Origin of the sequence: Bradyrhizobium sp., assembly GCF_052389815.1 — a bacterium.
Classification (GTDB): Bacteria; Pseudomonadota; Alphaproteobacteria; order Rhizobiales; family Xanthobacteraceae; genus Bradyrhizobium.
Map to the genome: position 1 here is coordinate 1 of NZ_JBQTHN010000172.1, position 46,993 is coordinate 46,993.

Genomic DNA, 46,993 nt, shown 5'->3' on the forward strand with positions numbered 1-46,993 from the left:
GCTGAGCGAAACCAGGGCAGCGGAAACGCCGAGCGCAATGCGGGAGCGGGTATTCATGGGAGGGTCGTCCTTGTTTGAGACAGTTGGTTGAAGCGACGTTTGCCGCTGTCCTCCCGACGCAACTCCCGGGTCCCTTGTTACCCGCGATCCGCTTGATTTTCCGGCTTGTAACGAACTCTTGAAGGCGTGTTTACAGGCGCCTTGCGTTCAGCGCCGCCGCGACACGACTGACCGGCGGCCGGCCGATCAGCTTGCTGATGGAATTGGTCGCCGCGACCAGCTTTGACATGTCGACACCAGTCCTGATCCCCATGCCCTCGAGCAGATAGACGACGTCCTCGGTCGCGACGTTGCCGGTGGCGCCTGGCGCGTAAGGACAGCCGCCGAGGCCGCCCGCCGCGGAATCGATGACACGGCAGCCCTCTTCCATGCCGGCATAGAGATTGGCTAGCGCCTGGCCGTAGGTGTCGTGGAAATGCATCGCGAGCTTCGGCATGGGCACTTCGCCTGCAACGGCGCGAAGCAGCTGCCGCGCCTTGGCCGCGGTGCCGACGCCGATGGTGTCGCCGAGCGAGATCTCGTAGCAGCCGAGGTCGAACAGCGTTTTCGCGACATCGACCACCGCCTGCGGCCTGACCTCGCCGTCATAGGGGCAGCCAAGCACGCAGGAGATATAGCCGCGTACCCTGATACGATCGGCCTTCGCGCGCGCCAGCACCGGCTTGAAGCGCTCGATCGATTCCGCGACGGTGCAGTTGATGTTGGCGCGCGAGAAGCCCTCCGACGCCGACGCGAACACCGCGATGACCTTCGCGCCAGCGGCCTGCGAGGCCTCGTAGCCCTTTTCGTTCGGCACCAGCACGTGGAATTCGGTATTGGAGTGGCGGCTGACGCCGCGCAGCACCTCGGCCGAGCCCACCATCTGCGGGATCGCCTTGGGCGAGACGAAGGCGCCGACCTCGATCGGGTTGAGTCCCGCATCGACCAGCGCCTCGATGAAGGCAATGCGGTCGGCGACGCCGACCGGCGTCTTCTCGTTCTGCAGCCCGTCGCGCGGGCCGACCTCGACGATGCGGACGGTGTCGCCCATGTCAGGCGCCCGGCTCGACTTCGGCGAGCTCGACGCCCTCGCCGACGATGTCGCCAACCTTGCATTTCAGCTTCTTCAGCACGCCGGCGAACGGCGCACGCAGGGTCTGCTCCATCTTCATCACTTCAAGGGTCAGGATCGCCGCGCCCTTCTCCAGCCGGGTGCCCTCCTCCGCCAATAGCGCGACCACCGTGCCGGGAAGCGGCGCCACGATCTTGTCTTCCCCGACCTGCTCCTCGGTCTCGCCGCCGAACGGATCGACCCAATGCAGGTCGAAGCGGCCGTTGCGGGTGCGCAAGTAAAGTTCGTGACCTTCGACGACCGAAGCGACGCGCGACTTCACGCCATCGAGGGTCATGTCGAATCCGCCATCGACCGGCGAGATCGCCAGCGCGATCTCATGCTTGCCGACCGATAATGTCGGGACGCCGCCGCCATAGTGCAGCGCCACCTTGTGCTCGGCGCCCTGCCCCTGGCGGAACGAGAACACCCGTTGCCGGCGGCCGACCGGCTGCCAGCCCGACGTCTGCCACGGACTGTGCGCCTGCGCGCGCGCCGCCTTCTCCTCATCGGCCAGAATGGCCGCCACCGCTGCGCAGAGCTCGAGATCGCCCGCCGGCGGCGTAGTCTCGGTGAGGCTGTTCAACTCGCGCTCGATGAAGCCGGTGTCGATGTGGTTCGACCGCACCTTTGGATGCGTCACCAGCGCCGAGAGAAAGGGAATGTTGGTGACGATACCGCGGACGTCGGTTTCCTCGAGGCCGCGGTTGAGCTTGTCGATGGCGACATCGCGCGTCGGCGCCCAGGCGATCACCTTCGCCAGCATGGCGTCGTAGTAGGGCGAGACCGCATCGCCGCCGCGATAGCCGGCGTCGATCCGCAGGCCGTCGCCATCCGCGGGCGTGCGCCAGGTCTTGATGCGGCCGACCGAGGGCATGAAATTCTTCTGCGGGTTTTCGGCGTAGACCCGCGCCTCGATGGCATGGCCGTTCAGCCTGATCTGGTCCTGCGTCAGCGGCAGCTTCTCGCCGAAGGCGACGCGCAGCTGCCATTCGACGAGATCGACGTCCGTGATCAGCTCGGTCACGGGATGCTCGACCTGCAGGCGGGTGTTCATCTCGATGAAGAACACGTCCTTGCCGTCGGAGACGAATTCAATCGTTCCCGCGCCGACATAGTTCACGGCTCCGGCCGCCTTGCGCGCGGCCTCGCAAACTGCTTCGCGTTGCCTGGCGTTGAGCGTCGGCGACGGCGCTTCCTCAATCACCTTCTGGTGCCTGCGCTGCAGCGTGCATTCGCGCTCGAACAGCGACAGCAGATTGCCGTGGCTGTCGCCGACGATCTGCACCTCGATATGTCTGGGATTGTCGACATACTTCTCGATCAGCATGCGGTCGTCGCCGAAGGCAGCCTTGGCCTCGCGCTTGGCGCTGACGATGGCGGGCGCCAGCTCTTCCTTCGCGCGCACCACGCGCATGCCGCGGCCGCCGCCGCCGGCGGAAGCCTTGACCAGCACGGGGAAGCCGACCTTCTCGACCGCCTTCAGAAGCGTCGCTTCGTCCTGTTCGTCGCCGTGATAGCCGGGCACCAGCGGCACGCCGGCCTTCTCCATCAGCGCTTTCGAGCCGGATTTCGAGCCCATCGCCGTCATCATCGCAGCAGTCGGGCCGACGAAGACGATGCCGGCCCTGGCGCAGGCTTCCGCGAACTCGGCGTTCTCCGACAGAAAGCCATAGCCGGGGTGAATTGCCTCGGCGCCGGTCTTCTTCGCGGCATCGAGGACCGCCTCGATATTGAGATAGGAGTCGCGCGCCCGCGCCGGCCCGAGCAGCACGGCGCTATCGGCCATCGCGACATGCATGGCGCCGGCGTCGGCCTCTGAATAGACTGCGACCGTGCGCAGGCCCATGGCACGCGCGGTGCGTATGACGCGGCAGGCGATCTCGCCGCGATTGGCGATCAGGAGCGTGCGAAAGCGGCGGTACATCTTGCTCTTCATCGCATCACATCCTGAACAGGCCGAACTTCGTGGGTTCGACCGGCGCATTGGCCGCAGCCGATAGCCCAAGCCCAAGCACGAGCCGGGTGTCGACGGGATCGATCACGCCGTCGTCCCACAGCCGCGCCGTGGCGTAATAGGGATTGCCCTGCTTCTCATACTGCGCACGGATCGGCTTGCGGAACTCCTCTTCCTCCTCCGCCGACCAGGTCTCGCCCTTGGCCTCGATGCCGTCGCGCCGCACCTGGCTCAGCACCATGGACGCCTGCTCGCCGCCCATCACGGAGATGCGTGCGTTCGGCCACAGCCAGAGGAAGCGCGGGCTGTAGGAGCGCCCGCACATGCCGTAATTGCCGGCGCCATAGGAGCCGCCGATCACGACGGTGAATTTCGGCACGCCGGCGGTCGCCACCGCCGTCACCAGCTTGGCGCCGTCGCGTGCAATGCCGCCGGCCTCGTATTTCTTGCCGACCATGAAGCCGGTGATGTTCTGCAGGAACACCAGGGGAATGCCGCGCTGGCAGCACAACTCGATGAAATGCGCGCCCTTCAGCGAGCTTTCGCTGAACAGGATGCCGTTATTGGCGATGATGCCGACCGGATAGCCCCAGATATGGGCGAAGCCGCAGATCAGCGTGGTGCCATAGAGCTTCTTGAACTCGTCGAACTCGGAAGCATCGACGATGCGCGCGATGATGTCATGCACGTCGAACGGCTTGCGGCCGTCGGCGGACACCACGCCGTAAATCTCCTCGGGGGGAAACAGCGGCTCGCGCGGCTCGCGCATGTTGAGCACGGCCGGCGCGGGCTTCCTTAGGGTCGCGACGATGCGCCGGGCGATGCCGATCGCGTGCGCGTCGTTCTGGGCATAATGGTCGGTGACGCCGGAATGGCGGGAATGCACGTCGGCGCCGCCGAGCTCTTCGGCGGTGACGACCTCGCCGGTCGCAGCCTTCACCAGCGGCGGGCCGCCGAGGAAGATCGTGCCCTGGTTGCGCACGATGATGCTCTCGTCCGACATCGCCGGCACGTAGGCTCCACCAGCGGTGCAGGAGCCCATCACGATCGCGATCTGGGGAATGCCGGCTGCGGACATCTGGGCCTGATTATAGAAGATGCGACCGAAATGCCGCTCGTCCGGGAAGATCTCGTCCTGCAGCGGCAGGAAGGCGCCGCCGGAATCCACCATGTACACGCAGGGCAGATTGTTCTGCCGCGCAATGTCCTGCGCGCGCAGATGCTTCTTCACCGTCATCGGATAATAGGTGCCGCCCTTGATGGTGGCGTCATTGGCGACGATGACGCATTCGCGGCCGGAAATCCGCCCGACGCCGGTGATGACGCTCGCCGAATGCACGTCCCCGCCATAGAGGCCGTTGGCGGCGAGCGGCGACAGTTCCAGAAAGGCCGTGCCGGGATCGACCAGGAGGTCGACGCGCTCGCGCGCCAGCATCTTGCCGCGCGCCGTGTGCCGCTTGCGGGAAACCTCGCCGCCACCACCGGAGACCTCCTTCAGCTTGTCGCGCAGTTCCGCAACGAGCCCGCGCATCACCTCGGCATTGCCTGCGAAGTCGGACGATGACGGATCGATGGTCGAATGAAGCGGCATGGTCGGCGCTCTTCTTTAGGGTGCTGTGGAGGCCCTGGCTGGACGGCGGACGCGAAACGTCTCGCCCGGCCGCGCGACTGGCTGTATCATCTTTGCCGCGCGCCGTCCCCGAGGCCATCGCCTCCTCCTCGAATTAAACGATCATACGTTTTTTTAACGTAAGCTCAAGAGCGTCGTTCGAGACGGTAACATCTTGGCCCATGGCGTTGAAATTTCTATGATTTCATGCCATAAACATACGGACGTTCGCTTTTTTAGCGGTCTTTCGCCAGGAGCCACCCAATGGCACGCACGATCGGTTCCTACGGCCCCAAGACCATGGAGGCGATCCGCAAGGCCGGGCTGCGCCTGATCTTCGAGCAGGGCTATGAGGCGATGAGCCTGCGCCAGCTCGCCGCCGAAGTCGGTATCCAGGCCGGCTCGCTCTACAACCACATCTCCACCAAGCAGGAACTGCTGTTCGGCCTGATCCAGGATCACATCAACGAGTTGCTCCGCCAGCTCGATCGAGCGCTCGCCGGCAAGGAGGAGCCGGTCGAGAAGCTCCGCGCCTTCGTCGCCTTTCACGTCACCTATCATATGACGCGGAAGCGCGAGGTCTTCATCGCCAATTCCGAGCTGCGCAGCCTCGAGCCGAGGAATTACGAGGCGATCGTTGCGCTGCGCGGCGCCTATGAGCAGCGGCTCGCGGGCATTCTCGCCGAGGGCGCTGCGAAGGGCGTTTTCCAGGTGGCCGACGTCCAGGTCGCGACCTTCGCGATCATCGCCCTCCTCACCGGCCTCTGCACCTGGTATCGGCCGGGCGGCCGCCTGACCCGGGAAGCGATCGTGGACGCGCATGAGAAGCTCGTGCTTTCGGGCGTGATGCCGACGCCGCCGGTCCGCAGCAAGCGCAAGGCACTGCGCGCCGTGGCCGCCGGCGCCTGAGGGCCGATCGATGCCAATGACCGACGATGAGCCGCTCGACCAGATCGACCTGAAGATATTGGCCGAGCTTCAGAAGGACGGGCGGATCCGCAACAACGAGCTGGCCGAGCGGGTCGGCCTTTCGCAGCCGCCGTGCCTGCGCCGGATGAAATCCCTGCGCCGCCGCGGCTATATCCGGGCGATCCGGGCGTCGCTCGACGAAAGGCGCCTCGGCTTCGAGGTGACGTCCTTCGTGCTGATCCAGCTGAAGAGCCAGGCACGAGCAGCCGTGCAGGCGTTTGAGGCGAAGGTTGCGGCGCTGCCGCATGTCCAGCAGTGCTCGCAGATTTCGGGGGACGCCGATTTCATGCTCAAGTGCCTGGCGACGAATGTCGAGGCCATGCATCGGCAATTGCTTCAGTTTGCAGCCATCCCCGAAGTTCAGACCATCCGCACCTATCCGGTGCTCGGGCTCTCAAAGGACGCGCCGCTGCCGCTGCCCGACGCGCCCTACCCTCGCCAGGTCGATTAGACACCGTCGCCAGCCGGCCGGAAATCAATGCGGCCGGATCAGCGCGGCCGGATCAATGCGTCCAAAATCAGTGCGTCCACGGCTCGCCGCGACGGAAGGCGAAATTGTCGGCATAGGCGGCCTGGCGCCGCGCCGGCTCCTTCGGCTCGATCACCTGGTAGGGAATGCCCTTGCGCTCGCAATAGGCGACCGCGTCTTCGCAGGTGTCGAAACGGATGTTGAGCTGCTGCTTCATGTCGCCCGAGGAGGTCCAGCCCATCAGCGGCTCGACCGCCCGCGGCTGTTCCGGCTCATAGTCGAGCTGCCATGCCTTGCCATTGGCCTTGCCGGATTGCATCACGTTCTTGGCAGGCTTGGAGATACGTGCGGTCATGGATGGTCGGGCCTCGTGAAGATCGGCAGGTTGCAGTCGTTTGGCGAAAGCCGCCGGGATAGTATAGAGACACCTTTCAGGGATTTGATCGGTGATTCCCACCCCGACGCCATCGCTTTTCGGGAACGGTATAGTCATTATGCGGCGCTGTGACAATCTGCCATCCGGGTTGAAGCAGCGGCACTGCTACCTTCCCGAAGGCATCAGTTCGAAGCGGCACCCATGAAGATCAACGCCATCCTGCCCGACAAGGGACGTGACCTCCGGCTCGACCTCTTCCGCGGGGTCGCGAACTGGGCGATCTATCTCGACCACATCCCGGACAATGTCGTGAACTGGGTCACGACGCGGAATTACGGCTTCTCCGACGCCGCCGACCTCTTCGTCTTCATCTCCGGCTACACCGCCTCCTTCGTCTACGCGCGCATGATGCTCGACCGCGGCTTCATCGTCGGCGCCACGCGCCTGACCAAGCGCGTCTGGCAGCTCTATGTCGCCCACATCATCCTGTTCGTGATCTACATCGCCGCGATCACCTATCTCGCGCTGCGCTTCGGCGACTCCGAGATGATCAACGAGTTCAACGTCGCCGGCCTCGTCGACAATGCCACCGAGACGCTGCGGCAGGGACTCATGCTGAAGTTCAAGCCCGTCAATCTCGACGTGCTGCCGCTCTACATCGTGCTGATGGGTCTGTTCCCGCCGGTGCTCTGGTTCATGCTGCGCCAGCCCGACCTCACCATGGTGATCTCGATCGTGCTGTGGCTGGTCTCGCGCCAGATGGGCTGGAACTTCACCGCCTATCCCGCCGGCACCTGGTATTTCAACCCGCTCGCCTGGCAGGTGCTGTTCGTGTTCGGCGCCTGGTGTGCAATGGGCGGCGCGCGCAAGTCGGGCGCGATCATCAATTCCAAGTACACGCTGTGGTTCTGCATCGCCTACATGATCCTGGCGCTGGCCATGACCTTCGCCGGCCGGTTCCCGGATTTCGGCGCGCTGTTCCCGCAGTGGCTGTATTCGACCTTCAATCCGAACGACAAGACGTTCCTGGCGCCCTACCGCTTCATCCACTTCGTGGTGATCGTGATCCTGGTGGTGCGCTTCGTCCCGAAGGAGTGGCCGGGACTGGAATGGAAGGTGTTCGATCCGCTGGTGGTCTGCGGCCAGCAATCGCTCGCGGTGTTCTGCGTCGGCGTGTTCCTGTCCTTCGTGGCGCACTTCCTGCTCTCGCTGAGCTCGGGCTCGCTGCTGGTGCAGGTCCTCGTCAGCGTCGCCGGTATCGCGACCATGACGCTGGTGGCCTATTACATCTCGTGGTCGAAGCGGCAGGACAAGCCGACGCCGAAAGCGCCCTCCGCTCCGAAGCCCGCGGCAAGCGCGGCTTGATCGGGGCGACGATATAGCGGAATCGTAGGGTGGGCAAAGGCGCGCTTGCGCCGTGCCCACCTTCACATGCACCGACGCAGATCGGTGACGCTACGGCGCCGCCTGCGTACTCTGCGCCACCACGGCGCCGACGTCGGTGAAGACCTTCACGATCGGCGCCACGATGCGGTGCATCGGCCCCTTCGATACCAGCGTGTCGTGCAGCACCAGGTGGTCGATGCCGGTGGTGAGGAAGCAGATCATCGCATCCTGCGGCGTCTCCACGATCGGCTCGCCCTTGACGTTGAACGACGTGTTGATCAGTACGGGCACGCCGGTGAGCCGGTCGAACTCCTTCAACACGCGATAGAGCTTCGGATTGGTCGCCTCGCGCACGGTCTGCACCCGCGCCGTGCCGTCGACATGCACGATGCCCGGAATCTTGTCGCGCCATTCGGGGCGCACGGGCTTTGCGATCAGCATGAAGGGCGAGTCCTCCTCGCCCTCGAAGATCTCCTTCATGCGCTCCGCCAACACGATCGGCGCAAACGGGCGGAAGGCCTGGCGATGCTTGACCCGGCTGTTGAGGATGTCCTTCATCTCGGCTCTTCGTGGATCGGCGAGCAGGCTGCGGTTGCCGAGCGCGCGCGGCCCGAATTCGGACGGCCCCTGAAACCAGCCGATCACCTTCTGGTCGGCCAGCAGCTTTGCGGTGTCGCCGCAGATATCGTCGCTGCGCACCGTATTGATCTGGATGCGGACCAGCGGCTTCTGCAGCGCGTTGACGATCTCGTGCTCGCCATAGATCCGGCCGGTATAGGCGTGCTCCATCACATAGGTGCGCCGCTGCTTGAGGATCTCGAGCCAGCCGTAATAGGCGCAACCGATCGCAATGCCGTCGTCGCCGGCCGCAGGCTGGATCCATACGTTCTCGAAACCGCCCTCGCGCGCGATCCGGCCATTGGCGACGCAGTTGAGCGCGACGCCGCCGGCAATGCAGAGGTTCTTCGCTCCCGTCGTCTCGCGCAGCCAGCGCGTACGCGCCAGCAGCACTTTTTCCGTGTCGTCCTGCACCCGCCAGGCCAGATCCTCCCAATGCCGCATCGCCGAGTGCTTTTCCCAATCGCCGAAGCCGATCAGGTAGGGCTGCTTGAAGCTGGCGTCCCAGCCCGGCACGCGCAGCTCGCCGCCCTCGAATTCGAGCAGCGGCCTGAACTGCTCGCGGCGCCCATAGGGCGCAAGCCCCATCAGCTCGCCGCACTTGTTCCAGTCGCCGAACACGTAGGTCGAGGCGCGGCTGTACAGCGCGCCGAGGCCTCGCATGCCGTAGAATTCCTCGTTGAGCATGCCGCGCGACGGCTCGAGCCATACCTTCTTGAGGCATTGCAGCTCAGTGCCGGAGAAGCGGTAATAGCTCTCGGATTCGCGGGCGAGCGGGCTTCCGGCATCGTCCTCCGGAAGCTTTTCCATCGCATCGGCGCGGTAGCTGCCGACGCCGTCGACGATCATCACCGCGCCCTCCTCGAACGGCGAGGCGGCAAACGCGCTGTAGGCGTGCGCCAGGTGGTGCGAGATCGACACGACCTTGTCGGAGACACTGCGAAAGTACGGATGCTGCTCGGCTTGCTCGCGCTCGGGCGGCGGCAGGAAGCCCGGCATGTCCTGATAGGTCAGCCGCTCCTCCATGTCGGGCACCGGCATGATGTAGCAATTGCGCACGACCAGATCGACGTCGGCGAGCGTGATGCCCTCGGCATCGAGGCAGTAGTCGATGACCTCCTTGTAGAAGCCGGTGGCATGCTTCTCGCGCGTCAGCCGCTCCTTGCCGATCGCAAAAGCGATGGCACCGTCACGAAGCAGGCACGCACTGACGTCATGGTCATAGGTGTTGAGACCAAGGACATAGGTATGTTTTTTCGGCATTGGCATTTTCTGGAAGGGAACACGTTCGGGCTGAAGCTTACGATGATGTCGAGACTAGGGTTGCACGATGGCATTCTCCCGCTTGGTGCTGCAGCAACACACGACCGTTCATCTGCCGTTCATCGTCGAAGCGAATTTTGCAATGTAGATGAACGGGTTGCGAGATTGACCATACTCTGCCCGCTCAATAGAGTCTCACGCGACTCCAAGAACCTTGGTCAAAATAATCGTCTTGGTGCTTCGAACCGAGTCCCGATCCCGCGCGTATTTGTGGGATCGCATCATGCGGTTTGATGCGCTGGAAATACCGGGAGATCTCGATGGCTAAACGCTACAATTTCCTGACGCGGTGTCTGGCGGCGGTGGCTCTGCTCTTCATCTATGCCGTCAGCACGTCCGCCATTCTGGTCGGCGCGACCACGACGGCAGCGCAGGCCCATTGGCGCGGACGCGGCGGCTGGGGCTATCGCGGCGGATGGGGACGCGGTTGGGGCTATCGCGGCTACTACGCGCCGCGCGCTTACTATGCGCCGCGCGCCTACTATGGCTACGGCTACGGCCCGCGTTGCTACTGGAGCTATCGCTGGGGCCGCACCGTCTGCCGCTGGTGATCGGCAGGCACATCTTTGATTGGTCGAAATCAGGCGCGTCGGACCTCCGGCGCGCCTGATTTGTTTTGGCGGCGCAGCGTCAGACCGGCTTCTCCTCGTCCGTCACCGGCGAGGTGATCACCAGAAACACGAGATCGACCAGACCGGAATTGGAGATCGCGTGCTCCACGCCCGGTCCGGCGAAATCCGCGCGCTGATCGGCCCGAACGGCGCCGGCAAGACCACGCCGCTGAAGACGCTGGCGGGCCTGGTGCCTCGGGCGAGATCGCGTTCGCAGGCAAGGACATCACGCAGCTTCCCGCGCCCGACACCGCCCGGCTCGGCATCGGCTAGTCCCCCAGGGTCGCGGCCCTCTCCGGAGGCGAGCAGCAGATGGTGGCGGTGGCGCGCGCGATGTCGGGCAATGTCAAACTATTGCTGCTCGACGAGCCGTTCGAGGGCCTTGCGCCTGCCGTCATCCTCGAGCTGTTCCGTGTGTTCGACCGCCTGCGGCAACATATTTCCATCGTCATCGTCGAGCATAATCTCGACCTTGTGCTGGCGCTGGCCGACCGCGTCTTCGCGCTGGAGCGCGGCGCGGTGTTCCATGAGGGGCCGGCGGCGCCGCTGCTCACCGATCTCGCCTACCGCAAGAAGATCCTCTGGCTGTAGCCAGAGCTGCCGGTTTGGCGCCGGCGGCGGAGCGCGAAAAAATGCCGGCCGTTTTGAGGCGGCCGGCAGTCATGCTCTAGGGGTAGGAAAGACCGCAGCATGATGGCGAATCGGCAATTCCGCTTTGCGCCAGATCAAATTGGAGCGAGATTTCGCGCTTTCCCGCCGCGCCGATGGTGCGCCGGGCGGCCTTGACGTAGGATTTGCCGACAGCAGCGGTATTGCGTTGTTGTCGCCGCAACCAAGCCGGAAGGAGGACCGAATGTACGCCGCCATCCGCCAGGGCAAAGCCAAGACCGGCATGGCCGAGGAGCTGACGCGCCGGATCAAGGAAGGCGCCATCCCCATCATCAGCGACGTCGAGGGCTTCATGGGCTACTACGTCGTCTACGCCCCCGACGACACCGTCACCGCCATCAGCCTGTTCAACAATTTCGCCAGCGCCGAAGAGGCCAACCGCCGGGCGCTTGCCTGGATCGAAAAGGATCTGGCCCCGCTCCTCACCGGCCCGGCGACGGCGATGGCGGGCCCGGTGATCGTGCATACGCTGGCGTGAGGCAGGGCTCGCTCTAGTATGAAGCCATGCGCGTTGTGATCTGCGGCGGCGGCGCAATCGGCGTCTGCGCGGCCTACTTCCTCGCCCGCCGCGGCGTCGACGTCGTCGTGGTCGAACGCACCGAGGTGGCCGCCGCAGCCTCCGGCAAGGCCGGCGGATTTTTGGCGCTCGACTGGTGCGCGGGAACGCCGCTCGATGCGCTGGCGCGCCGAAGCTTTCAACTGCACGCCGCCCTTCAGGGCGAGACCGGCGCCGACTGGAACTACCGCCGGATGAACGCCCATAGCGGCGTGGTCGTCGGCGAACGCTCGCCGCGCCGCCATGCGCCGTCCGAGCTAACCTGGCTCTCCGATGGAATCGTCATCACCAATCGGCTCGGCACGCCGGAGACGACAGCGATCGTGCCTCCCCGCAGTTTCACCGCGGCGATGATGAAAGCGGCGCAAGGTCTTGGCGCGGCCGTACATATCGGAGCGATCACGGGTCTTGCAGGCGACGGCGCAAGCGTGCGCAGTGTGGCGGTGGACGGCCGCATGATCGAGGCGGATGCAGTCGTGATCGCGATGGGCCCCTGGTCGGTGCTGGCGTCACGATGGCTGGCCTTGCCCGCCGTCTACGGGCTGCAAAGCCCGAGCCTCGTCTACGACACCGGCGCGGAGGTGCCGGCCGACGCCCTCTTCCTCGATTGTCATGACGACAACGTCAGCGTCGAGCTTTTCCCGCGCGGCGACGGCACCACGCACGTCACCGCCTTTACCGACCAGCCTCCGCTTCCGCTCGATCCCGCCGCGGTGATGCCCGACCCGGACGCCATCGATCGCCTGCAGGCGATCGCAGCCCGCCTGTCGCCCGCCTTCCGCCCCGAGCGGATCGTCGCCCGGCAATCCTGCTTCCGACCGGTCACGGAGGACGGCCTGCCCCTGATCGGCAAGGTGCCGGCCATCGCCGGTGCCTATGTCGCCACCGGCCACAGCGTCTGGGGCATCCTCAATGCGCCTGCCACCGGCGAGGCGCTGGCCGAGATGATCGTGGACGGCAGCCCGCGGAGCGTCGATCTCGCGCCGTTCGATCCCGCGAGGCTGCACGCACTCGATCCGGCGATGCGGCGTTCGAGTAGCTGATCTATTTCTGGAGCTTGCTGGCCCGATAATCGCGCGGCGACAGCCCGTAACGCTCGCGGAAGACGCGGCCGAAATGCGACAGGTCGTTGAAGCCCCAGGCGAAGGCGATCTCGCTGACATGCCGATGGGCCAAAACGGGCGAGGCCAGATCGCGCTGGCATTGGGCAAGCCGCTCCGTCAACACGAAGCGCTGGAAGGACGTCCCCTCTTCCGACAGCAGGGCGTTGACATAGCGCGGCGAAACGCCGAGCGCGGCGGCGGTGTCTGACAGCGAAAGGTCGGGATCGGCGAGATGCGCCCGCACATGCGCCTTCAGCCGATGCAGCAGGGCCAGCCGGCGGCTCGATGGCAGCACCTGCGAGCCGAGACGTTCGCTGAGCACCATCGCCAGAAGATCGACGGCCTGCTCGGACAGGCGAATGGCATGCGCCTGCTCGATTCCGTCGGCACTCTGGCAGAGCCGATAGATGAAATCATGGGCCAGTTTCTGCAACGGGCGATCGGAACCGAAGCAGATGGCGGTCAGCGCCTCCGTGCCGGCGACCCGGCGCTGCAACATCTCGCGCGGCACCTGCAGGATGACCTGCGTGAAATCGTCGTCGAACTGCAGTTCATACGGGCGCGTCGTATCGTAGATCGCGAACTCGCCCGGCCGAACCACCGCTTCGCGGCCGTCCTGCGCGACGCCGCCGACACCGTGCTTGCCGAGCGCGATCAGAAAAAAATCCTCGCTGGAGCGGGCGATGCGCGAGCGGGTGCGAAAGACGCGCTGCTGCTGCGATGAGACTTCCGTGCAGCTTGCCTGCCCGAGCGGCGCCCGCGTCACGCGTCCATGGAAGGCGGAGCCGAGGTCGGATTTGCAGTCGAGCTGCACGTAGACGTCGCAGACGATGTCCTGCCACAGCGCCAGTCGCCGGTAGGCCGGCACGCCGTCTGTCGCGAACTGGACCGACATGGCTCTGCTCCTCTCACGTCCCCGCCAGCGAGGCGGCAGTGAAAGATGAAATCGGCACCGGCTTCGCCGTCCCGCTCGCCCGGGCCGCATGCCGCGGCAGTCGAGTCCTGGTTCCTTGGCGGACGAGCGGAAGCACCCGGGCGTGACGTAAAAGACTGCAACGGAAACCGGTGCCGATCAACTGCAAACCTGCCTTGGCCGCGCCGGCTCGGATCGCAAGGGAGAAAGCTCATGGGTATCGAACATCCGAAATACAAGGTCGCCGTGGTGCAGGCCGCGCCGGCCTGGCTCGATCTCGACGCCTCGATCAGGAAGGCGATCGCGCTGATCGAGGAGGCCGCCGCCAAGGGCGCGAAGCTGATCGCCTTCCCCGAGACTTTCATCCCCGGCTATCCCTGGCACATCTGGCTGGATTCGCCGGCCTGGGCGATCGGCCGCGGCTTCGTGCAGCGCTACTTCGACAATTCGCTGGCCTATGACAGCCCGCAAGCCGAGAAGCTGCGCGCCGCGGTCAAGAAGGCAAAGCTCACCGCCGTGATCGGCCTGTCGGAGCGCGACGGCGGCAGCCTCTATATCGCACAATGGCTGATCGGCCCCGACGGCGAGACCATCGCCAGGCGCAGAAAGCTGCGGCCGACGCATGCCGAGCGCACCGTCTATGGCGAGGGCGACGGCAGCGACCTTGCCGTGCACGACCGGCCCGACATCGGACGGCTGGGCGCACTGTGCTGCTGGGAGCATCTGCAGCCGCTGTCGAAATACGCGATGTATGCACAGAACGAGCAGGTGCATGTTGCTTCATGGCCGAGCTTCTCGCTGTACGACCCCTTCGCACCGGCGCTCGGCGCCGAGGTCAACAATGCGGCCTCCCGGGTCTACGCGGTCGAAGGCTCCTGCTTCGTGCTGGCGCCGTGCGCCACGGTCTCGCAGGCCATGATCGACGAGCTGTGCGACCGGCCGGACAAGCATGCGCTGCTCCACGCCGGCGGCGGGCACGCCGCGATCTACGGCCCCGACGGCAGCTCGCTCGCGGAAAAACTGCCGCAGGACGCCGAGGGCCTCTTGATCGCCGAGATCGATCTCGGCGCGATCGGGGTCGCGAAGAACGCGGCCGATCCGGCGGGGCACTATTCGCGGCCCGACGTGACGCGGCTATTGCTCAACAGGAAGCGCCTGCGCAGGGTCGAGGAATTTTCGCTGCCGGTCGATACGGTCGCACTGCCCGAGGAAGAACCTGCAGCAACGCCCTCGCGGCCGAGCCAGGCGGCCTGAAGCACTATGAGGTCGGGCTGAACTGGAGCGGCATCGGAAGTTCACCTCTCCCGTTGGGAGAGGTCGGATTGCGAAGCAATCCGGGTGAGGGATTACGGTCCCTCGTTAGAGCTGAGCCCCCTCACCCGATTTGCACCGGACGATGCTGCGCATCGCCGGGAGCAAATCGACCTCTTCCCGTTGGGGAGAGGTGAAGCAAGTCTGCCGGACGACCGGTTCAATCAACACCATCATGCTCTAAAGGAGGCAGCGCCATGGAATCCGCCATTCCAAAGCATTTGCAAACCGCGCGCTCGCGGCATCGCCGGGTCGGCGACGACTACAGCCCGCCCTACCCGTCCTTTGTCGCGCGGCACAAGCCCAAGGTCGCCAATGTGGTGATGGCCTATTTCGGCCTGCAGTATCGAGGCGATCCGCCCGCCGCCGCTGGCGCGTTGCTCGCCGCCATCGCCGCGCGGCTAGCCGATGCCAACGGTCCTTCGCACTGGGATCGCGCGCACCATGTCGACCAGGCCGGCTACTCCAACGTGGTGTCGGTCGCCTATTGGGACGACGTCGCAAAATTCGATGCGTGGTTCGCGCCCGCGCGCGAGGCTTGGACCGGCCAACGCAGCGACGGCGTCGGCCGCTACATCGAAGTGTTGCGGCCGAGCGTTGCGCGCTACGAGACGCTGTTTTCTTCGCCCGACCGGGCCGAGGGCGTTGCCGTCATCGCCGACGGCATGAGCGGCGAAATTCAGGAGCACGCCTATTGGGGCGGCATGCGCGACCGCATTCCGCTGTCGCAGACCAGCGAAATGGTCGCGAGTGGAAAGCCCTCGCTGGTCCGCGAGGGGCAGCGCCTGCACGTCATCGCCCACGACAACCTCTGCCTGATCCGCTCCGGCCAGGACTGGAGCGACACCGAAGCTTCCGAACGCAGGATGTACCTGGAAGACGTCGAGCCGGTGCTGCGCGAAGGCATGGACTTTTTGCGCGACCAGGGCACCTCGATCGGCTGTTACGCCAACCGCTACATGCAGGTGCTGGGAAGCGACGGCGCGCCGATCGAGAAGTCATACGGCCAAAGCTGGTGGCACGGAATTTCCGCGCTCGAGCGTTGGGCGGAATCGCATCCGACTCATGTGCGCATCTTCGGCGCGGCGATGAAGTATCTTTCGACGCTGGGACCGGCCGCCAAGCTCCGGCTCTATCACGAGGTCACCGTCGCCGCCGCTGACGAGCAGTTCTTCGAATACGCCGACTGTCATCCGCGCACGGGAATGCTCGCGGCCGTGGAGACGGTTGCGGCTTAGCTTGCTCCGCCGGACGTCAGCGCCGGCTGCAACACCATCCGGGGTTTAGGGACCGCGTTGGCCAGAGAGTTGATTGGAGAACGCCTGACCGCAAGGCTATATTTCGCAAGGTCTTGAGTATGCCGCCTCAGTTGGCGGCTTACGCCTCACAGCGCCAATTTGGGAGGAACAGCACCATGCGAATGATCGTAGGTCTTGCAGTACTCGCCGTATCGACCGGCCTGCTCTGCTTGGAGACGGCCGACGCGGCGCCACGCGGCATTCAAGATCGATACTGCTTGCAGGGAAGGATCTGGGGTTATCCGGGCAATTGCGCGTTTTCCACCTACCAGCAGTGTATGGCATCCGCCAGCGGCACCTTCGCCTCCTGCGGTCTCAATCCGCGATATGCTTACCGGCCGGGCGCGTATAGATAATACCGCGAACTCGTGGCGACGCCAGCAAGGCTGGCGTTTGAACTTAGGCGCCACAAACGCAGCGATCGTCAGAAGCGCAATCAGTAGATGAAACGGGTAATTGGTCGGGGCAGCTGGATTCGAACCAACGACCTGCAGTACCCAAAACTGCCGCGCTACCAGGCTGCGCTATACCCCGATGGGGAGAGAGCTACACGCTTCACACCCCGCCAGCAAGGCGGAAAGACCCGCCTCAACGCTTGCCGAACAGCGGGTGGGAGACCCGGTCGCCGGGGGCGATGCCGTATTTTTGCGCGGTGCCGGCCGGCACCTCCAGGACGCCGCGGGCAAGGCCCCCGGAGGAGATGATTTTCGTCGACTCCGGCTCGGTGTTTTCGGCGATGCGCAGGATGCGGCCGTCGGCGCGGATGAAGATCATGTCGAGCGAGATGTAGGTGTTCTTCATCCACATCGAGATCTGCTGCTCCGGCGAGAAGTCGAACAGCATGCCCTTGCCGTCGGCGAGCTCGCGCCGGTACATCAGCCCCTTCGACTTCTCGTCCTCGGTCGTCGCCATCTCCACCGAGAAGATGTGCACGCCGTTCCTGGTGGCGATCTCAAGCGTGCCGAAGCTGGCCGCCCGCGCCGGCGTGCCCGCCAGCGCAGCGGACACCGCGATCAGGGCGACCGCCAGCCAAAGGCGCGCGGCGCGCCAGCCAGAATTTCGGTTTAGATTCATCGGGAAACGCTCTAACTCAGCCCACAATGGAAGGCGGCCAACCTAACCCGGCGATTGCGGCAAAGGCCAGAGGTTCCCGCGGCGCGGCTGGCCTCACATTCGCGTCAGCAATCGGGGAGTTAGTGCGAGGACAGCGCCGACGGCCCGGTCTCGGGGTGGATTTCCGCGGCCATCATGCCCTTGGAACCCGGCCCGAAGCGGACCAGCACATACTGGCCCGGGCGAAGCTCGGTCATGCCGAAGCGGCGCAGCGTTTCCATGTGCACGAAGATGTCGGGCGTGCCCTCCCCGCAGGTCAGGAAGCCGAAGCCGCGCAGCCGGTTGAACCATTTGACCTGCGCCCGCTCCAGCCCCGAGGTTGGGGTCACCGTGACGTGGGTGCGCGGCGGCAGCATCTGCGCCGGATGGATCGCGGTCGATTCGTCCATCGAGGCGATGCGGAACGCCTGGTATCCCTTGGCGCGCTGAACGCACTCAACCACCACGCGTGCGCCCTCATAGGCGGTCTGGTAGCCGTCGCGCCGCAGCACGGTCACGTGCAGCAAGACGTCCGGCCAGCCATTGTCGGGAACGATGAAGCCGTAACCCTTGGAGGCGTCGAACCATTTGATGACGCCCGAGATTTCGACGAGGTTGGCGGCGGCATCGCCGAGGCCGGACAGCGCGTCCAATGCGGGGTCGCGCGGCGCGCTGCCCTGAAATTCCGTCGGTCCAAGCCGGTTAGGCGCTGCCCCGCCTGGCGTCCCACCGAGCTTCTTGGACTCAAATCCGTCCGACCCCATGACCCCGGACCCCACACCAAAGTTGACGGTGCCGTCCGCTACGGCACCGAAACGCGCACCCATCCATGACAACTCATGACAACGCCGCGCGAATCTTCTCGAATCAAAGATAACATCTGCGCTTGCGGCGCATAGCTAAAAAACAATTTCGGGGGGAACTATGAACAGCTTGCACAGGCGCGAATCGGATTCGGCCTTTAATTTCCCACAAAGGGTCCGAGCGTCTCGCCGATGTCGTAGCGCAGCACGAGGTCGGCGATGTCGTCCTGCTCGGTCGGCTCGCGGTTGATGATGACCAACCTCGCGCCACTGCGTTTGGCCATCAGCGGAATTCCCGCCGCGGGCCACACCACCAGCGAGGAGCCGACGGCGAGGAACAGGTCGCATTCCTGCGCCAGCTACGCATCTCGTCTTCCGGCATGGCCTGGCCGAAGGAGACGGTTGCGGTTTTTACGGGCTCGTCGCAGGTCGTGCAGTCCGGCGCGCGGCCCTGTTCGTCGAAGCGCGCCCTCACCCATTGAAGATCATAGTTTTTTCCGCAGCCGATGCAGCGCGCATAGGTGGTGTTGCCGTGCAGCTCGATGACGTCGTCGGCCTTGAAGCCGGAGGCCTGGTGCAAATTGTCGATGTTCTGGGTGATGATCGCCGGCGTCTTGCCGGCCCGGTACAGCGAGGCCAGCGCGCGGTGCCCGCGGCCGGGCTTGGCGGCCGCAAAGGTCGGTTCCATGGCAAAGCGTCGCCGCCATGACTCATCGCGCGCGTCCTGGCTCGCGACGAACTCGTCGAAATTGATCGGCCTGTTCCGGGTCCATAGTCCCCCGGGCGAGCGGAAGTCGGGGATGCCGCATTCGGTCGAGATGCCGGCGCCCGTGAAGGGCACGATGACGGAGGCTTCCGCGATCATCTCGCCGAGCCGTTCGACGCCGCTGCTCAGATCCCTGGCAATCACCGCACCGATCCTTGGAAAGCAGATCCCTGGAAAGCAAAAGGGCGCGCCACTATAGCACGCCCTTGGCAGTCGTCAGTTCACCCGACGATTGGCTGCAATGCGGCCTTGCGGCCTGCAACCTCACGCCGCCTCGGCTTCCGGCGGCTGCTTCGGCGGAGACGGCTCGTCGCTCGCCTGCTGCGGCTCGTCCTTCTTCCTCGTCTTGGCCGCGGGCGCGGCCGGCGCCTTCCTGGCGGGCTTGCCGTATTGCGACAGCTTGGCCAATTCCGCCTCGAGCTCGGCCTGACGCGCCGCGACTTTCTCCGTGATCCTTTCGCCGATGCGCTCGCGCAATGCGATGAGTTCCTCAATGTTCAATGAGTCCAGATCGATCTTCGCCATGTGACGCCCTCCACTCAACTGGTGTGCTCATCGCTAACGGGAAGGTGCGCAAGCGACAACTACGACATCGTCATTATCCACGATGTTGCCCGGCATCGCAGCGATGCAAGACCAGAATCCTTTTCAGTGTGGCGGCGGTGTACCGCCATAATCCTGCAACCGTGCTTTCAAAATCGCGCCTTAATCGCGGCCGCCAATGATCATCGGGACGACTCAATAAAAAAAGGATGGGCGTATGAACGAGAAGAAACCGGACTGGCTGGCGCGCGAGCGCGAGGAGATCGCCGCGCGCGTTGCGAACTTCCGCGCCACGCAGAAGAAGTTCGAGAAGGAGCGCGAGGAATTTTACGCCGCGACGCTCTCGAACGCCTGGGACGGTTTCAACAAGCCCATCTTCTGGAACTGACGGCGAGCGGCGGCAAAAAGCCCGGAGCGGCGCTCCGGGCTCTTCTTGTTTCTCACCTGTCTTGATCGCCTACCAGTGGTGATAGTGGCGGTGGTGCCGATAGTAGTGCCGCCGCGGATAGTAGGCCGGTCCGCCGTAGTAGGCGTAACCTGGCGCGTAATAGCGCGGGCCATAGCTGTAGTAGCCGTACGGTTCATAGTAGGGATGGGCGCTCGCAGCGGCTGCGCCCGCGATCAAGGCGCCGGCGGCAAGGCCGAAGCCCAGACCTGGCCCGATATGCCTGAAATGCGCCTCGGCAGGCGCGGGCGCTGCCATGGCCGTCACGCCGACAACGGCGGCGGTCGCCAGGGTTGCCAGGGTCTTCTTCATGTTCCGTCTCCTCGCATGGTTCGCGGGACAACGTCGAGGCGCGCGGACCGGTTGCGCGGAACCCGTCCCGCAGTGGAACTTTCGCATTAAATATCGGCAACGTGCGCCTTGCTGCCTCTGTCGCGGGAACGAACCGCGCGCCGCGCCGTTAGTTGTTCAAGTGCGCGAGCCTCGAAAGGGGCAAACGCATGAAAGCCCCATCGGGGTCTCCGGATGCCGGTGGGGTTTTCTTTTGGCCTCGCGCGCGGATTGAGCGCCGCCCTTGCGCGGTTCAGTTGGCCTTCTGCGCCTCGCCTGCCGTGCGGACGAGCTTGTCGGCCTTGACCAGCACGCGGTCGTCCTCCCGCGGCACCCGAAGCGCGAAGCTGATCGCAACGAAGGCCGCGCAAAATAACAGTCCGATCGCCATCACCCGGCGATAGGTCCGTCTGTCCGCATTATGAAACGAAGGCACCATGGCAGCTCCGGCAGCCACACTTGGCTGCTCCGGCCACCACCCTGATCGCTGCGTGCCGGGCGTGCAACGCAATCCCGTCCTTAACCTAACCGGATAGGGTTATCCCTTCCGGGGTAATCCGGCGCTAGCCGTACGGACGATCGCACCGTCAGATCAGCCGAGAGACGAAGTCGACCGACCCTTTCAGCATGGCAACGGCAAGTCCCGCCGAGCACACCGCGGTGCCGAAATCGGCCAGTTCGAGCAACGCTTCGCGTTGCTCTTCGTCCAGCAACGCCACCAGTCTGCGCATGGTCGCCTCGCTCAGTCCTTGAGGAAGTGGGAACGCGCCAGGCAGGCCCCGGTTCCTCGGCTGACATCTTCGAGCGTTAACCCAATCTCTTTACAAGACGTAAACGCGTCCTAGGGAATTCTACGGGCAAGGAGGTGTCGTGCCATGCTCGTCTACCCCATACCGCACGCGGTGACGCAGGCCCGGGTCCAGCTCGTCGCCGACCAGACCGAGAAAGCCCCGTCGCACGTGATCCAGGCCGACGTGCTGAACGTCTTTACCGCCAAGAACGAGGCCTCGCGCCAAGCTCTGGAAGACTTCAAGTCAGCGCAGGCCGAGGAAAGCCGGGCCGCCGAAGCCCATGTGGCCGAATCCCATGTGGATGTGAAGGCCTGAGCCGGAGCTGGCTGTCCGGTCAGCGGATCAGCGGCCGGACCCGCGCGTCGCCTGCGTCGCGAGCGCCGGCTCTCGCGCGCTCTCGGTGCCGGATTGCTCCGGTCGGTCCGCCCGAGCTGACAAAACCGACTTTGCAAATTTGAGCGCGCCCCGCAGGGTAAGGTCGAGCACGACCTCGTGGTGCCGCAACCCCTTCCCGCCCTTCACCAGACCGAGGTCGCGTATCACGCAATAATGTCCGCTGCTCATCCGGGCGAGCCGCGTATTCTTGAACCGACGCATGGCGGGACAGCATGCACCGGCGCGTGACCGTGTCAAATCTTGACGCGCGGCGAATCAAGTTGGCCACAAATTTCGGCGATGCGGCGAGAATTCGGCAGAGCACCCCGCAGACGTTCTGCATCCGACTCCATTTCGTTCTAGAAGAACGAATCGGAATCGGAAAAATCGGCGCGGCGCAGACCTTAAGGAATCGTTGGCGCGAACATTTTCCCGGCGACGCAAGGCGAAACTCGTCGTCCTTCACGGTTGGGTAAGTCGCCGCCGCTAGACTCCGATGAGTTGTGTTGCGTTGGAGTATGCGTGTGATTGATTTTGACGAACTGCGCGGGCTCGCCGACGACGTCCGCACCTTCATCCAGATGTCCGAAGACCAGGCGCTCGCCTTGCGGGCCGTGATTGCCGGCCACGACGTGGTGCTCGGCATCTACCCTTCGGCCGAACAAGGGGTCGGCCTGCACGTCATCAAGGGCGACGAGCTGCTGCGCCAGATCGCCAACTCGAACGAGGTCGGCGAGTACACACATACTGCGATTGCGGTGCATAATCTGGAGCAGGCCGTGACGCTGAAGGCGCTGGTGGCGTAGGCACCTGCAGACAGGTGCGTGTGACCTGTTCAGGCATGTCGCGACAGTCATGCGGCCTCACCCCTGCCGCCGCGATTGATCTTCTGCTATTGAACGCTCCCCAACGAGAATCCACAGGGAGCCCCACCCATGCGTTACCTCCACACCATGCTGCGCGTGCGCAATCTCGATGCCGCGCTGAAATTCTACGCGGACGCGCTGGGGTTGAAGGAAGTGCGCCGGATCGACAACGACAAGGGCCGCTTTACGCTGGTGTTCCTCTGCGCCGAGCAGGATCTGGGCCTCCTCAAAAGCCTTCCGAACACGCGCGGGGCGCCGCTGGTCGAGCTCACCTACAACTGGGACGAGGAGAAATACGGCGAGGACCGCTATTTCGGCCACCTCGCCTATGAGGTCGACGACATCTACGCCACCTGCGACAAGCTCATGAAAATGGGCGTCACCATCAACCGCCCGCCGCGCGACGGCAACATGGCCTTCGTCCGCTCGCCCGACCTGCACTCGATCGAGCTGTTGCAGAAGGGCGACCCGAAACCGCCGGCCGAGCCCTGGGCCTCGATGCCGAACACCGGCCACTGGTGAGCGGCGCGTGGCCGGACAATTGACGATCTGGGGCCGGGCCAATTCGGTCAACGTGCAGAAGGTGCTGTGGTGCCTGGCCGAGCTCGAGATCCCCTACAGCCGCATCGACGCCGGCATGGCCTTCGGCAGGAACGACACGGCCGAGTATCTTGCGATGAATCCCACCGGCCGCATCCCGACGCTGGTCGACGGCGATTACGTGTTGTGGGAATCCAATTCCATCATGCGCTATCTCAACCTCGCCTATGGCAAGGGCTCGCCGATCTATCCGCAGGATGCGAAAGGCCGCGCTACGGTCGACCGCTGGCTGGACTGGACGCTGTCGACGCTGCAGCCGGTCGACCGTCCCGTGTTCTGGGGCCTCGTTCGCACGCCGCCGGAAAAGCGCGACATGGCCGCGCTTCAGAAGGATGCCGATGCGGAAGCCGAGGTGTGGCGCGTGGTGGAAGCGCAGCTTGCGACGCGCCGCTACATCGAGGGCGAGCAGTTCACCATCGCCGACATCGCGCTCGGCGCCTTCGCGCGGCGCTGGTTCGGCGTCGAAGGCGTGACGAAGCCGAAGCAGCCGAACATGGAGCGCTGGTTCGCGCTACTCGGCGAGCGGCCCGCGTTCGCAAAATGGATCGCGCCGCCGATGTCGTAGCGCTCGCTCTCTCCTTCGTCATCGCCGGGCTTGACCTGGCTTGACCTGGTCAAGCCCGGGCATGACGAGGAGAAAACCTTTGAAAGTCAGCGCACGAACTTCACGCCGACCGTCCGCCCGCGGCGCCAGACCACTTCGCAAGGCCGCCCGCCCCGCGCATCGCGCGTGAAGGCGAGCCGCAGCTTCGCCGGCAGCGTGTTGTTGTCCTCGATCGTCACCTTGGCGCCGGACGAAGAGATATCCTCCACCACGCAAGGGCGCGCGGCAAAGCCGCCCTCCAGCGTGATCCAGCCAGGCTGCCGCAGCGACTTGCGCGCCTCGCGCTTCTTCGCCCCCAGTTTGTTCAGTCCAAGCGCCATGTCCGTCACTTCCTTAAAACTCAAATCGATTTACGCCATGCCGCTTTAAAATCCGTTGCTGAAACCCCGCCCTTTTCCGTCCATCAGGAACATGGCCGGGCAAAGCGAATTTGGCCTTTGCTGCGACTTGCCCGCCCTCGCAAACGCCACTATACGTTCGCTCGCAACCGGCCGGGCCCTTTGCCCGACACGGCCGCAAACCGGGTTAAATCACGCGCACAAAGCCTTGATTTTCCTTACGTTTGCTCCCTTCGTCTATCGGTTAGGACGCCACCCTTTCACGGTGGAGAGAGCGGTTCGATTCCGCTAGGGAGCGCCAAAGCGCCTGTTGGCCCGGCGGCAACAAAAATCTCCCGTTTCGAAGTTCACCATCCGGTTTTGGCCACGTCCGAGCCCTGTCCTGAAGCGACGTTGGCGCTCTTCCGCCTTGCGACAGCGGACCAGATTCCTTCATCAAACAATCGTGCGCCGAGGGATCGATCCGGCAACATGACGCGTTTGCGCCATCGATGCACTTGCGTGCCATCCCCGCCGCAACCTACTCGTGCTGCTTTCCGACAGGCGCGGCGTCCGTCCCCTCTATCGCGAGCGATTATCATGAGCTGGCCAATCGTCGCCACGAGAACGGGCCTCGCTCTCCTCATCCTGATATTGGCCACGGTGCGCGCCGCGGCTGCGGACTCCGGGTCGGCTGCCATGGTTCGCGACATCGTCGCCGGCGAGATCGCGCCGGTGGCAACAGATCGCGATCCCGGCGGCGTCGCGCTTGCCGTCTATGCCGCAGGCCGCGTTCAATTCCTGAATTACGGCTCGGCCGATCGGGCGCAGGGCCGACCCGTCACACCGGACACCCTGTTCAACCTCGCCTCGCTGCGCAAGGTGATCGAGGCGACGCTGGTCGCGCTCGGAACGCTTCGCGGCGAATTGAGCCTCGACGATCCCGTCAGCAAATATGTCGGCGAACTGAACGGCGACTATATCCGCACGGTGACGATCGGCGAGCTCGCCACGCACACGTCGGGCCTGTTGCTGCCGAGCGATCATCCGCCATGGCCCGACACCGCCTATCCGCTGGCCGGGTTCTTCGACGCGGTCAACGCCTGGACGCCGGGCGCGGGCGAAGCGCCGGGCAAACAGCGTATCTACACCCACGCCGGCTACGTGTTGCTCCAGCTCGCGCTCGAGCGCCGCTACTCCCTTCCGATCGGCACGCTGATCGAGCAGCGTATCCTGAAGCCCCTCGGCATGACGTCGACCCTGATTCCGGAGCGCGGCCCCGGCAACCGCGCCGTCATTCCGGCGCAGATGATGCCACGGGTCGTCCAGGGCTATTCCGAGCACGGCCTGGCGATCGGCGTACCCGGCAACCAGCAGGGCTATTTCGATTTCCCCGGGACGGGACAGATGTATTCCTCGGCGCGCGATCTCGCCATCTTCGTGGCGGCCTGCCTCGACGGCGAGACGATCGATCCGCAATTGCGCGAGGCGTTGCGGATGACCCAGCGCGAGATGTTCCGCGTCAACGAGAAATTCGGCCAGGCCATGGCGTGGGAAAATATCGACGCCGACGGCGTGGCGATCGTGGACAAGCCGGGCGGGCTCAACAATGCGTCGGCGTATTTGGGCATGGTGCCCGCACGAAAGATGGCCGTCGTTCTGCTAGCCAACCGCGGCGAGTTCCCACATGAAATCCTCCGCAACCGCGTGCTGCCCTTGCTGGCGCGGCTGGATCCTGTTTGCGCCCACGATTGCAATTGAGGCCGTTCTGCTGGCTGGCGGGGCGTCCACCTCAATGGGGAACCGGCGCCCCACGCCGGAACTCTCGCGACAAACCGATACCGTCATGCGGGCGGAAATCCGCCAAAGTCAGCCTGCACTCAGCTTCCATGGGGGAGAATGACACCTGTAGAGATCGGCCTTCATGAGCATTCTGAAAACTGCCGCCGTTGGCATCCTCGCCATTAGCACCTGCCTTGCCGGCTGCGCGCAAACCCCGCAGGAACAGCGAACCGCCACGGGTGCGGTCCTGGGCGCCGCCGGCGGTGCGCTGGTCGGCCAAGCCGTGGGCGGGACCGCCGGAAGCACCCTCGTCGGTGCCGGTGCCGGTGCGCTGCTTGGCGCGGCCGTGGCCGACTCGACGAATCCGCGCGGGGCGCCAATGTGCCGGTATGGCGATCCCTACGGCAGGATCTACGTGGCCGAGTGCGACGAGCGCTACTACAGCGGGCGATACTGACGCGGCGCCGATTTCATTCGCATATCGCGAGCCCACGTCTAGGCGAGCGTTGCGCCTGCATGGCCTGCAAGGCGGCTGGCTGCGTCGGCCGCCATTCTCTCGACGATACGGGAAGCCGGCTCGATGGCGCTGATTAGTCCCGCTGCCTCGCCGAACCAGACGCTGGCATTATCGGGATCGCCTTCCGCGAACGCCTCCCTGTAACGCGGCCCTTCGACGGCCGCGTTCCGCTCCAGCAAGTCCTCGCGGCCGTGCCAGCGCTGCGTGAAGGCGTTGCGGCGAACCCTCGCCGTGAGACCGCGCGGCCATGGAATTTGGCGCGCAATATCGGCGACTGTCGTTCGGATCGTCTCGTCCCCGTTCGCTTCGACGATCGCCTCGTGATGCCGACGATGCACCAGCGCCTCCGCAGAAGCCCACAAGCGCGTTCCGACCAGTACACCCTCGGCCCCGAGCATCAGCGAGGCGGCGAGCCCTCTGCCATCCGCGATGCCGCCGGCGGCGACCAGCAAGGCGTTTGGCGAATGGGCAGCGATCAGGTCGGCCGCTTCCGGCACGAACGAAAGCCCGCCACGCAGAGCCCCGTGGCCGCCTGCCTCCGCGTTCTGGGCTACGATGATGTCTGCTCCGACGTCGATTGCATCCCACACGTGGTCGATGTTCTGGCATTGGCACATCACGAGGGCGCTGCCGTCGCGAATCTCGTCGACGAAAGGCCTGGGATCGCCAAAGGACAGCATCACCGCCGCAGGCTTGCGCTTGAGAACGTCCGTGAGCAGCGATGGAGATTTCCGTAGTGACCACGTGATGAACCCGACGCCAACGCGTTGTCCGGCGGCAATGGCAAACTGCTCGTCCAGCCACGTCGAATCCCCGTAACCGCCGCCGATCAGGCCCAACCCTCCCGCCGCACTGACGGCGGCCGCCAATGCGCCGCCCCCGGCGAACGCCATGGGCGCGGAAATGATGGGATGGGTAATGTTCAGCGTGCGGGTCAACCGGTTGGAGATGACAGGCATGGTTCGGTCCCTGGGCGCTCTGACCAAGCCATCGGTGCTACACCTGGACAAATGAATTGTCGTGATAAGACGGTTCTCGATACGAGAATGCTCGACCTCCAGCTGCGGCTGCACCTTGAAATCGGAGCGGCGCCTTCGGACTCCTCCGCGATCTCGCGCCGCAAGCGCCACCGGCGCGCCGCTCAGTCGTCCGATGTCAACTGCTCGCGCTCACGTCGAATGGCGCGCCGGTTTGCGCGCCAGGCTCAACCCTGATTGCGCGAGCGGCCGCCTCCGAAGAGATCGCCGCGTTCCGACATGCCGCCGGACAGGCTCCACCGCCCGACCAGCCCACCATGGCATTCCTGATCGGGATCGACGGCGTCATTGTTGTATCCGTCGGCCCCGAGCAGGCCTGATCGGAGCCGCGCTTCAGCCAGCAGCGTCATAGGCGAGGACCGAAGCCCGCGCCGTCTTGCGTACCTCGGCCGGCGTCATGCCGGGACGGTAGAGACTGCTGCCAAGTCCGAACGCCCGCACTCCCACCGCCCTGTAGTCGGAAAGATTCTTGTCCGACACGCCACCGACCGCGCCGACCACCGTGTCCCCGGGAAGAACGGCAAGCTGTGCGGCGATGCCCGACGGCCCCAGCACCGAGGCGGGAAAGAACTTCAGGGCCGAGGCTCCGCAGCGCAGCGCAAGGAAGGCTTCGGTGGGCGAGAAGACACCGGGCATGGCGACCATCCCCCGCGACCTCGCCATCGCCAGGACATCGGCGTCGACGTTCGGGCTGACCATCAGCCGGCCGCCTAGATCGGCAACGCGCGCGCAGTCGGCGGCGTCGAGCACGGTGCCTGCGCCAATGAAGCATTCGTTGCCGAAGCGCTTGCACAAGCGCTCGATCGAGGCGAACGGCTCCGGCGAATTCAGCGGCACCTCGATCAGCTCGAAGCCGCTGTCGATCAGCGCCTCGACGATCGCCTCCGCCTCGTCGGGGCGGATGCCGCGCAGAATTGCCACCAGCGAGCGCTTCACCTTGGGCCACCGGACCGGCTGCATCATGTCAGAACTGCCTTCCCCAGATATTGATGGCGGCCTTGGCAAGGCCCCGCCGCGAGGCGTCATCGGCATCGACGGCGTCGACAGCGAAACCGCACTCGCCTAGCGCGGTCTCGTAGAGTTGGCCAAGGCGGCCCGCCCGAAGCAATCGCAGCGATTTCGCCGGGCCGTACTGGCGCATTGCGTCGGATATCTCGGTGCCGATCAACAGGCCTGACAACCGCGCCGAACCGTCGGTGCGCTGCTGGAAGTCCAACAATTGCGCGGCACGCAGCCGGAAGAGCGATGCGGTCAGCCCGGTTGGCGCCGCCAGCGCCGTCGCCACGCCATCGCGGAACGGCTCGCTGTCCGCAGGGAGCCGGTCCGTCGTCTCGACGGCGTATGCGAGAATGCTGTGTTGGGACAGCACGGCGAAAAGTTCGCCGGTCATGTAGGTCGAGAACTCGACGACTTCGCCTGCCTCGATCCTGATCCATTTGCTGTGCGTGCCGGGGATGCAGACGAGGCCGGAAAAACCGGCTTCGGTCACGCCGAGCAGCTGCGTCTCCTCTCCGCGCATGACGTCGGGCCGGTCGGCGCGCGCCTGCGCGATGCCGGGCAGGATACGAATGTCGCCGTGCGAGCCAACCTGGATCGCACCTTCATGCAGGGCATCGAGGCGCGCCGGCGTCTTCAGGTAGGGCGCTTCCGACCATCCCTGCCGCGCGCCGGCCATGCCGCAAATCAGGACCGGTATGCCGGCGGGTGCGCGGAGCCTTGCCAGGTGATCGGCCAGCACGGGGGCAAAGCCCGTGTTCACACAGTGCAGCATGCCTTCGGCGCCGCGGCTCTCAGCCAGCGCCTCGCCGGCGGGGGACATCAGCCAGCCGCGAAAGCTGCTGGTGCCCCAGTCGACCGCGACGAAGGCTGCCGGCACGGCGCCGGAGGCAGGTGCGGCAATGGCCGCGCTCAAGAGCCAACCAGCCGGTAGATCGCGTTCGCAAGACCGAGAACGGCAATAACAGCCATGACGGCCGCCGAGCGACGCATTCCGATGCGAAACAGAACGAATGCCGTCACGGCTAGCGCTGCAACCGTGCCGAAGACCGTGACTGCTGTCTGTGTATTCACGCTCGTGAAATCCCGTTGATGCAGCGTCAGGGATATCTTCGTTCGGAACGGAGTTCAACGATTCCGGCTCACGCCGTTCCAGGGGTCGCCGCGGTTCGAGGTCTTCCACGCCCAAGAGAGGCTGACGCCCCTCGCCTGCAATGAAGGCCCGCCGGGCAGAAGCCGCATATAACTACTTAAGGGTGCGGCCACGATCTTCGCATATTTCGACCGCATGCTGACGATGCCTCTTGCGTCTTCGCTCTTTTTGAACGCCGCAAAGCTGATAGCATCGTCGCCGATCCCGTCCGGCTTCTGCCTGCGGCGGGAGGCTCCGTCTACCCCCGGGAATGGGAGGCCGCACGATGTCGAAGGGAATTACCGGCCACGACGAATGGGTCGTCACGGAATCGCTGGCGACCGCCCTGATCGCGCTGGAGCAGCTCGAGGCCAAGCACCAGCCGGTCAGGCACATGGACGATATCCGCAAGCTCCTGGTCGCCGGTTGCCAGCCGGGCACCGTCAACCTGCACCTGGCGCAGGCCAAGTGCCGGCTGTTTCCGGCTGCGGACCGCGCGAGCATCTATCGCGAGTATGGGCTGGAGGATACCGAGGTCTGACGTTCGTCGCCCAAATAGCCGAGCGATCGCACTCTGGGGTGAGGAATTGAAGGCGATGCCCGGCTATCTGGCCGCGCGGCGGTGCGGCCTTTTCATATAAGCAGCAAGGCTTTAAGGAATTATCCTCAATCGAAAGGCGAGATTCGGTATTTCTGCGGGGCGGGCCTCGCTCCCGCGCCTTGGCGGCCATTCGCCGTGCAAAGCACCCGAACCATCGGGATCGGACCCGCAGGAATCTCTCCCGAGAACGGCTGGAGCTAGATGCCCAGCACCCATACCGCCACGATGGTGCCGAGAACGGCCAGCCCGCTGATCGTCCAGCCTGTTGCATAAGCCGAACCGTCCGTCTCCGGCCGGTCCACCATTGAGTCATGCCAGTTGGTCATTGCGCGACCTCCGAGACCTTGCCTCTCGTCGGTAAGTCCCGGAACGAGGCAAAAGGTTCAACGGAAGAACGCCGGTGTCGCGCCGGCAGTTCCCGGCGCCTGACCGCTTGTGCTCCTCCTGGCGGCGGCGCCTATAGGCGGACGCCGGTCGTCGTGAAGGCCTGCTCGACCGGCTTCTGCATCCCGTTGAGCACGCCAACCGCAGCGACCGCGATAACGGCAGCCGCGACCAATGACAGAACGAAGGCTTTCATGGCGTTTACCCCTCACCTATTCCGCGGGCGCCGCCGCCGCGCTGCGCGCGTCCTTGCCGGCGGCCCGGGCGTTTTCCTGCTCCAGCCAGAGGCTGTGGTGCTCCTTCGCCCAATTGACGTCGACACTGCCGGTGCCCATGGCTTCAAAGGCGCCTTCCATGCCGATCGAGCCGATATAGATGTGCGCCAGCATTGCTGCGACGAACAGCACGGCCACGATCGAATGCACGACCTGGGCGAGCTGCATGCCTTCGATGCCGGACGTGTAGAAGGGGAACATCAGGAGGTAGCCGCTGACGGCCACGGCGCTGCCGCCGAGCACGACGATCCAGTAGATCATCTTCTGGCCGGCATTGAAGTGCTTGGCCGGCGGGTGGTCGTCGCCGACCAGGCCGCCGCCGCGCTTGACCCATTCGACGTCCGTTTTGTCCGGGATGTTGCCGCCGATCCACATCAGGAAGATCAGCACCACTCCGATCGTGAAGGGGAAGCTCAGATAGTTGTGGGCGTATTTCGCCAACTGCGACCAGTCGGAGAACGCCTCGAGCCCCATCAACGGAATCAGCAGCGGCCGACCGAAGGTGATGTTGAGCCCGGAGATCGCGAGAACGATGAAGCAGGCCGCGGTCATCCAGTGCACCGCGCGCTCGAAGGCGTTGAAGCGCACGATGGTGCGACCCGACCTGCCGCCCTCGATTTTGACCATGCCGCGGGTGAGATAGAAAATGACGAGAGCCGCGAGCATGCCGAGGATGACGATGCCGCCGATCCAGCGCAGCGTCACCTCATGGAAATTGCGCCAGTCGCGCCCGGCCGGCTGCTCCAGCACGCCGGAGCGGGCGTCGGGAATGGTGACCCGGCCCTGGATGCGGTTCAGCTCCTGCAGGAGCTGCTGCTCCTTCACCGAACTCGCGGTCGGATTGACCGAGCTCGGCTGCTGCGCCTGCACGGGAGCTGCGAGCCCAACGAGAAGCAATAAGGCCACGGCGCCAAACGCCAGGCGGAAAAATCGTCCAAGATATGCCATCACCCTGCTCCATTCCACAGGCGCCGTTCCGTTACGCCGGAACGGCGTTAGCTCATCGTTACGACGCGAGAGCATGATCAGGAAAAGTGTGAAGCGGTTTTCCGAAAAGATCATGCTCCAGGAAGAGTTGCCGTCTCAGGTGTCGATGCCTTCCCGATATGCCGTCTTCCAGCCCCAGGCGCCGGAGCCGTAGCCGCGCTTGGTCACCCGCTCCTTGTATATCTGGGCGATGATCTCGCCGTCGCCGGCGAGCAGCGACTTGGTCGAGCACATTTCCGCGCAGAGCGGTAGCTTGCCTTCGGCCAGGCGGTTGGCGCCGTACTTCTCGTACTCCGCCTTGCTGCCGTCAGCTTCCGGGCCGCCGGCGCAGAAGGTGCACTTGTCCATCTTGCCGCGCGAGCCGAAGTTGCCGACCTTCGGATATTGCGGCGCACCGAACGGACAGGCGTAGAAGCAGTAGCCGCAGCCGATGCAGAGGTCCTTGGAGTGCAGCACCACGGCGTCCGCCGTGGTGTAGAAGCAGTTCACCGGACATACCGCCGCGCAGGGCGCGTCGGTGCAGTGCATGCAGGCCATCGAGACCGAGCGCTCGCCGGGCTTGCCGTCGTTGATGGTGACGACGCGGCGGCGGTTGATGCCCCAAGGCACCTCGTGCTCGTTCTTGCAGGCGGTGACGCAGGCGTTGCATTCGATGCAACGGTCGGCGTCGCAGAGGAATTTCATACGGGCCATAGTCGTTGCTCCTTATGCCTAAGCCGCGCGGACCTGACAGAGGGTCGCGTTGGGTTCTTGCATGCCGGTCACCGGATCGAAACCGTACGTGGTGAGCGTGTTCACGCTCTCACCCAATACGATCGGATCGGTGCCCTTCGGATAGTTGCCGCGCTGATCTTCGCCCTGGAACCAGCCGGCGAAGTGGAACGGGCACCAGGTCACGCCCTTGCCGACACGCTCGGTGACGAGCGCCTTCATGCGCGCCTTCGAATTGTGCTCGGCGCCCGTGACCCAGACCCAGGCACCGTCCTTGACGCCGCGCTCGGCCGCGTCTGCCGGATTGATCTCGATGAACATGTCCTGCTGAAGCTCGGCGAGCCACTTGTTGGATCGGGTCAACTCGCCGCCGCCTTCGAACTCGACGAGGCGGCCCGAGGTAAGGACCAGCGGGAAGTTCTTGGCGATGCCCTTGTCGACCGCAGCCTTCTGCACGTCGAAGCCGATGTTGGGAACGCGGAACTGGACCGCATTCGGCAACGTCGGATATTTGGCGACGAGCTCGGGCTTCGGCGTGTAGATCGGCTCGCGGTGCGTCGGGATCGCGTCCGGCAAGCCGAACGCATTCGCGCGCGCCTTGCCGTTACCGTAGGGGACGCAGCCGTGCTCGATCGCGACGCGCTGGATGCCGCCCGACAGGTCGATCGCCCAGGACACCGCATCCGGGTTGGCCGAGTTGACCTTCTGGATGACCGCCAGCTCCGCCTCGGTCAGATCCTTGTCCCAGCCGAGCTTCTTGAGAACGCCGAGCGTAAACTCGGGATAGCCGTCCTTGATCTCGGAATCCTTGGAGTAATAGCCGTTGCCGAGCAGGCTGACCTTGCGCTTGGTGCCGTCAGGCAGCGTCTCCTCGCGCTCCACGCCGAAGCGGGCGCGGAAGGTGCCGCCGCCTTCCTTAATCGACAGGTTGGCGTTGTAGAGCAGTGGTGTGCCGGGATGCTTGAACTCCGGCTTGCCCCAGCATGGCCATGGGAGGCCGTAATAGTCACCCTTGTTCGGCCCGGTTGTGGCCCTCTGGGTGAGCATGTCGAAGTCTTTCTGGTTCGCCATGTGCGACTTCAGCCGCTCCGGCGACTGGCCGCAGTAGCCGGTGGACCAGCCGCCGCGATTGATCTCGCGGAGGATGTCTTCCGGCGACGGCGCGTCTTTCTCGACCTTGATGTTCTTGAACATCAGGTCGGCGAAGCCGAGCTTCGTGGCGAGGCGGTACATGACCTCGAGGTCATCCTTCGCCTCGAAGACCGGCTTGACGATCTGCTCGCCCCATTGGATCGCGCGGTTGGACGCCGTGCGCGAGCCGCTGCACTCATAGGCAGTCGCAATAGGCAGCAGATAGGTGTTGTTCTTGCGCGCCGGCGCCAGCGCCGCCCAGGTGGTCGGGTGTGGGTCCGCCACCACCAGCAGATCGAGGGCTTCGATGCCCTTTTGCGCCTGCGGCATGCGCGTCACGGTGTTGCCGCCGTGACCGAACACCATCATCGCCTTGATGTTGTCCTTCTGCCGCACGTCCTTCTTGTCGAGGAGCGTCGCGTCGAACCAGCGGGTCGACGGGATGCCGGGCGTGTTCATCGTGCTGGTGACCTTGCCGTCCGGCGCCGTGTTCTTGTCGAAGCGGTCGACGAACCACTCGTAGGGCACCTCCCAGACGCGCGACCAGTGCCGCCACGCGCCTTCGACGAGGCCGTAGTAGAGCGGCAGCGTCACGATATCGACGCCAAGGTCGGTCGCGCCCTGCACGTTGTCGTGGCCGCGGAAGATGTTCGCGCCCATGCCGGGGCCGCCGACGTTGCCGGTGGCGAGCAGCAGGATGCAGCTTGCACGCACGTTGGCGGTGCCGACGGTGTGCTGGGTCTGGCCCATCGCCCAGATCAGGCAGGACGGCTTCTCCGTCGCGAACATCTTGGCGACGCGTTCGAGTTGGGCGCCCGGCACGCCGGAAATGCGCTCGACTTCCTCAGGCGTGTATTTCGCGACCTCCTTGCGGATATCGTCCATGCCGTACACGCGCTGCTCGATAAACTGCTTGTCCTCCCAGCCATTCTTGAAGATGTGCCAGAGCATTCCGTAGATAACAGGAATGTCCGTGCCGGGGCGGATGCGCACATATTCGGTAGCGTGCGCCGCCGTGCGGGTCATGCGCGGGTCGGCAACGATGAAGTTCGCCCGGTTCACCTCCTTGCCTTCGAGCAGGTGCTGCAGCGACACCGGATGCGCCTCGGCGGGATTGCCGCCCAGGAACAGCAACGTCTTGGTATTGCGGATGTCGGTGTAGCTGTTCGTCATCGCGCCGTAGCCCCACGTGTTGGCCACGCCGGCGACGGTGGTCGAATGACAGATACGGGCCTGGTGATCGCAGGAGTTGGTGCCCCAGAACGCGGCAAACTTGCGATAAAGATACGCGGCTTCGTTGGTGAACTCGGCGGAACCGAGCCAATAGACCGAGTCCGCGCCGGACTTGCCGCGGATCGTCATCAGCTTGTCGCCGATTTCGTTAATCGCGACCTCCCAGGAAACGCGCGTCCATTGCCCGTCCACGAGCTTCATCGGGTAGCGCATGCGCCGGTCGCTATGCACGATCTGGCGCGTCGCCGCGCCCTTGGCGCAGTGCGAGCCGCGGCTGATCGGGCTGTCCCAGCCCGGCTCCTGGCCGACCCAGACGCCGTCGACGACCTCGGCCATCACGGTGCAGCCCACCGAGCAGTGGGTGCAGATGTTCTTGCGGATGGTGGCGCCTGACGTCATCGATCCCGCTGCCTCGGCGTTGCGGACGGTCGCGAGCGGCAGCGCGCCGATCGCGGCAAGGCCGCCGGCGGCGAGGCCCGAGTTGCGGAGGAAGCTGCGGCGGTCGAGGCCTGCGGCCTGTCCGGCCAGCGATTCAGCGACTGAGCCGCGCGAAGCGGATTCGGAACGCGCGCGATGTGTTTTCTTGATCAGCACGGCGACCTCCCTCAGCCCGGATAGCGGTTGACGCGGTAAAACGTCTTGATGTGATCGGTTTCCTTGTAGCGCGCCTTGCGCTTCTCATCGTTCGTTTCGGTATCGGCACGCGCGGGGCCGGTTAGCGGCGCCGCCACCGCAGCACCAGCGCCGACTGCGCCGACGCCGATCTTGCGAAGGAAGTCGCGCCTGCCGACTGTCGTTTTCTTTTCGTCCTTCATCGCATCTCTCCCGGACCAGTAAGCGTTGGTCAGTTGGCGAACTTGAATGCCTCGGTTTCGATCTTCATGAACATGCGGCCGAGCGCGCCGACTGCACGATAGAAGTTGGCGGATTCCGCCATCTCCAGGTCGGCGAACATGCGGCCGATCCATGGCCCAATGTGCTTCTCGAAGAATTTTTTCTGCTGCTCGTGCGATGTCTCGAAACGGCCGTCGGCAAAGCCGGCCATGATCTCGCACAGCGTTGCCGCATTATCCTCCGGCTCCGGGTTGTTCTCGACGCGCTCGATGCCGAACGCGATAAGGTCGCCGCGCAGGCGAGCCAGCGGCCGTTCGTGCAGGAAGCCGGTCAGATAGTAGGAGGCATAGGGCAGGATTTCGCCGCGGCCGACCCCGATGAAGAGGTCGAAATATTCGCGCTCGACATTGGCATGGACGCAATCCTGCGCGGCTTGGGCGAGCGCGCCGTGGGCGCGGCCGAGCGGGGTATCGCCGCCTTCGAGCTTTGCGATCGCGCCGAGCAGCTTCTTCGAGGGCGGCGCCGACAACAGCGAAGCCAGCAGCAGATATTGGTGCGCGCGGCCGGCATCCACGGGATCGACGTCGTGCGGGGTCGCAGCCGGCTCGCTCCCGTCGTAGAGATCGGGACGAAGTTCGCGGCGTGAAATTCCGGTTGCCGCCTCGACTGCAATCACACGTTGAGCCGGCACCCGGTTCCAGTTGGAGACCGAGGGCTGGGCAATGCCAATTTTTCGGGCAAGCTCGGCGACACCGCCTGCTTTGTCGATTGCGCGCGCTAGACCGGGATCCCGCACATGGACCTCCGTCCCCCCACCACACTCATTGGTCGTCCCATTTGGATTTAGTCTTGTTCTAAAAAGACTAATCGCCTGACGATACGGGGTCAATCGATTCGAATAGCCGGTGGCTATACCTTTGGTCGCAGGCCACTAGCTGGGCAAAGCCCCGCCATGTGTGCGCCGCTGGACCGGCATAACATCGCCTTCTTCATCGGAAGCCTCCGGTTGCGTTGCAGCAACCGGTTCGATCGACTCGTCAGCCTGTCGCATGGCGACGACAGCAGCATCAGACGGTGCTTCGGCTGCCGAGATGCCCGGGTCCGGGGCCGGTTTTTCGGGCTCGTGTTCCCTCTCGGATAAGTCCCTGGCGATTTTCTCCGCGGAATCCCGCGCGCCTCCAATCACGCTTTCGACCATTGCGCGGATCTGTTCCGGCGTACCTTGCAGCGCACCGAAGCCTGGCATGGCATTCGGATCGGTAAAGTCCCATGCATTTTCGGCAAGCCCGACAAAGTCGCGGATCGCGGGATCTGCCGCCCAAGCGCGGCGAAGCGCCGCACGGCTGAGCTCGGCCGGAATGCCCTTGCGCAGGAATTCGGTGATGTCGGTCGACGCCGTAATCGAATCGAGCGGCGGCAGCTTTGAAAGATCCAGCTCAGGCTCGGGCGGAGCGGCAGGCGTGGTCGCTGCCGCCTCAGCCGGCGGTGGCGCTTGCTCGGCGGCCTTGTCCTCCTTCCTGGCCTCCTGCTTGCGGCGCGACCAGCGCTTGAGGAACTCTTCGTCGCTCATTCGTGCCGGCCTTCTGCTTGACGGCGCGCCAACGCGTCGGGATTGGCGCGATCGCGTTTGCGCTTGAAGAACTCCTGCTCGACGTGGTGCTCGGCGACAAAGCCTTCAAGGACCTCTCGAATGACCTCGGGCATGGCCACGGGCTCAACCAGGTTGGCGCCGGCCGCGGTAAAGGCCTCGCCTTCCGCGGGGTCGGCCGTCACCACGGCGAGCGTGTACGGCCACTCGCCTTCCGACGGGCTCAGCACGACCCATAGCATCGGGCTGCCAGTGGCGAGATTATCCCGGTAGCGCGCCGTCTCGGTGCGATGCAGTTCGACGATGGCGCTGCCGGCATAGAACAGAACGCCCTCCCCCTCTTCGCGCAGCACGCTCCAGGCCGTGATGTCGGGGGCATCCGGCAGGATGCCGACAGGGCGCCACAGGAAATCGACCCAGGGCGAATCCGCCTTGCGGCGCTCGACCACGACGCCGACCGTGATTTGCGCGAGCGGGATGGAACTCATGTGGCGGCCTCCAAATGGCGGATCGGCAACCCCGCGAGCAGATTCTGCGGTTTCAGGCGCACCAGCTTCTGCGCCGACATCGCCAGGATCAGATAGACCGGCTCGCGGCCGACCTGCTCCAGCACGAGCGCCGGATCGGCAAAGGTCAGCCGATACAATCCGAGCACGCGGCCGTTGGTTTCCTCATCGAGCGCCTCGCCGCGCCAGAGCCGGTCGCCGATCGCGGTGGCGTCCGTATCGAGTCCGACATACCAGGTCAGCCTTGCATCGCGCAGCTCGGTCAGCGGCTCGACCGAAACCTCGACCCCGAGCAAATGCGACAGCCATCGCGCGATCACGGTCGCCAGCGCCGCCTGTCCGCGGCGGCCGGCGGTGAGGTCGAGGCCCATGTCGAACTGGTCGCTGCGGTGCCAGTAATGTTCGGCATTGTCCTCGTCCAGCACCTCGACCTCGACGTCGTGGACCGCGCCCAGCATCGACATCAGCGACAGCACCGGCGTCGGGTTGACCCCGCCGATCACCTCGGCATCGCCCAGCAGGACGGAACTTTCGTGCAGCATCAGCCGCTGGGTGCGGAAGAACAGCTCGGCGGCACGCAGCACGAGCGGATCTTCGCAGCCGTCCAGCGCATTGCGCAAGATGACATGGACGAGCTGGTTGACGAACAGCGGCGGCAACTGGACCGAACCGCTGCGGACCAACGCCAGATAGGCCGCCTCCAACGTCGCGTGCCGCAGCAGCAGATCTCGGAACGCCAGCACGAACCGCCAGTTTTCCCGCGCATCCGCGTCGGCCATTTCTTCAATCTCGCCCGCTGCGACCTGCCGCCGCGGCGCGGCCAGCAGCTCGCGATGCAGCCGCCGCTCGGCGTCGCAGGCGTCTTCCGGCGGCATCAATTCCGGCCGGGCAAAATAGGCTTTCAGGAATTCGTCCGACACGACCAGCCCGCCGCTGTCGTTGCGGTCGAGCAGATGATGGCCGCAGGAGATCCAAAAGTCTTTCATCGGCGCCGCGGCTCCAGGGTCATGTCCGTCAGATCGAGCTGTCGGTCCGGCTCCTCGTCCTCGATCTCCATGAAGGAGAACGCCTTGCTGTGGCGGTCCTGCCCCTCCTTCAACTGCAGGCGGCGGAAGGACTCCCGCACCTCGCCATCGCTGACCGCGCGATGCACCGCAATCAGGCTGGAGATCGGATGGCTGCACAGCGATTCGACGAAGGAGACCTCTTCTTCGGCCGCAGGACGGGCCGTCGCAAGGTTGGGGGCCCCGAATTTCTCGACGAGCCGACCGGCGAGGAGTTCCACCAGTGCGCGGCGATCCTCCTCCGTGGCGGGGACGATCTGCACCAGGGTCGACCAGCCCCAGGACTGTACGCCGAGGAAGCCGCCGCGGAAGGCCGCGCGGTCTTTTCCGGTGAGAACAGCAGGATCGCGGTCGCAGAAGCGGAACGCGCCCGATACGGCCCAGTCGCCCGGCTCCGCGGCCACGTCGAACACGAACGTATCGGACGGATCGAGCGCGATGGTGCGGAGCAGTTTCACAGCCGCGGCCCTCCGGATTTCGCATCGAGCCATGTCGGTTTCGCGAGCGCCTTGGCGAGATCGATCGGAACTGCTTTCTCACCCCCGATCCGCTGCACCACGAGATCGCCGTTGGCCTCGATGCGCCGGCTGGTGTGCGGCTGCCGCTCGATCAGCCCGAGATATTGCTGCGCCAGGCTGGCGAACCCGTCGACTTGCCAGCGGTCGAAGGCGACCATCAGGTGCCGGGCAAAACTCTCGGTGACTTCGACCGCACCGATCTCGCCGAACCCCTCTTCCTGCAGGGCCGAGGCGAGCGGATGAACGCCGGCCTCGGTTTCCGTCATCGCCACCGTGCGGATCATGGCACCGAACACCAGCCATGGCGGCACAGCGTCCTCTCGGGCCGATTTCGGCCAACCGAGCCGCCCGCCGCCGACCAGTCCGCCATCGACCCGGATCGCATCCGGCCAGTCGACGGTTACCGCCTTGTTGGGTGGCGCATAGGCGCGCAAGGCATCGGCCAACGCCACCATGCCGGCATAAAAGGCGCGGCGCGCCGTATGCAGGGCCTCGGTCGGCTCGAGCACGACCGCAAACTCGGCAAGGTCGAACCTCCCGACATAGACCAGGGTTCCCGCCCCGCTCGTTCCGGCGATCTCCAGCGCGTGCGAAAACGCCTCGCCGCTCTCGCGCAGCCGGACCAAAGTATAAGGCGGCGGCAAGTCGATGCGTTCGGTAACGGTTTCGCGCGTTCGTGCAGTCGGCAAAAGGTTGCTCCGGCTTCCTTTTTTCTGTTTAGAATGATTATACGAGCCGGGCGGCCGGGGCGAGTCCGCATTCGGCTGTTCCGTCATCAACTCATGGGAGTAACCAAGCGCGCATGGCACATCCGCCCAAGAAGATATTGATGTGCTCCTGCGAAGACACGATGCGCCTCGACAGGGGCGCCGTGGAGCGCGGCTGTCGCGGCAGCGAGATCAAAACCTTTCGCCATTTGTGCCGCGCCGAGATCGGCCGCTTCCGCGATGCTGCCGGCGCGGAAGGACCGCTGACCGTCGCCTGTACGCAGGAAGCGCCGTTGTTCGGCAACGAGGCCGGCGATCGCGCCGAGGCCATCGAATTCGTCAATGTCAGGGAAACAGCCGGCTGGTCGAAGCAAGGCGCCGATGCCGGTCCGAAAATGGCCGCCCTGCTCGCGGCCGCCGCCGAGCCCGTGCCGGCGATTCCTTATGTGACGCTGTCGAGCGACGGCGTGATCCTCATCTACGGCCGCGACGAGACCGCGATCGAGGCCGGCAAGCTGCTCGCCGATCATCTCGACGTCACCGTGATGATCTCGAAACCCGCTGATATCACGCCGCCGTCGACCAGTGCGTTCCCGGTGGTCAAGGGAACCATCCGCAATGCCAAGGGTCATTTCGGCGCGTTCGAGCTCACCATCGACGATTTTGCCGCGCCGCGTCCGTCCTCTCGCGACGCCTTCGTGTTCGATGCGCCGCGGAGCGGCGCCACCTCGCGTTGCGACCTCGTGCTCGATCTGTCCGGCGGCCCTGCGCTGTTTCCCGCGCACGATCTTCGCGACGGCTATCTGCGCGCCGACCCCCGCGATCCCGCGGCGATGCTGCGCGCGGTGTTGAAGGCGCGCGACCTCGTCGGCAGCTTCGACAAGCCGCAATACATCAACTTCGCGCCCGAGCTCTGTGCGCATTCGCGCTCAAAGCTCACCGGCTGCCACCGCTGCCTCGATCTCTGCCCGACCGGCGCGATCGTGCCCGATGGCGATCACGTCAGGATCAGCGCCGAGATTTGCGCCGGATGCGGCCAGTGCGCCGCGGCCTGCCCGACCAGCGCCGCCTCCTATGCGCTGCCGCCGGCTGACACCTTGCTGCACAAGCTGCGCGCGATGCTGCAGGCCTATCACCAGGCGGACGGTGCAAGGCCTGTCGTTCTGATCCATGATGGCCAGCACGGGACCGAGTTGATCGACGCGCTCGCGCGCCATGGCGACGGCCTGCCGGCGAATGTGCTGCCGCTGGCGGTCAACGAGATCACGCAAGTGGGGCTCGAAGCCATCGTCGCCGCCTTCGCCTATGGCGCGACCGGCATGCGCTTCCTGCTGCGGGCAAAGCCGCTGCACGATACCGTGGGCCTGACGCAGACGCTTGCCATGGCCGAAGCGATCCTCGCCGGTCTCGGCTTTTCCGGCCGCCGCGTCGCCACCATCGAGACCGACGATCCCGACGCGCTGGGCGAGGCCTTGTACGGCATCGAGGCGGGCGCCGCGGTAGCACAGCCCGCGACGTTCCGCACCGTCGGCAAGCGGCGCGACGTGCTGCGCTTTGCGCTCTCCGAGCTGCATCGCGTGGCACCGGCGCCGGTGGACGTGATCGCGCTGCCCGAGGGCGCGCCGCTCGGCGCGGTCAAGGTCAATGTGGAGGGCTGCACGCTGTGCCTGTCCTGCGTGTCGGCCTGCCCGACCGGCGCGCTGCTCGACGATCCCGATCGCCCGGCGCTGAAATTCGTCGAGGACGCCTGCGTGCAGTGCGGGCTGTGCAAGGCGACCTGCCCCGAGAAGGTCATCACCCTGCAGCCGCAGATCGACTTCCGCGCCAGCCGCGCCACGCCGCGCCTCATCAAGGAGGAGGAGCCGGCGCTGTGCATCCGCTGCAGCAAGCCGTTCGGCGTCAAGAGCACGATCGAGAAGGTCGCCGCCAAGCTCGAGGGCCGGCACTGGATGTATCCGGCCGCCGCCAGCCGCGCCGACGCCATCCGGATGTGCGCCGACTGCCGCGTCATCACCATGAGCGAGCAGCAGTTCGATCCCTTCGCCGGCGTGCCAGAGCGTCCGCTGCCGCGCACCACCGACGATTACCTGCGCGAGCGCGACAAGAAGTAGGCCCGAAGGACCGGTGCTCGCTCGTCTGGCCCCTTCCGCGACTGCCGGCGAGCCGGTAGCATGCCTTCATCCATCCGGGGGAGATGGCATGCTCGGGCGGGGCTTCAAGGCAACATTCACAGGGTGGCACGGCCTGGTGCTGTGCCTGGTTCTGCTCGTTCAAGCGGTCCTGAGCGCTGCCGCCGTTGCCGGCGAGCGTCTCGCGCTGGTGATCGGCAACGGTGCCTATGCCAACGCGGCGCGCCTCGCCAATCCCGCCAACGATGCGGCCGACATCGCGCAATCCCTGCGCAGCATCGGTTTCGAAGTCGTCGAGGGGCGCGACCTCGACAAGCGCACCATGGAGCAGAAGATCGTCGAGTTCGGCCATAAGCTCGACGGCGCCAGCCTCGCGCTGTTCTTCTATGCCGGACACGGCTTGCAGGTTAACGGGCAGAATTACCTCGTGCCGATCGACGCGAAATTGCAGCGCGCCGGCGACCTCTCTTTCGAGACGATCAACGTCAACCAGGTTCTGGCGCAGATGGAGGCCGACAAGCGCGTCAACCTGGTCTTCCTCGATGCCTGCCGCGACAATCCGCTGGCGCGCTCGTTCGCGCGTACCCTCGGGGAGACGCGATCGGCGAGCGTCGGACGAGGGCTTGCGTCGATCCAGAGCGCGGTCGGAACGATGATCGCCTATGCGACGCAGCCGGACAACACGGCGCTCGACGGCGCCGGCCGCAACAGCCCGTTCACGACGGCGCTGCTGAAGCACATCGCCACCCCGGGCCTCGAAGTCCGCAGCATGATGACGCGCGTCCGTGCCGATGTGCTCGTGGCGACCCGCGACAGGCAACTGCCGTGGGATCATTCGTCCCTGATCGGGGAAGTCGTGCTGGCGCCATCCGCCGCGACGCCGCCGCAGGCCGCGGCCTCCCCGGCATCGCCACTCCCGGCGAAGGGAGCGGCGCCGGCGCCGCCGCCGCCGCAGCCATCGAGCGAGGCCGAGCGCGCCTGGGCTGTGACCAAGGACACCACCAGCCGGGCGGTGTTGCAGACCTTCATCAAGCGCCATGCCAGCACGATCTACGGCGAAATGGCGAGCGCGCGGCTGAAGGAGCTCGAACAGCAAACGCAAAAGCCGACGGAGCAAAAGTCCCAGGCACAGAAACCGGAGCAGAAGCCGCAGGACAAGGTCGCGCTGGTGCCGCAGGCGCAGCCACGCTCCGCCGGACCGAAAGTGTTCGACAATCCAACCATCAACGGCATCCGGATTGATCGTTGCCTGAAGTGGGGGCCGACGGGTTGCAGCGCACCGGCCGCCAATTACTGGTGCCGCTCGAAGGGATTCGCCAAGGCGACCGATTTCGAATGGAAAACCGGCCCGCCCACCATCTTTCAGGACCCCGAAAGCTCGGTGAAGATCTGCGACTTGTTCTTCTGCGGCGGTTTCACCAGGGTCGTCTGCGAGTGAATTCCCGCCCGAATCCAACCGCTCACTTCGCCGTCGCGCGCCTCAGGAAATCGGTGAGCGCCTTGCGATCTTCCGCCGATCCGATGCGCTGCTCCGGCATCTTGGTGCCGGGCGTGTAGGCGTTGGGACCAAGCTCGAACAATTGCGACACCGTCTCGGGCGTCCAGACGATGTTCATGTTCTTCAGCGCGTCGGAAAACCGATAGCCCGGCAGCGACGCGATCTTGCGTCCGAACAGCCCGGCCAGCGTCGGGCCTGCGCGCGGGCCGTCCTTCTCCGATAGCGTGTGGCAGGCGATGCAGGCACGAAACACTTCCGCGCCGTGGTCGCCGGCATACGCCGCGAGGGGATCGCCGGGCGCGCCCGGCTGCGGCGCGCCGACGGGGCTGCCGGTTTGCGCGTTCCAGCGCCGGATCACGGCATCCGCCCCGCCCGTCAGGAGCGTTGCCCCATCGGGCATGAACGCCGCCGACCACACCGGCAGCCCCGGCCCGACCAGCGCACTGGCGAGGCTGCGCGTCTTGCGGTCGATCAGGTTGACGGTTCCGCCAATGCCGGCCGCGGCCACGCGCGCGCCGTCCGGCGAAATCGCGAGCGCGATGATCGGCGTCGCTCCCGCTTGAACCTCGGCGACGTCCTTCCCGTCCCGCAAGATGAAGCGCACCTTGCCGTCCGCCCCGCCGGTGACGATCTCGCCGTCGGATGCAACCGCAACGGCGTTGAGCGGGGACGGCAGCGTGATGATATCCGGCGGCCCTTCCGCCAAGGGCCAGACGCGCACGGTGAGGTCGTAGCCGGCGGTGACGAGCGATTTGCCGTCCGGCGTGAACGCCACGCCGTTGACGTTCTGCGCATGCCCCTCCAGCACCCGTTTCGTGCCGGAGCCGAGCGGCCAAAGCCGCGCCGTGCCGTCCCATGCGGCCGAGGCCAGCGTCTTGCCGTCGGGCGAAACCGCCAGCGCAACGATCGGCGCGGTGTGTCCCTCCAGCACCTCATCGGGCTGCTGGCGGCCCGCCGTCCACAGCGCGATCTTGGCGTCCGCACCCGCGGTCGCGATGCGGCCGTCCTTCAGGAAGACGACGGCATTGACCGCGTCCGCATGGAACCGCAGCACCTGCTCCGCCGATCCCTGCGCGAGCGACCAGCGGATCGCAGCCGTATCGAAACCGCCCGAAAGAACACGCTTTCCGTCGGCCGAAATCGCAATGGAGCGAATCGGGCCGCCATGGCCGGAAAGCTGCGCCTGCGCCGAGGACATGCCGAGCAGCATCGCTGCAGCGATGGCACAAGTGGTCAGGATGCGTTTTTTTGGCACGGCGCTGGCAACTCGCAGGAATGGGCGCGCGGAAAGCGCGCCATACTGCACAACTGCCGGGAGGGATGGAAGGCCCGGCCGCAGCGATCACAACGCCGCGACATCAGCGGCTTCGCTACGTCTGCAGCCGATACTCAATTGCCTGTCAACCGGCCTCCAAGCAAATACTTCGCCAACAGGCCGCGCAGCCACGTGCAACTGTCTATATGATGGTTAGATCCCGGCCCAGAGAATCCTCCCGCGTGCTCTACCTCGAACTTGCCATCGTCACCGTCCTGATCGTCATCAACGGCCTCCTCTCGATGTCCGAGCTTGCGATCGTCTCCTCGCGCCCGGCACGGCTGGCCGGGCTCGTGGCAAAAGGCGTCAGCGGCTCGCGCCGCGCGCTGGCGCTGGCTTCCGACCCCGGAAAATTCCTCTCAACGGTGCAGATCGGCATCACGCTGATCGGCGTGCTGTCGGGCGCGTTCTCCGGCGCCACGCTCGGCCTGCGGCTATCGCAAAGGCTCGTCGAGCTCGGCCTCCCGCAAGGCATGTCCGACACCATCGGCGTCGGCATCGTCGTCGCCGTCATCACCTATGCCTCGCTGATCGTCGGCGAGCTGGTGCCGAAGCAGATCGCGCTGCGCGACCCCGAATTGATCGCGGTCAAGGTCGCGCCCGCGATGGATCTGATGGCAAAGATCTCGCTGCCGCTGGTCTGGCTGCTCGATCGCTCCGGCAAGGTGCTGCTCTTTCTGCTTGGTCACCGCGGCAATCCGGAGGGGCGCGTCAGCGAGGAGGAGATCCGCACGCTCGTGGTGGAGGCCGAACATGCCGGCGTGCTCGAGCCGGGCGAGAAGGAAATGATCGCCGGCGTGATGCGGCTCGGGGATCTGCCGGTAGGCGCCGTCATGACACCGCGCAACGAGGTCAGCCAGATCGATCTTGCCGATCCGTTGCCGGTGATCCTGGCCAATCTGCAAAAGACCAGTCACTCGCGCAGCGTCGTGTTCGACGGCGATCGCGACAGTGCGCTCGGCATCGTGCAAGCCAAGGACCTGCTCGACGCCTATCTCGCCGGCAAGACACCCGACATCCGCGAGCTGACGCGCGAGGCGCCGATCATTCCGGAAACGCTCGATGCGCGCGACGTGGTTGCGATACTGCGCGACTCGCCCGTGCATCTCGGCCTTGTGCACGATGAGTACGGCGTGTTCCAGGGGGTGGTCACCAGCGCCGACATTCTCGAAGCGATCGTCGGCAGCTTCCACAGCGAGGAGGGCCCCGCAGAGCCCTCCTATGTCAAACGCGACGACGGCTCCTATCTGATCGCCGGCTGGATGCCGGCACTGGAGTTTGCCGACCTGCTCGGCATTACCCTGCCGGTGTCGCGCCCGTACCAGACCTTCGCCGGCTTCCTGTTGCAGGAGTTCGCCGCCATTCCCGCCGTCGGCGACAGCATCATGGTCGGCGACTGGCGCTTCGAGATCGTCGACATGGACGGCCGGCGGATCGACAAGGTGCTGGCGTTCAGGCCGGGAAAAGCCTGACCGCACCGGGCTTTGCCGGGGAAAACTCGAGTCGTCTGGCATCCCGCTGACTGGCTGCCCGGCCTGTTGATAACCCCTACCCCGCTATTCCCGCAGGCAGACACAGGCGGCTGCCGTGCTATCGACAGGTCCGACTGAACCGGGACACGGACTGACCATGCGGATTACCCTCGTCGGCTCGCGCCATTTCGGCGTGGCAACCTTCAACATGCTGCGCGAGCACGGCGTCGAAATCGCGCGGGTCATCGTCCATGACGGCGATGATCGCCTCGCCGCCGCCGCCAGGGCCGCCGCGATCGAGGTCGTCGTGCAGGCCAACCCGAAGCTGGTCGTCGCATCCGAAATCGCCTCCGGGACGGACATGGTCATCACCGCCCACAGCCACGCCCGCATCAGCAAGGATGCGCTGGCGGCCACACGACTCGGCGGCATCGGCTATCATCCGTCGCTGCTGCCGCGCCATCGTGGCATCGCCGCGATCGAATGGACGATCAGGGAAGGCGATCCGATCGCCGGCGGATCGGTCTATCACCTCGCCGATCGAATGGATGCGGGTGCGATCGCCGCGCAGGACTGGGTCTTCGTCAAGAAGGGCGAGACGGCACGCGAATTGTGGGAGCGCGCGCTGGCGCCGCTTGGTCTGCGCCTGCTCGCGGAAGTCATCGATTCCGCCAAGGCCAATGGATCGCTTCCGGCCAAGCCGCAGGACGAGCAATTCGCAACCCT

Annotated in this window: 52 protein-coding genes, 2 tRNA genes and 2 pseudogenes; 24 read left to right on the forward strand and 32 right to left on the reverse strand. The window is 65.2% G+C overall.

Annotation, left to right across the window (positions count from 1 at the left end; translation table 11 throughout):
• Positions 1–190: 190 nt before the first annotated feature.
• From ACT4OC_RS25340 to ACT4OC_RS25350, 3 genes are read right to left on the reverse strand one after another with little or no spacing between them, the layout of a single operon-like run.
• Positions 191–1,090, reverse strand: coding sequence for a hydroxymethylglutaryl-CoA lyase (locus ACT4OC_RS25340; RefSeq protein ID WP_444841785.1), 900 nt, complete (start codon positions 1,088–1,090; stop codon positions 191–193).
• 1 nt (position 1,091) lies between these two features.
• A complete protein-coding gene (locus ACT4OC_RS25345; RefSeq protein ID WP_444841786.1) occupies positions 1,092–3,089 on the reverse strand; it encodes an acetyl/propionyl/methylcrotonyl-CoA carboxylase subunit alpha in 1,998 nt (665 codons plus the stop codon).
• Between the two features lie 4 nt (positions 3,090–3,093).
• The gene (locus ACT4OC_RS25350; protein WP_444841787.1) at positions 3,094–4,698 is read right to left on the reverse strand and encodes a carboxyl transferase domain-containing protein; all 1,605 of its coding nucleotides are present in this window, start codon (positions 4,696–4,698) and stop codon (positions 3,094–3,096) included.
• Between the two features lie 282 nt (positions 4,699–4,980).
• Here ACT4OC_RS25350 and ACT4OC_RS25355 point away from each other — a divergent pair, with 282 nt between their 5' ends.
• Together ACT4OC_RS25355 and ACT4OC_RS25360 are read left to right on the forward strand one after the other, a co-directional pair.
• Positions 4,981–5,625, forward strand: a complete 645-nt coding sequence (locus ACT4OC_RS25355) for a TetR/AcrR family transcriptional regulator (RefSeq protein ID WP_444841788.1) — start codon at positions 4,981–4,983, stop codon at positions 5,623–5,625.
• A 16-nt stretch (positions 5,626–5,641) separates the two neighbouring features.
• Complete coding sequence (locus ACT4OC_RS25360; RefSeq protein WP_444841789.1) at positions 5,642–6,136, forward strand: Lrp/AsnC family transcriptional regulator; 495 nt, start codon at positions 5,642–5,644, stop codon at positions 6,134–6,136.
• A gap of 67 nt (positions 6,137–6,203) precedes the next feature.
• Here the strand turns inward: ACT4OC_RS25360 and ACT4OC_RS25365 are convergent, their stop codons facing one another.
• Complete coding sequence (locus ACT4OC_RS25365; RefSeq protein ID WP_444841790.1) at positions 6,204–6,509, reverse strand: ETC complex I subunit; 306 nt, start codon at positions 6,507–6,509, stop codon at positions 6,204–6,206.
• Between the two features lie 222 nt (positions 6,510–6,731).
• Between ACT4OC_RS25365 and ACT4OC_RS25370 the strand changes: the two genes are divergently transcribed.
• On the forward strand, positions 6,732–7,895 hold the full coding sequence (locus ACT4OC_RS25370; protein WP_444841791.1) for an OpgC domain-containing protein: 1,164 nt from the start codon (positions 6,732–6,734) through the stop codon (positions 7,893–7,895).
• A gap of 90 nt (positions 7,896–7,985) precedes the next feature.
• Here the strand turns inward: ACT4OC_RS25370 and ACT4OC_RS25375 are convergent, their stop codons facing one another.
• On the reverse strand, positions 7,986–9,797 hold the full coding sequence (locus ACT4OC_RS25375; RefSeq protein WP_444841792.1) for a carbamoyltransferase family protein: 1,812 nt from the start codon (positions 9,795–9,797) through the stop codon (positions 7,986–7,988).
• 320 nt (positions 9,798–10,117) lie between these two features.
• Between ACT4OC_RS25375 and ACT4OC_RS25380 the strand changes: the two genes are divergently transcribed.
• The 5 genes and pseudogenes from ACT4OC_RS25380 to ACT4OC_RS25400 all read left to right on the forward strand — a co-directional run bounded on the left by ACT4OC_RS25380 (position 10,118) and on the right by ACT4OC_RS25400 (position 12,736).
• A complete protein-coding gene (locus tag ACT4OC_RS25380; RefSeq protein ID WP_444841793.1) occupies positions 10,118–10,408 on the forward strand; it encodes a hypothetical protein in 291 nt (96 codons plus the stop codon).
• A 160-nt stretch (positions 10,409–10,568) separates the two neighbouring features.
• Positions 10,569–10,625, forward strand: a pseudogene (locus ACT4OC_RS25385) (hypothetical protein); the annotation flags it as partial.
• 155 nt (positions 10,626–10,780) lie between these two features.
• Positions 10,781–11,059, forward strand: a complete 279-nt coding sequence (locus ACT4OC_RS25390) for a hypothetical protein (protein WP_444841794.1) — start codon at positions 10,781–10,783, stop codon at positions 11,057–11,059.
• A 262-nt stretch (positions 11,060–11,321) separates the two neighbouring features.
• On the forward strand, positions 11,322–11,615 hold the full coding sequence (locus ACT4OC_RS25395) for an antibiotic biosynthesis monooxygenase (RefSeq protein WP_444841795.1): 294 nt from the start codon (positions 11,322–11,324) through the stop codon (positions 11,613–11,615).
• A gap of 26 nt (positions 11,616–11,641) precedes the next feature.
• Positions 11,642–12,736, forward strand: coding sequence for an NAD(P)/FAD-dependent oxidoreductase (locus tag ACT4OC_RS25400; RefSeq protein WP_444841796.1), 1,095 nt, complete (start codon positions 11,642–11,644; stop codon positions 12,734–12,736).
• 1 nt (position 12,737) lies between these two features.
• Here ACT4OC_RS25400 and ACT4OC_RS25405 read toward each other — a convergent pair whose 3' ends face one another.
• On the reverse strand, positions 12,738–13,691 hold the full coding sequence (locus ACT4OC_RS25405; protein WP_444841797.1) for a helix-turn-helix domain-containing protein: 954 nt from the start codon (positions 13,689–13,691) through the stop codon (positions 12,738–12,740).
• Positions 13,692–13,922: 231 nt separating this feature from the next.
• Between ACT4OC_RS25405 and ACT4OC_RS25410 the strand changes: the two genes are divergently transcribed.
• The 3 genes from ACT4OC_RS25410 (at position 13,923) to ACT4OC_RS25420 (ending at position 16,674) form a co-directional block, all read left to right on the forward strand.
• The gene (locus ACT4OC_RS25410; RefSeq protein WP_444841798.1) at positions 13,923–14,963 is read left to right on the forward strand and encodes a carbon-nitrogen hydrolase family protein; all 1,041 of its coding nucleotides are present in this window, start codon (positions 13,923–13,925) and stop codon (positions 14,961–14,963) included.
• 254 nt (positions 14,964–15,217) lie between these two features.
• Positions 15,218–16,258: a phenylacetaldoxime dehydratase family protein gene (locus ACT4OC_RS25415; RefSeq protein WP_444841799.1), complete on the forward strand. Its 1,041-nt coding sequence runs from the start codon at positions 15,218–15,220 to the stop codon at positions 16,256–16,258.
• Positions 16,259–16,434: 176 nt separating this feature from the next.
• A complete protein-coding gene (locus ACT4OC_RS25420; RefSeq protein WP_444841800.1) occupies positions 16,435–16,674 on the forward strand; it encodes a DUF3551 domain-containing protein in 240 nt (79 codons plus the stop codon).
• Between the two features lie 101 nt (positions 16,675–16,775).
• On the opposite strand, the gene ACT4OC_RS25425 is transcribed toward ACT4OC_RS25420, so the two are convergent.
• From ACT4OC_RS25425 to ACT4OC_RS25445, 5 genes and pseudogenes are all read right to left on the reverse strand, one after another.
• Positions 16,776–16,852, reverse strand: a tRNA-Pro gene (locus ACT4OC_RS25425).
• Between the two features lie 54 nt (positions 16,853–16,906).
• Positions 16,907–17,392, reverse strand: a complete 486-nt coding sequence (locus tag ACT4OC_RS25430) for a DUF192 domain-containing protein (protein WP_444841801.1) — start codon at positions 17,390–17,392, stop codon at positions 16,907–16,909.
• A 119-nt stretch (positions 17,393–17,511) separates the two neighbouring features.
• Positions 17,512–18,174, reverse strand: coding sequence for a cold-shock protein (locus ACT4OC_RS25435; RefSeq protein ID WP_444841834.1), 663 nt, complete (start codon positions 18,172–18,174; stop codon positions 17,512–17,514).
• Between the two features lie 197 nt (positions 18,175–18,371).
• A pseudogene (locus ACT4OC_RS25440) lies at positions 18,372–19,123 on the reverse strand (SIR2 family NAD-dependent protein deacylase).
• A 120-nt stretch (positions 19,124–19,243) separates the two neighbouring features.
• Positions 19,244–19,504, reverse strand: a complete 261-nt coding sequence (locus tag ACT4OC_RS25445; RefSeq protein WP_444841802.1) for a hypothetical protein — start codon at positions 19,502–19,504, stop codon at positions 19,244–19,246.
• A gap of 235 nt (positions 19,505–19,739) precedes the next feature.
• On the opposite strand from ACT4OC_RS25445, the gene ACT4OC_RS25450 reads away from it, so the two are divergent.
• The gene (locus tag ACT4OC_RS25450; RefSeq protein ID WP_444841803.1) at positions 19,740–19,910 is read left to right on the forward strand and encodes a hypothetical protein; all 171 of its coding nucleotides are present in this window, start codon (positions 19,740–19,742) and stop codon (positions 19,908–19,910) included.
• A gap of 69 nt (positions 19,911–19,979) precedes the next feature.
• Here the strand turns inward: ACT4OC_RS25450 and ACT4OC_RS25455 are convergent, their stop codons facing one another.
• The 3 genes from ACT4OC_RS25455 to ACT4OC_RS25465 form a co-directional block, all read right to left on the reverse strand.
• On the reverse strand, positions 19,980–20,279 hold the full coding sequence (locus tag ACT4OC_RS25455; RefSeq protein ID WP_444841804.1) for a hypothetical protein: 300 nt from the start codon (positions 20,277–20,279) through the stop codon (positions 19,980–19,982).
• 271 nt (positions 20,280–20,550) lie between these two features.
• Positions 20,551–20,736: a hypothetical protein gene (locus tag ACT4OC_RS25460; RefSeq protein ID WP_444841805.1), complete on the reverse strand. Its 186-nt coding sequence runs from the start codon at positions 20,734–20,736 to the stop codon at positions 20,551–20,553.
• A 148-nt stretch (positions 20,737–20,884) separates the two neighbouring features.
• Entirely contained in the window at positions 20,885–21,028 is a 144-nt protein-coding gene (locus ACT4OC_RS25465) for a hypothetical protein (protein ID WP_444841806.1), read from the reverse strand.
• A 144-nt stretch (positions 21,029–21,172) separates the two neighbouring features.
• Between ACT4OC_RS25465 and ACT4OC_RS25470 the strand changes: the two genes are divergently transcribed.
• The 4 genes from ACT4OC_RS25470 (at position 21,173) to ACT4OC_RS25485 (ending at position 23,494) form a co-directional block, all read left to right on the forward strand.
• Positions 21,173–21,403 carry a hypothetical protein gene (locus ACT4OC_RS25470; protein WP_444841807.1) on the forward strand — a complete coding sequence of 77 codons (231 nt, stop codon included), beginning with the start codon at positions 21,173–21,175 and terminating at the stop codon, positions 21,401–21,403.
• 584 nt (positions 21,404–21,987) lie between these two features.
• Positions 21,988–22,269 carry a hypothetical protein gene (locus ACT4OC_RS25475; RefSeq protein ID WP_444841808.1) on the forward strand — a complete coding sequence of 94 codons (282 nt, stop codon included), beginning with the start codon at positions 21,988–21,990 and terminating at the stop codon, positions 22,267–22,269.
• Between the two features lie 129 nt (positions 22,270–22,398).
• Entirely contained in the window at positions 22,399–22,851 is a 453-nt protein-coding gene (locus tag ACT4OC_RS25480; protein ID WP_444841809.1) for a VOC family protein, read from the forward strand.
• Between the two features lie 7 nt (positions 22,852–22,858).
• Positions 22,859–23,494, forward strand: coding sequence for a glutathione S-transferase family protein (locus ACT4OC_RS25485; protein ID WP_444841810.1), 636 nt, complete (start codon positions 22,859–22,861; stop codon positions 23,492–23,494).
• Between the two features lie 86 nt (positions 23,495–23,580).
• Here the strand turns inward: ACT4OC_RS25485 and ACT4OC_RS25490 are convergent, their stop codons facing one another.
• Positions 23,581–23,853 (reverse strand): PilZ domain-containing protein, encoded by a 273-nt coding sequence (locus ACT4OC_RS25490; protein ID WP_444841811.1) that lies wholly within the window; start codon positions 23,851–23,853, stop codon positions 23,581–23,583.
• 244 nt (positions 23,854–24,097) lie between these two features.
• Here ACT4OC_RS25490 and ACT4OC_RS25495 point away from each other — a divergent pair.
• The 3 genes from ACT4OC_RS25495 (at position 24,098) to ACT4OC_RS25505 (ending at position 26,089) form a co-directional block, all read left to right on the forward strand.
• Positions 24,098–24,172: transfer RNA gene (locus ACT4OC_RS25495), tRNA-Glu, on the forward strand.
• A gap of 278 nt (positions 24,173–24,450) precedes the next feature.
• A complete protein-coding gene (locus ACT4OC_RS25500; protein WP_444841812.1) occupies positions 24,451–25,611 on the forward strand; it encodes a serine hydrolase in 1,161 nt (386 codons plus the stop codon).
• 163 nt (positions 25,612–25,774) lie between these two features.
• A complete protein-coding gene (locus ACT4OC_RS25505; protein ID WP_444841813.1) occupies positions 25,775–26,089 on the forward strand; it encodes a YMGG-like glycine zipper-containing protein in 315 nt (104 codons plus the stop codon).
• 38 nt (positions 26,090–26,127) lie between these two features.
• Here the strand turns inward: ACT4OC_RS25505 and ACT4OC_RS25510 are convergent, their stop codons facing one another.
• The 4 genes from ACT4OC_RS25510 to ACT4OC_RS25525 form a co-directional block, all read right to left on the reverse strand.
• Positions 26,128–27,108, reverse strand: a complete 981-nt coding sequence (locus ACT4OC_RS25510) for an NAD(P)H-dependent flavin oxidoreductase (RefSeq protein WP_444841814.1) — start codon at positions 27,106–27,108, stop codon at positions 26,128–26,130.
• A 245-nt stretch (positions 27,109–27,353) separates the two neighbouring features.
• Positions 27,354–27,536 (reverse strand): hypothetical protein, encoded by a 183-nt coding sequence (locus ACT4OC_RS25515; RefSeq protein WP_444841815.1) that lies wholly within the window; start codon positions 27,534–27,536, stop codon positions 27,354–27,356.
• A complete protein-coding gene (locus ACT4OC_RS25520; protein WP_444841816.1) occupies positions 27,520–28,149 on the reverse strand; it encodes a 2-dehydro-3-deoxy-6-phosphogalactonate aldolase in 630 nt (209 codons plus the stop codon). Before ACT4OC_RS25520 ends, ACT4OC_RS25515 begins: the two co-directional genes overlap by 17 nt.
• A 1-nt stretch (position 28,150) precedes the next feature.
• On the reverse strand, positions 28,151–29,098 hold the full coding sequence (locus ACT4OC_RS25525) for a 2-dehydro-3-deoxygalactonokinase (protein ID WP_444841817.1): 948 nt from the start codon (positions 29,096–29,098) through the stop codon (positions 28,151–28,153).
• Between the two features lie 502 nt (positions 29,099–29,600).
• On the opposite strand from ACT4OC_RS25525, the gene ACT4OC_RS25530 reads away from it, so the two are divergent.
• The gene (locus ACT4OC_RS25530; protein ID WP_444841818.1) at positions 29,601–29,855 is read left to right on the forward strand and encodes a hypothetical protein; all 255 of its coding nucleotides are present in this window, start codon (positions 29,601–29,603) and stop codon (positions 29,853–29,855) included.
• A 257-nt stretch (positions 29,856–30,112) separates the two neighbouring features.
• Here ACT4OC_RS25530 and ACT4OC_RS25535 read toward each other — a convergent pair whose 3' ends face one another.
• The 12 genes from ACT4OC_RS25535 to ACT4OC_RS25590 form a co-directional block, all read right to left on the reverse strand.
• Complete coding sequence (locus ACT4OC_RS25535; RefSeq protein WP_444841819.1) at positions 30,113–30,241, reverse strand: hypothetical protein; 129 nt, start codon at positions 30,239–30,241, stop codon at positions 30,113–30,115.
• Positions 30,242–30,372: 131 nt separating this feature from the next.
• Positions 30,373–30,495, reverse strand: a complete 123-nt coding sequence (locus tag ACT4OC_RS25540) for a hypothetical protein (protein ID WP_444841820.1) — start codon at positions 30,493–30,495, stop codon at positions 30,373–30,375.
• Between the two features lie 16 nt (positions 30,496–30,511).
• Entirely contained in the window at positions 30,512–31,522 is a 1,011-nt protein-coding gene (locus tag ACT4OC_RS25545) for a formate dehydrogenase subunit gamma (RefSeq protein WP_444841821.1), read from the reverse strand.
• Positions 31,523–31,657: 135 nt separating this feature from the next.
• The gene (gene fdh3B, locus ACT4OC_RS25550; RefSeq protein ID WP_444841822.1) at positions 31,658–32,254 is read right to left on the reverse strand and encodes a formate dehydrogenase FDH3 subunit beta; all 597 of its coding nucleotides are present in this window, start codon (positions 32,252–32,254) and stop codon (positions 31,658–31,660) included.
• 18 nt (positions 32,255–32,272) lie between these two features.
• Positions 32,273–35,230, reverse strand: a complete 2,958-nt coding sequence (locus ACT4OC_RS25555; RefSeq protein WP_444841823.1) for a formate dehydrogenase subunit alpha — start codon at positions 35,228–35,230, stop codon at positions 32,273–32,275.
• Positions 35,231–35,241: 11 nt separating this feature from the next.
• Positions 35,242–35,451 carry a twin-arginine translocation signal domain-containing protein gene (locus ACT4OC_RS25560; RefSeq protein WP_444841824.1) on the reverse strand — a complete coding sequence of 70 codons (210 nt, stop codon included), beginning with the start codon at positions 35,449–35,451 and terminating at the stop codon, positions 35,242–35,244.
• A 29-nt stretch (positions 35,452–35,480) separates the two neighbouring features.
• On the reverse strand, positions 35,481–36,266 hold the full coding sequence (locus ACT4OC_RS25565; protein ID WP_444841825.1) for a molecular chaperone TorD family protein: 786 nt from the start codon (positions 36,264–36,266) through the stop codon (positions 35,481–35,483).
• Between the two features lie 135 nt (positions 36,267–36,401).
• Positions 36,402–37,040, reverse strand: coding sequence for a DUF3306 domain-containing protein (locus tag ACT4OC_RS25570; protein ID WP_444841826.1), 639 nt, complete (start codon positions 37,038–37,040; stop codon positions 36,402–36,404).
• Positions 37,037–37,546: a DUF3305 domain-containing protein gene (locus ACT4OC_RS25575; RefSeq protein ID WP_444841827.1), complete on the reverse strand. Its 510-nt coding sequence runs from the start codon at positions 37,544–37,546 to the stop codon at positions 37,037–37,039. The genes ACT4OC_RS25570 and ACT4OC_RS25575 overlap by 4 nt, the downstream gene beginning before the upstream one ends.
• Positions 37,543–38,550, reverse strand: a complete 1,008-nt coding sequence (locus tag ACT4OC_RS25580) for a DUF6352 family protein (RefSeq protein ID WP_444841828.1) — start codon at positions 38,548–38,550, stop codon at positions 37,543–37,545. The genes ACT4OC_RS25575 and ACT4OC_RS25580 overlap by 4 nt, the downstream gene beginning before the upstream one ends.
• Positions 38,547–39,086: a DUF6505 family protein gene (locus ACT4OC_RS25585; RefSeq protein ID WP_444841829.1), complete on the reverse strand. Its 540-nt coding sequence runs from the start codon at positions 39,084–39,086 to the stop codon at positions 38,547–38,549. Before ACT4OC_RS25585 ends, ACT4OC_RS25580 begins: the two co-directional genes overlap by 4 nt.
• Positions 39,083–39,835 (reverse strand): biotin/lipoate--protein ligase family protein, encoded by a 753-nt coding sequence (locus tag ACT4OC_RS25590; protein ID WP_444841830.1) that lies wholly within the window; start codon positions 39,833–39,835, stop codon positions 39,083–39,085. The genes ACT4OC_RS25585 and ACT4OC_RS25590 overlap by 4 nt, the downstream gene beginning before the upstream one ends.
• Positions 39,836–39,996: 161 nt before the next feature.
• Between ACT4OC_RS25590 and ACT4OC_RS25595 the strand changes: the two genes are divergently transcribed.
• Both ACT4OC_RS25595 and ACT4OC_RS25600 read left to right on the forward strand, forming a co-directional pair.
• Positions 39,997–41,964 (forward strand): 4Fe-4S binding protein, encoded by a 1,968-nt coding sequence (locus tag ACT4OC_RS25595; protein ID WP_444841835.1) that lies wholly within the window; start codon positions 39,997–39,999, stop codon positions 41,962–41,964.
• Positions 41,965–42,052: 88 nt separating this feature from the next.
• The gene (locus ACT4OC_RS25600; protein WP_444841831.1) at positions 42,053–43,420 is read left to right on the forward strand and encodes a caspase family protein; all 1,368 of its coding nucleotides are present in this window, start codon (positions 42,053–42,055) and stop codon (positions 43,418–43,420) included.
• A gap of 22 nt (positions 43,421–43,442) precedes the next feature.
• Here ACT4OC_RS25600 and ACT4OC_RS25605 read toward each other — a convergent pair whose 3' ends face one another.
• On the reverse strand, positions 43,443–44,690 hold the full coding sequence (locus ACT4OC_RS25605) for a c-type cytochrome (RefSeq protein ID WP_444841836.1): 1,248 nt from the start codon (positions 44,688–44,690) through the stop codon (positions 43,443–43,445).
• A gap of 287 nt (positions 44,691–44,977) precedes the next feature.
• Between ACT4OC_RS25605 and ACT4OC_RS25610 the strand changes: the two genes are divergently transcribed.
• Positions 44,978–46,267 (forward strand): hemolysin family protein, encoded by a 1,290-nt coding sequence (locus ACT4OC_RS25610; protein ID WP_444841832.1) that lies wholly within the window; start codon positions 44,978–44,980, stop codon positions 46,265–46,267.
• A gap of 157 nt (positions 46,268–46,424) precedes the next feature.
• A partial coding sequence (locus ACT4OC_RS25615; protein ID WP_444841833.1) for a formyltransferase family protein occupies positions 46,425–46,993 on the forward strand: 569 nt, incomplete at its 3' end.

Bases quoted from the DNA above. Each gene is read 5' to 3' on its own strand.
- ACT4OC_RS25575 (WP_444841827.1), bottom strand. From the start codon at position 37,546: ATGAGTTCCATCCCGCTCGCGCAAATCACGGTCGGCGTCGTGGTCGAG.
- ACT4OC_RS25500 (WP_444841812.1), top strand. From the start codon at position 24,451: ATGAGCTGGCCAATCGTCGCCACGAGAACGGGCCTCGCTCTCCTCATC.
- ACT4OC_RS25465 (WP_444841806.1), bottom strand. From the start codon at position 21,028: ATGCGCAGACTGGTGGCGTTGCTGGACGAAGAGCAACGCGAAGCGTTG.
- ACT4OC_RS25435 (WP_444841834.1), bottom strand. From the start codon at position 18,174: ATGGGGTCGGACGGATTTGAGTCCAAGAAGCTCGGTGGGACGCCAGGC.
- ACT4OC_RS25450 (WP_444841803.1), top strand. From the start codon at position 19,740: ATGAACGAGAAGAAACCGGACTGGCTGGCGCGCGAGCGCGAGGAGATC.
- ACT4OC_RS25595 (WP_444841835.1), top strand. From the start codon at position 39,997: ATGCGCCTCGACAGGGGCGCCGTGGAGCGCGGCTGTCGCGGCAGCGAG.
- ACT4OC_RS25360 (WP_444841789.1), top strand. From the start codon at position 5,642: ATGACCGACGATGAGCCGCTCGACCAGATCGACCTGAAGATATTGGCC.
- ACT4OC_RS25455 (WP_444841804.1), bottom strand. From the start codon at position 20,279: ATGAAGAAGACCCTGGCAACCCTGGCGACCGCCGCCGTTGTCGGCGTG.
- ACT4OC_RS25580 (WP_444841828.1), bottom strand. From the start codon at position 38,550: ATGAAAGACTTTTGGATCTCCTGCGGCCATCATCTGCTCGACCGCAAC.
- ACT4OC_RS25400 (WP_444841796.1), top strand. From the start codon at position 11,642: ATGCGCGTTGTGATCTGCGGCGGCGGCGCAATCGGCGTCTGCGCGGCC.
- ACT4OC_RS25545 (WP_444841821.1), bottom strand. From the start codon at position 31,522: ATGGCATATCTTGGACGATTTTTCCGCCTGGCGTTTGGCGCCGTGGCC.
- ACT4OC_RS25490 (WP_444841811.1), bottom strand. From the start codon at position 23,853: ATGGCGCTTGGACTGAACAAACTGGGGGCGAAGAAGCGCGAGGCGCGC.
- ACT4OC_RS25340 (WP_444841785.1), bottom strand. From the start codon at position 1,090: ATGGGCGACACCGTCCGCATCGTCGAGGTCGGCCCGCGCGACGGGCTG.
- ACT4OC_RS25515 (WP_444841815.1), bottom strand. From the start codon at position 27,536: ATGACGCTGCTGGCTGAAGCGCGGCTCCGATCAGGCCTGCTCGGGGCC.
- ACT4OC_RS25460 (WP_444841805.1), bottom strand. From the start codon at position 20,736: ATGGTGCCTTCGTTTCATAATGCGGACAGACGGACCTATCGCCGGGTG.
- ACT4OC_RS25350 (WP_444841787.1), bottom strand. From the start codon at position 4,698: ATGCCGCTTCATTCGACCATCGATCCGTCATCGTCCGACTTCGCAGGC.
- ACT4OC_RS25510 (WP_444841814.1), bottom strand. From the start codon at position 27,108: ATGCCTGTCATCTCCAACCGGTTGACCCGCACGCTGAACATTACCCAT.
- ACT4OC_RS25430 (WP_444841801.1), bottom strand. From the start codon at position 17,392: ATGAATCTAAACCGAAATTCTGGCTGGCGCGCCGCGCGCCTTTGGCTG.
- ACT4OC_RS25420 (WP_444841800.1), top strand. From the start codon at position 16,435: ATGCGAATGATCGTAGGTCTTGCAGTACTCGCCGTATCGACCGGCCTG.
- ACT4OC_RS25570 (WP_444841826.1), bottom strand. From the start codon at position 37,040: ATGAGCGACGAAGAGTTCCTCAAGCGCTGGTCGCGCCGCAAGCAGGAG.
- ACT4OC_RS25480 (WP_444841809.1), top strand. From the start codon at position 22,399: ATGCGTTACCTCCACACCATGCTGCGCGTGCGCAATCTCGATGCCGCG.
- ACT4OC_RS25405 (WP_444841797.1), bottom strand. From the start codon at position 13,691: ATGTCGGTCCAGTTCGCGACAGACGGCGTGCCGGCCTACCGGCGACTG.
- ACT4OC_RS25520 (WP_444841816.1), bottom strand. From the start codon at position 28,149: ATGATGCAGCCGGTCCGGTGGCCCAAGGTGAAGCGCTCGCTGGTGGCA.
- ACT4OC_RS25530 (WP_444841818.1), top strand. From the start codon at position 29,601: ATGTCGAAGGGAATTACCGGCCACGACGAATGGGTCGTCACGGAATCG.
- ACT4OC_RS25540 (WP_444841820.1), bottom strand. From the start codon at position 30,495: ATGAAAGCCTTCGTTCTGTCATTGGTCGCGGCTGCCGTTATCGCGGTC.
- ACT4OC_RS25375 (WP_444841792.1), bottom strand. From the start codon at position 9,797: ATGCCGAAAAAACATACCTATGTCCTTGGTCTCAACACCTATGACCAT.
- ACT4OC_RS25345 (WP_444841786.1), bottom strand. From the start codon at position 3,089: ATGAAGAGCAAGATGTACCGCCGCTTTCGCACGCTCCTGATCGCCAAT.
- ACT4OC_RS25365 (WP_444841790.1), bottom strand. From the start codon at position 6,509: ATGACCGCACGTATCTCCAAGCCTGCCAAGAACGTGATGCAATCCGGC.
- ACT4OC_RS25605 (WP_444841836.1), bottom strand. From the start codon at position 44,690: ATGCTGCTCGGCATGTCCTCGGCGCAGGCGCAGCTTTCCGGCCATGGC.
- fdh3B (WP_444841822.1), bottom strand. From the start codon at position 32,254: ATGGCCCGTATGAAATTCCTCTGCGACGCCGACCGTTGCATCGAATGC.
- ACT4OC_RS25415 (WP_444841799.1), top strand. From the start codon at position 15,218: ATGGAATCCGCCATTCCAAAGCATTTGCAAACCGCGCGCTCGCGGCAT.
- ACT4OC_RS25380 (WP_444841793.1), top strand. From the start codon at position 10,118: ATGGCTAAACGCTACAATTTCCTGACGCGGTGTCTGGCGGCGGTGGCT.
- ACT4OC_RS25370 (WP_444841791.1), top strand. From the start codon at position 6,732: ATGAAGATCAACGCCATCCTGCCCGACAAGGGACGTGACCTCCGGCTC.
- ACT4OC_RS25395 (WP_444841795.1), top strand. From the start codon at position 11,322: ATGTACGCCGCCATCCGCCAGGGCAAAGCCAAGACCGGCATGGCCGAG.
- ACT4OC_RS25505 (WP_444841813.1), top strand. From the start codon at position 25,775: ATGAGCATTCTGAAAACTGCCGCCGTTGGCATCCTCGCCATTAGCACC.
- ACT4OC_RS25600 (WP_444841831.1), top strand. From the start codon at position 42,053: ATGCTCGGGCGGGGCTTCAAGGCAACATTCACAGGGTGGCACGGCCTG.
- ACT4OC_RS25410 (WP_444841798.1), top strand. From the start codon at position 13,923: ATGGGTATCGAACATCCGAAATACAAGGTCGCCGTGGTGCAGGCCGCG.
- ACT4OC_RS25445 (WP_444841802.1), bottom strand. From the start codon at position 19,504: ATGGCGAAGATCGATCTGGACTCATTGAACATTGAGGAACTCATCGCA.
- ACT4OC_RS25560 (WP_444841824.1), bottom strand. From the start codon at position 35,451: ATGAAGGACGAAAAGAAAACGACAGTCGGCAGGCGCGACTTCCTTCGC.
- ACT4OC_RS25355 (WP_444841788.1), top strand. From the start codon at position 4,981: ATGGCACGCACGATCGGTTCCTACGGCCCCAAGACCATGGAGGCGATC.
- ACT4OC_RS25390 (WP_444841794.1), top strand. From the start codon at position 10,781: ATGGTGGCGGTGGCGCGCGCGATGTCGGGCAATGTCAAACTATTGCTG.
- ACT4OC_RS25470 (WP_444841807.1), top strand. From the start codon at position 21,173: ATGCTCGTCTACCCCATACCGCACGCGGTGACGCAGGCCCGGGTCCAG.
- ACT4OC_RS25535 (WP_444841819.1), bottom strand. From the start codon at position 30,241: ATGACCAACTGGCATGACTCAATGGTGGACCGGCCGGAGACGGACGGT.